The following is a 57,671-nucleotide window of genomic DNA, read 5'->3' on the forward strand; positions in this document are numbered from 1 at the left end:
TGTCTACCGATTTCACCACTCGGGCTTTACAAGATTGGAGGCGGAGGTCGGAATCGAACCGGCGTACACGGAGTTGCAGTCCGCTGCATGACCACTCTGCCACCCCGCCATGTCTTGGTGATGCACATATTAGCAACCTTTGAAAAAAAAACAATACTATAATTCATGCATATGCACATAAATTCGGCATATAGAATAAAAATGTTCAAATAATCATGTATTATTTGCAAAATTGATTCATATCTACCTTGGAGATGTGCCGTGGCATTGGTATTAGATGGTCGCGCATTAGCGAAACAAATTGAAGCAGACTTGTTGACTCGTGTTGAAGCTTTAAAAGCAAAAACAGGTCGTACCCCAATTTTAGCGACCATTTTGGTCGGCGATGATGGTGCATCTGCAACTTATGTACGTATGAAAGGTAATGCTTGCCGCCGTGTAGGTATGGATTCTCTTAAAGTTGAACTCGGTAAAGAAACGACAACTGAACAATTACTTGCAGAAATTGAAAAGCTAAATGCCAATCCAGACGTTCACGGTATTTTGTTACAGCATCCTGTGCCTGAACAAATTGATGAACGTGCTTGTTTTGATGCTATTTCACTTGAAAAAGATGTTGATGGCGTGACTTGCTTAGGTTTTGGTCGTATGGCAATGGGTGAAGCAGCATATGGTTCTGCGACACCAGCGGGCATTATGACAACGTTGAAAGAATATAATATCGAAATTGCAGGTAAACATGCCGTTGTTGTTGGACGTTCTGCGATTCTTGGTAAGCCTATGGCGATGATGTTGTTACAAGCCAATGCGACTGTGACGATTTGTCATTCACGTACGCAAAATCTTGCAGAATTGGTTAAACAAGCGGATATCGTTGTCGGCGCTGTAGGTAAGGCTGAACTTATTCAAAAAGATTGGATTAAACAAGGTGCTGTGGTGGTCGATGCTGGTTTCCATCCACGTGATGGTGGCGGTGTAGGTGATATTCAATTGGTTGGTATTGAAGAGGTCGCTTCTGCTTATACGCCTGTTCCAGGTGGTGTAGGGCCAATGACGATTACAACGTTAATTCGTCAAACTGTGGAAGCAGCTGAAAAGGCTTTGGGTTGATTAAGCTTTTTATGCCAGAGTCTTACATCTAAAATTTTTATTTAGGGATTAGCCACTACGTCTTGCGTTACAGTTAAAGCAGTGCTTTAACTTAACTCAGGCTCGACCTACTTTTGTTTTGACAAAAGTAGGCAAAACCATTGTCATCCGCTGAACTCGTTCACTACCATCATTTCGATGAATGATTCGCAGAAACATTTTTAATTAAATGTAGTCCTGTCTCGAACAATAGCGGATGACGTTTCCGTGTATCGAATATTGGGATTAATCTTTATTTCCTAAGTATTAGAATAATAATTGTGGTTATTTATTCATGAGTTGTACTTTTCAATTTGTTAAAGCCCCTGAACATTTGCTAAAAGCTTTGCATGACGTGATTCCAAATTGCGAGCTTATTGCACAGCAATTGCCTGAAACATCTATTTCACTGTGGCTGATTCCACCAGTATTTCCAACAGATCGTTTAGATGATGAAGTGATTCGTCGCATTTGGAATGATACGCCGTATTGGATATTTTGTTGGGCATCAGGGCTTGCAATGGCACAGTGGTTACTTGCAGAACCGCATCATGTCAAAGATAAAGTGGTTTTAGACTTTGGCGCAGGCTCAGGTGTAGTTGCAATTGCTGCAAAAATGGCAGGTGCTAAACGCGTGATTTGCTGTGATATTGACCAAGTGAGTTTAGATGCATGTCGTGAAAATGCATTATTAAACAATGTTGAGCTCGAATATTTAGATGATTTGTATAAGGCAGAACAGGTAGATGTATTGCTTGCAGCAGATGTTTTATATGATCAATGCAATCGTTTTTTCTTAGATGAATTTTTAAAATTTGCTCCAGAAATTTGGGTTGCAGATAGTCGTGTGAAAAATTTTAGCCATCCACATTATCAAAAACTGGATGAGCGTAGCGCAACAACTTGGCCTGATTTAGATGAAGCTAAAGAATTTAGAAATGTAAGTTTTTATAAGACGCTGTGAAAGCGTCTTATAAATTGGATTTAGAACATATTTATTATTAAGAATATTAAGAACAAGTATAACGAACCACATGCAAAGTACTCGGACGAGTTTCTAAGGCTTGACGTGTTGCATAATCTTCACTGTTATTCAAATTCGGTGTATTTGAAAGCCCAAATGATGTACGGCTATGACCAAGTTGAACGCCTTTCTGGTCATTACTCACGACTTGCGGGTTAATAATTTCATTCACACTTAAAACAGAAATTTTATAAGCCTTATTTTCACCTAAAACTTTTTTGCAAGCACGTTGTAATTTATCTTCATCTAAATCACGATCTGCACGACCAGATAAGGTATAAGCGAGTGTGGCGCTGTTTGAGCTTTGATTTTCGATTTGATAGCCTGTAGCACCGTTATATTGACGCGGCGTAGTTTGACACGCAGCTAAACCTAAAATAATACAACCTAATCCTAATAAAGTGATCTTTTTCATTTTTGCAAATCTCGGTGTTGTTGTTATTTTTAGTATGCCATAGCTCTCAGATCAATTCACGAACATTGTCTTGTGTAATGATACTCGTCTTTTCATAAGGAGAGCAGGCATTTCATTGTATATTACTTACTCAATATAAAGAGTGATGCGCTGAGTTTTACAACGCCCCTCGAATTAACGGATAAGCATTATCCAGTAAAATCTTTTGTGCTGCTGTATTAGGATGAATCAAATCTTTTTGCATTAAATCCTTATTGCCTGCAATACCATTCATAAAAAATGGATACATTTTAACTTTGTATTGTTGGCTTAAGACTTGATAGTTATTTTCAAACGCCTTGCTATATGCTGTGCCGTAGTTGGGCGGTATTTTCATCCCTAATAAAACCACTTTGGCTTTAGTTTGCTGACTTTGTTGAATCAATTGCGCTAAGTTTTTTTGGATCATTTGAGGCGGTTGACCACGTAAGCCATCATTTCCACCCAATTCAATCACCACAACATCTGGTTTGTAAGTTTGCAAGAGTTTTGGCAACCGCGCTTTTCATCATTTTCAAATTTAACCATTTTTTGATTTGCATAGTAAGGTACTTTCAGATGTCTAAGGTTCAGGATGATTCAATCTCTCCCATCATGCCACAAGTGATAATTTCTGCACAGCAACTGACACAAAAGATAGAATTACCACATCAAACGCTTACAATTTTTGAAAATTTAAACCTCAATATTTATACAGGCGAGCAAGTTGCGATTACAGGCCGTTCAGGTTCTGGAAAATCCACTTTATTGGGGATTCTTGCCACTTTAGATCAAGCCAGTTCAGGACAACTCACGGTTTGTGGTGAATCAATTGAGAAGCTGAATGAAGAGCAGCGTGCATTAGTACGTCTTAAACATATTGGTTTTGTATTTCAGTCATTTCAATTGCTTCCACATTTATCTGCGCTTGAAAATGTGATGTTGCCTTTGCGCATACAGAAAGACTTTAATTATCTTGAAGCTGAACATAAATCATTAAAATTATTGGCAAAAGTAGGTTTGGAGCGTCAAAGTCAGCAAACACCTAAAGTACTTTCAGGTGGTGAGCAACAACGTGTCGCGATCGCTAGAGCTTTGATTTCTGACCCTAAAATTATTTTTGCAGATGAACCGACGGGTAATCTTGATGAGCATACAGCGCATGAAATAGAACAATTACTTTTTGATTTAAATAGAGAATTGGGTACAACCTTGGTTCTGGTTACACATGATCCGCAATTGGCTGCACAATGCCAACGTCATTATGAACTGAAAGATGGTGTATTGATTGAACATTCTCAATTCACTCAGACAGGTGAGGTTGTGTAATGTTTACTTTGTTTAAGCCATTATTCAGGCAAAGTTTTGCGACATCAGGTATTTATTTACTGATTATTGCTTTAAGTTTGGCGATTAGTGCGACCACAGCACTCAAGTTTAGTAATGATCAAGTGCAACAAGCTGTGACTTTACAAGCTGCCAAAATGCAAGCAGCTGATTTAGTACTAAATGATAATTATCCAATTGAAAAACAGTGGTTAAAGCAGGCGGATGAACTTAAATTAAAACAGTCACATGTCACCATGTTCGGTTCTATGGCATCTACCCATGATCAATTCGTTATGGTGAATGTGAAAGCAATTGATGGTGCTTTCCCGCTGAGAGGCGAGTTAACGATTTCACCTAAACAAAAATTAAAAAGTGGTGGAGTATGGTTAAGTAAACGTGCTCAAGAATTGTTAAAACTTAAAGTGGGTGATTCTGTTCAAATTGCCGATGGTCAGTTTAAAGTGACGGGTATTATTGAACAGGACTCAAATCAAGAATTAGGTTTCTCTGCTTTTTCGCCAACCGTGATTATCTCTCAAGCCGATGTGGTTAAAACCAATGCGGTTCAAATTGGTAGTCGTGTTGAATATCGTTTATTGATGGCGGGTGAGCCTCAAGCTGTAACGGCATACCAACAGCGATTTAAAGCCTTTAAAGAACAAGAAAAACTGAATGATCTAAAGGCAAATACAAAGCCATTAGAACAGAATCAGATTGCCAAAGATCAAGGTGTTACTCAAAAGCAGGATCAGCCAACCGATCATACGGCAACGGATCAATCCGCTCAGGCAATGCAAAGTGCAGAGTCAGATTTGGAAGATCAAACCAGTTTGAGACTACGTAATGCCAATGATGGAAATTCTCGCTTACTCAAACCGATTGAAAATTTAGATATTTTCTTACAGTTAGCAAATATCTTAACCATTTTACTCTGCGGTTTAGCAATTGCTTTAACCAGTCAGCGTTATGTACAGCAAAACCAAGATCATATTGCATTGATGCGTTGTATGGGCGCAACCAAACAGCAAATTTTCCAAACGTATTTGGGATTACTTGTTGTTGTGATTGTTATCGCAATCGTGATCGGAAGTATTTTAGGATTGGTTCTCGGTTATTCCTTACTGCAATTGATGTTGCAAATGATTCCAAATCTTGAATTAAGCTTTTCTGCTTTTGAAATGTTGCTTGGCCCTTTACCGATTGCGATTTTCACCAGTGCAATTGTTTTGATTGGGTTTATTTTTCCAAGTCTATGGCAATTGCTCAGTACACCTCCAATTCGAGTGATTCGTCAGCAAGAAAAATCTGCACGTTCAATTGTGTGGATGATGTCGGCAGGACTGATCAGTCTGATTATTTTTAGTCTTGTTTTAACTGAAAATATCGTTTTAACGGCATTGGTGATGGGGGCTGTTGTAGTTCTCACAGGTTTGTTGTTTGGAATCGTTTGGTTGATTCTAAAAACTTTAAAATCAATGCGGAATCAGCTTTCAGCCTATGTACGCACGCCATCACAAACCGCATTACAAATTACAGCATTGGCTTTGGGACTGAGTTTAATTACAGTTTTGGCGGTATTACGCACAGATTTATTGGAGCGTTGGCAGCAACAATTACCTGAAGGAACACCGAACCAGTTTATTTACGGATTACCTCCTTTTGAGCTTGATGCATTTAAGCAGCAACTTGAACAACAACATTGGAAAAGCACGCCTTTATATCCCAATGTCAAAGGTCGACTCATCGCCAAAAATGATCAAGCCTTTTCAGCAGATTTGATCAAAAAGAGTAATTCGCTTCGCCGTGAGTTGAATCTGACTCAAACGGATCAATATCCACAAGACAATGTGATTGTTTCAGGAAATGCCAAACTGACGAAGGTTGGACAAGTCTCTGTGGAAGCAGAATTGGCGAATGAGTTAGGGATCAAAATTGGTGATCGTTTGACTTTTAGTTTGCCAGAAGGACGATTACAGGCACAGGTGGTGAATTTAAGAACAGTAGAATGGCAAAGTTTTAGTCCGAACTTTTTCTTTATTTTTACACCCAATACTTTGGATGAAAATGCAGGGAGTTATTTAGGGAGTTTCTACGTACCAGCTACTGAAAAAGCCAAAATGGTTAATCTGATTCAGCAATTTTCAAATACTGTTTTTATAGATGTGTCATTAATTTTTGATGAGATTAAACGATTAGTTGCAGTGTTGGTACAGATTATCACGGTACTTGCGGTGTTGGTCAGTCTATCGGGCTTTTTAGTTCTGATCGCATGTATTAATTTGTTGATGGATGAGCGTAAAAGAGAAGTCGCTCTCATGCGATCTTTTGGTAGTTCTAAACGTCAATTAAAGAATATGATGAGTTTGGAAATTGGTTTTATTGGTTTATTGGCAGGAATCGTATCGTGTTTCTTTGCAGAAGTGATTAGTGCGATCGCAAGTTATCGAATGGACATGGTTGTACAATTGCATTGGGAAATTTGGGTTATTTTACTTGTACTGATGGCGCTATTATGCGCATTGATCGGTCGTTATCGCCTGAGTTATTTGTCGGAAATTCCTCCTTTACAAAGTTTGAGGGAGTTGAATTGATAAGTGTTGAATAGATTTATAAATGAATAACTTCTATGTGGCTGTATTAAATTGCAAAAATAAAGACTGAAATAATATTGATGCAGCCACAGATAAAATCAAAAATTTAAAGCTTATAGGAATACAGCTATGCAGTGGATCCTGTTAGAGTTTTTTCCACATATTTTAATGTTCTTTCATAAGTTTAAAGACAAGTTTACCAGTAATAAAAGCTTAGCTCTTTATCCCGTACTTGCTATTTTCCTGATACTTTTCTATTTGAATGCATTGGGGATGATCTATTATTGGGTTGCATTGTCTATCTTTGTGTCATTGGTTTTTTGGTTGAATAAAAAGAATTATGGCGATTTAAATCGTTTTCCATATTTTATGAAGATAGATGATGGAATGGAGCCCTTTTATTTTAAAACGAAACTTAAATTTGCTGAATTACATGGCAAAGTGATTCATATCGATCTACCGCAGAGTCATTTGCCCATAGAAATTGTTTTTAATGAAAGCTCATCAGTGAAATTTAAGTTTAATCAGCAAGAAATCAAAGGTTTATTTTTGGATCATGCAAGCATCATAATGAAAAGAATGATTTACATGCAAAATGTATCTTCAGGTGGTCATCAATTTAATATACAAATACAACTTAAAGGATTTTTTACACCTCTTGTTATTTTAAAGATTTCAAAAGTTTTTCATTAACATAGATATGGACTTGGAAAAATAGAAATGGAATATCAACTCAAGATGTAAATTCCATTTCGAGAAATCAAGCGAAGTTTTGATCTTTTATATAGCTGTGTCGAACCATTAAGAAGACCATAATATTTTGATAACGAAGCTTTCTAAAACTTCAATTGACTACGCATTTGTGAAATCGCTTCTTGCCAAAGTGGGGTAATTGGTTCAATCAGATTTTGGCAATACAAATACACGGTATAAGTTAAACCGATGCCAAATAAAATAATCATAATATTGGCAATCTGTCCTGCGTTGACACGTTGAGCGATATACCAAACCAGTGCTAAGACCGCGCCCATCAACATGCCGCCAATGTGTGCTGCGTTATTAATACCAGAAGCAAAGAAACCAAAAGCCAAGTTAATCGCAAGGATCGTTAAAAGTGCTTTTTTATCTAAAATAAACCTTTGATTTTCGGTAGGAGGGAATAGTGAAAGCACCGCTAAAGCACCCCCTAAGCCCATAACTGCACCTGATGCTCCAGCAGATACACGTGGAATCAGTTTAGGATCAAAAGTTTGTAGAAGTTCATAGCTATTGCGAATATCAAGATAACCACTGAGTAAACTACCGATTAACCCAGCCAAAATATAAAGACTGAAATAATAAACACGACCGAAAGTTTGCTCTGCAACATTGCCAAATACAAAGAGTGCCCACATATTCATCATGAGATGGAGAATACCAAAGTGAAAAAACATGCTACTAAATAAACGATAAGGTTCCTCTAGGAAGGTTAAAGGTGCATAATCTGCTCCCCAACGTAATGCATCTAAAGTGCTTGGGTCAGTAATATTGACACCTGATAGAACTTGCAAAGCAAATAACCCTACATTGATAGAAATCAATAACAAGGTTACTTTTTCTATCTTATTGCGAGGTTGTGCGTAGGATGGACTTTCTTGATAATCAGACATGCAATTTCTGTACTTTTTATAGAATGGATTTAGCTTAGCATGAAATGCCAAATTTTTCGGAGTAACCTGCTGACATGAAAGCTTTTATTGTTCGTGGTTTGTTAATTATTATCAGTATTTTGATTATGATTCAGCTGTGGATTTTCTCTAGTTTGGTGTATTGGCGTACCCATGATGTTGAAACTACGATGTTTATGCGTTGGACGTATTTTTCTGATTTTAAACCGATTCAACATCAATGGCGCAATTATGATGAGATTAGTGATCATTTTAAACATGCGATTGTTGCTGCTGAAGATGCGAAATTTATAGATCATCACGGTTTTGATTGGGATGGGATTGAAGATGCATTACAACGAAATTTAAAGAAAGATAAAGTGGTTGCAGGTGGCTCAACCATTTCACAACAATTGGCAAAAAATTTATTTTTCTATAATCGCCGTTCATTTATTCGCAAAGGACAGGAAACCATCGCAACAACCATGATGGAACGCATGTGGACCAAGCAACGCATTTTAGAGGTCTATATGAACTCGGTTGAGTTTGGAGATCACATTTATGGTGTTGAAGCTGCAGCACAACATTACTTTGGCAGAAGTGCCAAGAGTTTGAGCCGTGAACAAGCCGCATTTTTAGCAGTGTTGTTACCCAATCCTAAGTATTATCAAGATCATCGAGACGACTCTAAACTGCAATATCGTAAACGTATGGTTTTAAAATATATGCGTTATACACGTATTCCAGATTAGCGTATTTTTATCCAATCAATATTTATTTTCAAAGTAAGAAAAGCGCAAATCTTTGTGCTTTTTTTATGAAATTGTCACAAATTTGAAGCATACTAGTTTCATGACATTTATTGATGCAGGTTTATTGCATGAACAGCGCAGTGGCGACCACAACACCTACAGAATATGCTTATAACGAACGATATATAAATCGTGAATTGTCTATTTTAGATTTTCATTTACGTGTTTTAGAACAAGCGGTTGATCCTTTGCATCCCTTACTTGAACGTATGAATTTCTTATTGATCTTTTCTCGTAATATGGATGAGTTTTTTGAAATTCGTGTTGCAGGTGTAATGGAACAATTGACTTTAGGGAATGAAAGTCGTACGCCAGATGGCCTCACGCCAAAACAAGTTTTAGAGCAAATTTCTAAAACGACGCATGAAGCAATAGAACGCCAATATCGTATTTTAAATGAAGAAATTTTCCCCAAACTACGTGAAGAAGACATTTGTTTTCTGCGTCGTGGAGAATTAACACCTGCACAATCTGTTTGGATTAAAAAATACTTTCAAGAACAAGTTGCACCTGTTTTAACGCCGATTAGTTTAGATCCTGCACATCCATTTCCTCGTCTAGTGAACAAAAGTTTAAACTTTATCGTAACTCTGGAAGGTAAAGATGCGTTTGGTCGTCAAATTGATTTAGCCGTTGTACCTGCGCCACGCTCATTACCACGTGTAGTTCGTTTACCTGATGAGCTAACAGATGGCAAAGAACATTTTGTGATGTTATCTGCGATTATTCATGAACATGTTTCTGATTTATTTCCAGGGATGACAGCGACAGGCTGTTATCAGTTCCGTGTAACACGTAATGCAGATTTGGCATTAAATGAAGACGTTGAAGATTTAGCCAAAGCTTTGAAAGGTGAGTTGAGTTCACGTCGTTTTGGTCGAGCAGTTCGTTTAGAAGTAACGCAAAATTGTCCTAAGCATATTTATGAATATCTACTAGAAGAATTCGATTTAGAACACGAGCAACTTTATAAAGTGGATGGACCTGTGAATTTGGCACGTTTAGTATCCAATTTCAAACGTCCACATATGCGTTATGACTCGCATGTACCTTCATTACCAAAAGTTTTAAAAAAGACTGAAAATATTTTTTCTGCAATGCAGAAGCAAGATATTCTTTTACATCATCCATTTGAATCTTTCGCACCGGTGATTAATTTATTGCGTGAAGCAGCACGCGATCCGCAAGTTTTAGCAATCAAGCAAACACTTTATCGTAGTGGTGCAGATTCAGAAATTGTTCAAGTCCTTGCTGAAGCGGCACGTAATGGTAAAGAAGTCACGGCTGTCATTGAGTTACGTGCTCGTTTTGATGAAGAGTCGAATATTGCTGTTGCCAATGTTTTGCAAGAAGCTGGGGCAGTGGTGGTCTATGGTATTGTGGGTTATAAAACCCATGCCAAAATGATTTTAGTGGTTCGCCGTGAGAATAATAAATTAGTGCGTTATGTGCATTTGGGTACGGGAAATTACCATGCAACCAATGCACGTATTTATACAGACTATGGCTTACTGACCACAGATAAAGAACTGTGTGAAGATGTACATCGTATCTTCCAAGAGCTCACTGGTATGGGGAAAATGGCGAAGTTGAAAAAACTTCTACATGCGCCGTTTACCTTGCATGCACAACTTATTTCTTTTATTGATGATGAAATTGCCAATGCGAAAGCGGGTAAACCTGCACAAATTATTGTCAAAGTGAATGCATTGAGCGAAGTTCAATTGATCAACAAGTTGTACGAAGCTTCTCAAGCGGGTGTGCAAATTGATTTAATTATTCGTTCAATTTGCTGTCTACGTCCAGGTTTGCCTAATCTTTCTGAAAATATCCGTGTTCGTTCAATTGTTGGGCGTTTCCTTGAACATACACGTGTTTATTATTTTGGAAATAATGGTAATTCACGTATTTATTGTTCAAGTGCAGACTGGATGGATCGTAACTTATTTAATCGCGTGGAAGTTTGCTTTCCGATTGAAGATCCTGCATTGAAAAAGCGAATTTATCAGCATGGTTTAGTGAATTATTTAAAAGATAATACTCAAGCTTGGTTGCTTCAAGGAGACGGAACTTGGATTCGTTCTCAGTTAAAAGATGGAGAAGTTGCGCATAATGCACAACAAACTTTGATTGAATATTTTAAATAATAAATTCAATAATCAAGTATTTAAAATCATATTAAATATTTGATTAAGCATAAAAAAGGAGTCAATCATGACTCCTTTTTTATGCTTGTTGCAGATAGGTTTAGTATTGACCTAAATTTGCAGTAATCTTTTGTAAAATCTGTACCAATACATCAAATTCACTTTGTAGAGGCGTACTTTTGCGAGTCACTAAAGCCAATGTGCGTGTTGGCGCATTTTCAATAGATTTAATCACAAGCTGGTCATTACTTTTGAGCATATGCGCATGCAAAGCAATTTCAGGAAGTAAGGTATAACCTAAGTTAGAACTCACCATTTCTACAAGCGTTGGTAAAGAGCTTGCTTTTAAACGATGATCATTTTTACGTTCGCCAATTGGGCAAACACTTAAAGTATGGTCACGTAAACAATGTCCTTCTTCAAGCAGCATTAAATGCGACAAATCAAGATCATCTAAGCTTTTTGCATTGACTGCATTTTGGTCTGCTTTGTTGCAAACTAAAAATAAATGTTCTTTCGCAATTTCAGCAACTTTTAAACCACGTGTATCGAAAGGAAGTGCAAGCATAATCATATCAAGATTACCGTGCTCTAACTTCTCTACAATTTTCTCACTTTGAGCTTCGTGTAAATGCAATTGGATTTTAGGCAACTGCTTATGCACTTCTTCCAAAAGTCTTGATAAAAGAAATGGAGCAATCGTAGGAATGATACCTAAATGTAAATCACCAGTGAGCGGTTCACTCATTTCACGACTTAAACGCATTAAGTCTTGTGCATCTGCGAGTAGAACACGGGCTCGGGCAACAACTTGTTCACCTAACGGTGTTAAGCGTACATTTTGACGATCACGTTCAACGAGTACGCCACCCAATAAACGTTCTAACTCCATAATTCCACCCGATAAAGTGGACTGAGTTACAAACGAACGGCGCGCTGCTTCAGTAAAGTGCAACGTCTCAGACAATGTCACTAAATATGACAGCTGTCTTAGGGATGGTAATGCAGCCATAGTGTCCTAATGCTTATGATTTAAAATGATGTGCAAATAATCCACTAATCTGAGGAATAAAATGCGGTGGCATATCATGCCCCATTCCTTCAATTAATTCAAATTTAGCGCCTGTAATTGCTTTTGCTACTGCCTTACCATGGCTTGGAGGTAATAATCGGTCTTTAGAGCCATGTAATACTAAAGTTGGTTTTTCGATTTGTTTATCCAATTTAAGTAAGGAGCCTGTACATAATATTGCTAAAAACTGTTGAAGTACACCCGCTGGATGATAACTACGACGATATAATTTACGTGCAGTTTGAATTGCATCCACTTGGTTGATATAACCTGGTGAACCGATCAGACGGAATACCTTTAAAGAATGATTGACAATCCCATCCTCATCTCGTGATTCAGGTTTACCAATCAGACTAAATAATTGTTTCGGAAAAGGAGGTGGTAATAAGGGTTGGTTATTACTGGTAAACAATAAACCAAGCTTTTCAATTTTTTCAGGATACTTTGCTGCGAGAATCTGTGAAATCATACCGCCCATTGAAGCACCGATAATATGTACTTTATCTATACCTAAACGGTCAATCAGCAATGCAACATCATCTGCCATGTCATATAGGTTATAAGGTGCACCATCATTGGGTAAACCTAAGGCAAAACGACTCATTAATTTAATTGCATTCAGGCGTGGGCCTTTATGTCTGACTTTAGACGATAAACCAATATCACGATTATCGAAACGAATAACATGAAAACCTTGGTCAATTAAAGATTTACAAAAGAAATCTGGCCAAAATAACATTTGCGCACCCAATCCCATAATCAAGATCACTGTTGGATGATCTGGATTTCCGCCTGCTTCAATGTGTAATTGAATACCATTACCTAAATCCACCGCGGATTCTTGCATAAATGAGGTATATGGTGAGCTTTGAAATTGAAGCGCGCTATTCATTGTTATTTTCCTATCAAACAAGGAATACTTTTTGTTTAAAAAATATTCCTTCCTATTTAAACCTTAAACTGATGCAGGAATCAAGTCTGGAACGAGTTTTGTCAGCGTTAAACGTTGTTTAGCTGCTGTCGCACCTAATAACACGAAACCACGCAGTGTGCCATTTGCATCAATCGCTTTAGACAACATACCGTCATCAAATTCTTCATTTTCCCAAGTCACGTCAACATCCATTGGTGCTGGGAGAACAGTCAGCGGAGCAGCAGGTGTTTTCACTGCAATTGGCATAGCAGGGTAATGTACATTGGTGCTTTGACCACTTAATGTTTTTGCTAAAGCACGTGCTTGTTGCATAATTGGCATCACAAATGGCAACAATGTTCCATTCACTTCCGCACAATCCCCAATGGCAAAAATATCAGTTTGATTGGTTTCCAATAGTGTATTGGTAATTACACCACGACTGGTTTTGATGTTTGCATCTTTTGCCAAAGCTGTATTGGGTTGTAAACCAATTGCAGATAGAACGACGTCTGCAAGTAAAGATTGACCATTTGCAAGCGATACAATATAGCCACGATCAGATTTAGATACTTTTTCAACCGTTGTACCAAGTGCAAACTTGATCCCAGATTCTTCTAGATTTTCTTGAAATGCTTGAGCAACATGGTTTGGTAGTAAGCGACCTAAAGGTTGTGGTGCTAAATCGATTACCGTCACTTGATGACCTGTATTTTGTAAATCATTGGCAAATTCACAACCAATCAAGCCTGCGCCAAGGATGACGACGCGTTTATCTTCACATTCACCCGTACTACAATTGTCTAAAGTTTCTCTAAATGCACGATAGTCCATCAACGAGTTGACGACATGTATATCGTCACTACCATCCCCAGCAATCGCTAAACGGATTGGATTTGCACCTACGGCAAGGATTAATTTTGAATATTCTTGTGTTGAACTTTGACCTTGTTGTTCTATAACCAATTGATGGTTGGCTACATCAATAGATTTTACCCATGTCTCTTTTTCAATACGCATATTCAATTGCGTACTCATTTTTTCAGCATCGCCTAAACCAATGTGTTCAGGTGCTTTTTTCCCAACTAAGGCATTGGATAAAGTCGGTTTAGCATAATTCACCGCATCATCAGCGCAAATCATCACTAACTCTTGTTCAGTATCTAATTTACGAAATTCTCTTGCGAGGGTATAGCCTGCCATGCCAGAGCCTACGATGATGATCGGTTTCATATTTTTCTCCATGCGGATTGAATTGTCATTATGATCGACTTCTTCGCTTTATATTAACAATAATATTTAAAATAAAACTTAATGGCGGATGATCTGATAGAGATCGGCTGTTCAATCTATTTAAAGCGAAGAAGTCTTAAGGGGTGAATAAAAAATGAATTTTGAATTATTCGTAAAAAAAGACCATGTAAACATGGTCTCTACTTCATTTTTTAGACTTCTATCATTTCAAAATCGGCTTTAGAAACGCCACAGTCTGGACAAGTCCAGTCATCTGGGATGTCATCCCATTTGGTACCTGCTGCGATGCCATCTTGTGGCCAACCTGCTGCTTCGTCATAGATCCAACCACAAACGATGCACTGATATTTTTTCATCTGACTCTCCGATATCTGACAGGTAATTTGTTTATTCTGCCAGTAAAATTCCATCTACTGCTTGACTCAAATAATATGCAATTCATAGGTGTACATATTTTTCTAAATTTTTACGCAGTTCTGTGTCTAAAGTAAAGTAAATATCGGAGTTTATCTCACTAAGCGCAAAGCTGAATGGCTCAGAAGGACAAAAGCTGTGTTGTTTGGGCTAATTTTGGAAATAATTGTCTGACAATTTACTGATACTCGATCTTCTATAAGTAAAAAAGATTAAAATTTCATAACAAATGATTTGATTTTAAAACATTTTCAAAAAGATGATTTCTACCTAAGCGAATTGAGAATATCTTCAATTTATTCCAAATAGATTTTTAAATGCATACCTTATATCCCCATTATTTTATCTAAAAATGTGTCATGAATTTTCAAACACTTAAATCATTGCATAAAAGCTCAGCTGAACGTGTTGCTGTTTTTTTAGCTGGAAAAGCGTTAAAATTCACATATTATTTTTCTCTTTCAATCTCCCTTCATGATGAAAATGTCTACTTTATTGTGGTCAGGTATTCGTACTGTCCAAGATTTCCCAAAACCGGGTATTTGTTTTTATGATTTAACACCTTTGTTTATGAACAATCTTGTTGAATTGACTGATGCTTTAATTGCAAAAATCCCAGCAGAACAATTAGCTGAAGTGGAAAGTTTTGTTGCAGTTGAAGCACGTGGTTTTGTTTTGGCAAGTTTATTAGCACAACGTACAGGTAAAGGCTTATTATTAGTACGTAAGGCTGGCAAATTACCACCACCAGTAGTCGGTGTTGGCTACAGTTTGGAATATGGTTTAGATCGTTTGGAAATGTCGGCGGGTATTCAGCCGCAAAAAGTCATTATCGTGGATGATGTCTTGGCGACAGGTGGTACATTAAAAGCTGTAAAACAGTTGATGCACAAATGTGAGCATACCGTACTTGGTGCAAGTATTTTTCTAGATTTACCTGATTTACATCAAGATTTAGGTATGAAAGTTTGGTCAGTTTTAGATGAAAATTCTAAACCTGTAGCGCAAGCTGTTGCTTAAAACGGTTAATATTTGATAAATCGTTTTGAAAATAGATTCTAATGAAGAACCTCTTATATTCAGTGTATAAGTAATGCTGATCAGTTAAGCGTAATTTTCTTATTATTGATTGATAAATCTCCCCTAACTCTGAGCCATATATGGCGCAAGGCAAAAGAGGGGGATGAACAGCATTGCTGCTCATCCCTCCTTTTTTCAAAGGTGAGAAGCATTGCTTCGCAAGGGGAAGGATTAAAAATGCTTAACTGACTGGCATTACAGTGTATAAGGGGGCTATCGCTTTATTTAAAACAGTAACTTATTTACAGAATAAAGGTTTGTTCCATATATTCAATCAGTCGATTTAAATTTTCAGGTTGTGCCAAACGGTGATGTCCACCTTCAACAGCATCGATTTGCATATACGTTTCGAGTAGTGCAGTTGCTGCATACATATCTAGGATTTCATCACCCAGTTCAATATAGGCAATTTGTGGAATGTCATGTTCCAAATCATGTTCATTGATTGCTGGATAATCTGTTCGAAAATCTGGACTTAGACTTGGATTGGCGATAATGGTTGGAATACGATGAAACTGGGACATTCTAAGTGCCCAATAACCGCCTAAGCTATGTCCAATCAACAAGTCAGGTTTTATTTTTTCAATCGTGTCGTGGTAAAAATTTTCAACGGTTTTAAAATTCAGGTTTCGATAATCGACTTCTATACAATACTTTTTTTCAGCATCTATGGCATGGAACTTGGTAGATTCTTTGGATGAATCTAATCCATGTAAAAATAAAATCTTAGAATGGTTACTCATCATTTTTATCACTTTCTAACTGTCTTTATTTCTTAACGTAAAGAGTGAAATAGTCATAATTTAGAAATGTTAAAACTTTACATTTCAACTATTTTGTTCTCAGCTTATTGTACTGAGCGACGACTTTTTTATAACTTAGCTTTTGGTCTAAGCATCTCTATTCTTATTCTAATCTATTGAATTTTATTAATTATCATAAATAGTGTTCACATATTTTTATCTTGTTTTAACAAAAAATAATCAATCTATATACCGGATAGGTTAATCTCGATAATTATAGCGGTATATTCATAGGTGAATTGATGGTCACTCTACAATATGAAATCGATATTCATGCAAATGCGCAAAAAGTTTGGAATGTGATGTGGGATACACATACTTATTCGCAGTGGACACGCTTTTTCTCCCCCAGTTCGCGTATGCAATCTGACTGGAAAATTGGTGGTGAAACTTTGTTCCTAGATGCAAGTGGTGATGGCATGCTTGCAACGATTACTGAATTAGAGCAGTTCAAAAAGGTTATATTTCAACAACAAGGCATCTTAAAGAATGGTGTTGTTGATCGTAGCAGTGAAGATGCACAACAAGGCTGTGGTGGTTTAGAACAATATTTTTTAACTGAAAATAATGGCGTGACGCATTTGTTTGCTCAAGTTGAAACCTCAGAGCAATATAAAGAGATTATGGATTGTGGTTTTCAGCAAGGTTTTGCTGTGATCAAGCAGTTGGCTGAAGAAAAATAGTGATTATTGTTGAATCTTAATTGTCGAATCATCAATAGCAAATATTAATAGCGAACCTTTAGTTCAAATCAAAGCTCAACTTATTGGCACTGAATGATTATTGGCTGTTCTATTGAAAATGATTTGGGTATGCCATTCTCATTTCGAGGGTAAAAACGAATCCTTTTCAATAAGGGTTCTAAGATTGGGCGCATTTTGCTATTGATTGCAGGTGAGTAGTGAATGCGTTGTATATTGCCATTAAAATCGACTAAAAAATTAGCATTGATGCTGATATTTTCTCGAGCGTCCAGTTTAGCTTGATTTTTTTGCGTACAAAATGGCTCTAACAAGCTTTGTAATTGTGAAAAATTAGGTTTGACCGCATAGAGTACCGTTTCTGGAAATTTGATAAAAAGTATGTATTTACCATAATAATATTTGGTTAAAGCGATTTGTTCTTCATCTATATTCAGTGATTTATTTTTAAAATCATTGGTGACGAGAGGTAAATTCTCTAAGCTCATTTTTTTAGCAATTTCTATGGCTCTGGTATTGAGAATGGACTTTTCAGGATTTGGATTTAACAGTTTTACATGTGTTTGCTGAGAATTTTGTTTGGGTGTGATTTCTAATTGCCAAATATAGCCCTGATTTTTGATATTGGTGGTTTCAATTTTGGTGGGCAAATCTTTTTTAGTATTACTCATGACAATACGTTTTTCCGCAGAACTTACTGTGGAAAACAATAAAATGCTTGTGAAAATGATACTTTGGGCGAATCCTTGCCGATTTTTATTCATGATTTTTTAATTTTTACATTGATCGTTGTGTTATATGCATACGCATTATGTTGTAAATCTGCTATGCTATGCAACTTCCGTTTTTTTAATTTAATCGAGGCAGAGATGACGCAAAATAACGCTCAATCGACTTCTGAACAACACATTTCCGAAAACGATTTAATTGCGCAGCGTCATGCCAAGTTAAAGCAAATACAAGATCAAGCAAAGCAAACAGGTGTAAGTCCATGGCCAAACACCTTTAAGCGTGAGCATTATGCGCAAGATTTACAAGAGCAATTTGCTGATAAATCTAAAGAAGAAATTGAAGCTGGTGAACAAGTTCATGTTTCTGTAGCGGGTCGTGTTATGTTGAACCGTGGTTCATTTATTGTGATCCAAGACATGACAGGTCGTATTCAACTTTATGTACCGCGTAAAGAACTTGCTCCTGAAGTGCTTGAAACAGTTAAAAGTTTAGACCTTGGTGATATTATTGCAGTTCAAGGTTATCTTGGTCGTTCAGGCAAAGGTGATCTTTATGTACATATTGAACATTTTGAATTACTGACAAAATCACTTCGTCCACTTCCTGATAAGTTTCATGGTTTGAATGACACTGAAGTTAAATATCGTAAACGTTATTTAGACTTAATTGTGAATGAAGAAACACGTAAAACTTTTGAGATTCGTGCAAAAGTAGTGTCTGGTATTCGTTCATATCTAAGCAATGAACGTTTTATGGAAGTTGAAACACCAATGATGCATGTGATTCCAGGTGGTGCTTCTGCACGTCCTTTTGAAACACATCATAATGCATTGGATATGCCATTATTCTTACGTATCGCACCTGAGCTTTATTTAAAACGCTTAGTGGTGGGTGGTTTTGAGCGCGTTTTTGAAATTAACCGTAATTTCCGTAATGAAGGTGTTTCAACGCGTCATAACCCAGAATTCACCATGATTGAATTCTACCAAGCTTATGCTGACTATAAAGATTTAATGGCTTTAACTGAAAGCATGCTTGAAAAATTGGCTGTCGATATTTTAGGTTCTACAGACGTGCCGTATGGTGAAGAAGTGTATAGCTTCAAAGGGCCATATAAGAAAATTTCAATGTTTGATGCCATTCTTGAAAATAACCCAAGCTTTACACCTGAAAATGTTTCGGATCGTGAATTCTTGGCAAAATTTATTAAAGAAGAATTGAAAGAGCAAGTAAAACCGGGCTTTGGTTTGGGTAAACTTCAAACGATCGTATTTGAAGAAACGGTTGAAACGAAACTACGTCAACCGACATTCATTACAGAATACCCAGCGGAAACTTCTCCATTGGCGCGCCGTAATGATAACAATCCGCATATTACAGATCGTTTTGAGTTCTTCATCGGTGGTCGTGAGCTTGCCAATGGTTTCTCAGAATTAAATGATCCAATTGACCAAGCCGAACGTTTCCAAGCGCAAGTTGAAGAAAAAGATGCAGGTGATGATGAAGCAATGCACTATGATGCAGACTTTGTCGAAGCTTTAGAATATGGTTTACCGCCGACTGCAGGTGAGGGTATTGGTATCGATCGTTTGGTCATGTTGTTTGCCAATGCACCAAGTATCCGTGATGTAATCTTGTTCCCGCATATGCGCCATAAAAATTAATAGTGATCTATTTTTAAAATAGATTTGCTATTTTCATAAAAAACCGAGTGAATTGATTCACTCGGTTTTTTATCTTATGACTGAGTTCGCTTTATTTTTTTGAGAAAGAATAATGTTTATCTAAGGTATCTTGAATAAAAGTTTGCGTAAGAACACAATTTCATCATTGCAAAATTCGCACAAAGAAATTACTGTGTCACCGTAAATTAAATATGAGAAAGAAGTGCATGTATTTAAGAAAATCACTTTATGCTGCTGTATTATTTGGAATGTCGTTGCCTGTGTTTGCACAAGGTATGGTATTGAACAATGAAGATATTCGTACAGATTTAAATTGGTTAAACCAACAAGGTGTGATTCAAATCAGCACATCGACTTGGCCAATGAGTGGTGATGAAATTCAACGTGCTTTGTCTCAAGCTCAAATTTCAAATAACGCACAACAAAAAGTTATTGATTCTATTCAAAATGCATTAAAAACGGACAATCAAACAGCAAAGTTAGGTTTGTTTGCAGAGTCTGATCAAAAAAATATTCCACAAGCTTTCGGTGATGACACTAAAGCGCAATATGTTGGCACTTTAGAGTTTAATGCGGGTGGTGCAAATTGGGATGCTAAGCTTCGTGTAAATGGAGAAAAAGATCCTTTAATCGACAATGGTCACGATGTGAATGTCGAAGGTTCGTACATTGCAGGAAAGTTGTGGAATCAATGGGTGATTGCAGGTCAAATTCCCACATATTGGGGCCCTGGACATGATGGTAGTTTGATTCGTGGTGATGCAAGCCGTCCAGTTTATGGATTTACTGTGCAACGTGCAGAGCAGAAAGCTTTTGAAACACCATGGTTATCTTGGATTGGTCCATGGCAGTATCAAGCCTTTGGTGGTCAATTGGATGATTATACAGCAGTACCAGATGCTCGATTATTTGGATTACGTTTAACTGCACAACCGCTTCCTTATCTAGAGTTGGGTGCATCACGTATTTCTCAAATTGATGGTGAAGGTCAACCTGGTAGTTTTAGAGCTTATTGGAATGCATTTATTGGTAAAGATAATGAATGTAATGATAGTACCTGTACTGGTGAAGGAAATGCTTCAAATCAAATCGCTGGCTTTGATGCACGTTTGAATCTACAACAATTATTGAATGTTCCTGTAAGTTTCTATGGACAATATGTTGGTGAAGATGAAGCAGGTTTATTACCATCGAAAAAAATGTATTTGGCTGGTGTAGATTATTCTTCAAGTTTTAAAAACTTACCGTACCAACTTTATGCAGAATGGGTTGATACGACCACTAATGGTGACGTAAGCGGTATCTCGTATAATCACCATATTTATACAGATGGTTTTTACCAACATGGCTTCCCACTTGGGCATGCGATGGGTGGTGATGGCGAGATGGTTTCTGTCGGTGGAGATATTCGCTTTGATGTGATGAACCGTTTATCTGGCCGTGCGATGTATGCCAAAGTGAACCAATCAGCAAGTCAATTTGGTACAGACCAAATTAATTTAGCATTTCCTGAAAATGACAAAATTAAAGCGCTTGATGTGACTTGGACGCATTATATTAAACCGACACTGCCATTGAAAATTAATGGTTGGGTGAGTGATTCTGATCTACATGGAAATGATGGTGGTGTTTCTATTGGTGTTGAAATCCCATTAGATAAATCATTAATTGGTTATTAAATAAGCGAAAAATACCTAATTCTAGGTATATACAGTATGTTGTTGAAATCTTAGGATGAATTGGCTTCTTTAATAAACCTTAGTTAAAGAAGTTATTCCTACCCTCAAAGCTTGAGTTGTTTTACAAGTCTTGCTTTGAACTTTTATAGACTTATTTTGAATAAAATAAGTCTTTTTTTATTGCTAAAAATTCATTTTAAGATATGCAGTTTTGTTAAATTGAAAGAGAAATTTTACTATTCTAAAGTAAATTTTTTATAAAAAAATACCCAATTCTAGGGATATCCTTGAGTAATTTTTTTAACTATGATTAAACAACTTCTTTAGCATGACTTTAATTAAAATAAAGAAGGGTATCAACTTTAAGTACAAGACCTCCACTTTGTACTTTATGTGCAAATGATCGCTTACTTGAGAGGGTAAGCTTTTTTTTGTCTGTAATTTCATTGCTTTATTGTTCTAATCTTTATTTTAGTACCTATAACGTATGTTTATATTGAATAAACCCAGTTTTACTGGCAATACGGTCATAAAGTTGTTGCGCTGTGTGATTCGACTCTTGAGTGAGCCAATAAACTCGATCAAATTTACCCGCGCAAGCTTGGTAACAATGTCCAATTAACTTTCGCACTATGCCTTGATTTCTAAAATGTTCGTCTACATACAAATCTTGCAAGTAACAATAAGGTAAAGCTGTCCATGTGCTTAAATGTGAATTTAAATGAGCAAAACCAACGACATTCTCACCCACTTTTATTGCAAAACCAAATATATCTACCTGTTCAGGATTTGTGATTCGCTTCCAAGATAATCTTATTTGTTCATCGCTCAATTGTGTTTTATAAAAAGTTAAGTAGCTTTGCCAAAGTGGAAGCCATTGTTCAAAATTAATCTCTTCTAATGCGATAATTTGTGTGTTCATTGCAAACTCTAAATTTTGTTTATGATGTTTTTATATATCAATATAAAAAAACAAGCAAAAGAATTGCAGTGTAAATCACTATAATGAATATAAATTTTAATATGTGTAATAAGTACACTTTTTTGTGAGCTGGTGCTGTCAATGTCTATATCTGAGGAAAGACTCACTCATCTAAAACAGCTTGAGGCTGAGAGTATTCATATTATCCGTGAAGTTGCTGCTGAATTTGAAAATCCAGTAATGCTTTACTCTATCGGGAAAGACTCAGCAGTGATGCTGCATCTTGCTTTAAAAGCATTTTATCCTGCAAAACTTCCTTTCCCACTGTTGCATGTTGACACAGGTTGGAAGTTTAAAGACATGATCACATTCCGTGACAACATGGCGAAAGAACATGGTTTTGATCTTATTGTCCATCAAAACAAAGAAGGTCGTGATGCAGGTGTAAACCCATTTGATTATGGTAGCTCTAAATATACTGACATCATGAAAACCCAAGGCTTAAAACAAGCTTTGGACAAGTATCAGTTTGATGCTGCATTTGGTGGTGCACGCCGTGATGAAGAAAAATCACGTGCCAAAGAGCGTGTTTATTCTTTCCGTGATTCTAAACACCGTTGGGATCCTAAAAACCAACGTCCGGAATTGTGGAACCTTTACAATGGTAAAGTGAATAAAGGCGAAAGTATTCGTGTATTCCCATTGTCAAACTGGACTGAGTTAGACATTTGGCAATATATCTACCAAGAAAGTATTCCTTTGGTTCCTTTATATTTAGCTGCTGAACGTCCAGTGGTTGAACGTAGCGGTACACTGATCATGGTTGATGATGAGCGTATGCGCTTAAAAGAAGGCGAAGTTCCGCAAATGAAATCGGTACGTTTCCGTACTTTAGGCTGTTATCCATTGACAGGTGCAGTTGAATCTACTGCAACGACATTGCCTGAAATTATCCAAGAAATGCTTTTAGCTACGAGTTCAGAGCGTCAAGGTCGTATGATTGACCATGATGAAGCTGGCTCGATGGAAAAGAAAAAGCAAGAAGGTTATTTCTAACTGTTTTTATAAATCTCCTCCTAAGCCTTTCTTTGAAAGAGGGGTTACTCCTAAATCAAAATGGAGACAAAGCCCTTTTTAAGTAAAGGACAAAGTCTCCCTTAACAAAGGGAGATTTAGAGGGATTAAAGAGATTTAAAAAACCGATTTCAACGAATTTGTGGAGTTTTGAGCAATGTCTCATCAATCAGAGTTAATTAGCCAAGACATCTTGGCATATTTAAAACAGCATGAAAATAAAGACCTTTTGCGCTTTCTAACTTGCGGTAACGTAGACGATGGTAAATCAACGTTAATCGGTCGTTTGCTTTACGATTCAAAATTAATTTATGAAGATCAGTTGCAAGCGGTTACTCGTGACTCGAAGAAAGTAGGTACGACAGGTGATGCACCAGATTTGGCATTACTTGTAGACGGTCTACAAGCTGAGCGTGAGCAGGGTATTACTATTGATGTGGCTTATCGTTATTTCTCAACTGAAAAACGTAAGTTCATCATTGCAGACACACCTGGGCATGAGCAATATACTCGTAACATGGCAACAGGTGCATCGACTGCTGATTTGGCGATTATCCTGATTGATGCACGTTACGGCGTACAAACTCAGACTCGTCGTCATACCTTTATTGCGAGCCTATTGGGTATTCGCAATATTGTTGTTGCGATTAACAAAATGGATTTGGTTGAGTTTTCAGAAGCTCGTTTTAACGAAATCCAGGTGGAATATGAGAACTTTATCAATCAGTTAGGTGATCGTAAACCTGCCAATATCATCTTTACGCCAATTTCAGCGTTAAATGGTGATAATGTTGTTAATCCATCACCAAATACGCCTTGGTATACAGGCAAAACCTTGATGAATACCCTAGAAACGGTTGAAATTACACGTGATACCAGTGCGCATGAATTCCGTTTCCCTGTGCAGTACGTCAACCGTCCAAATCTTGATTTCCGTGGTTTCTGTGGAACGATTGCTCTAGGTGAAATTAAAGTTGGCGATGAAATCGTGGCTTTACCATCAGGCAAGAAATCAACAGTTAAAGAGATTGTGACTTTTGATGGCAATCTTGAACATGCGATTGCAGGTCAAGCTGTGACTTTGACATTGAACGATGAGATTGATATTTCACGTGGTAATGTCTTGGTCAAAGCAGGCGAACAACCATTATTGTCTCGTTCTGTACGTGCTTCTGTGGTGTGGATGACCGACCAGCCTTTGGTGATTGGTAAGTTATATAACATCAAGATTGGTACTCAAACCATTCCTGCGAAAGTATCTAAAATCAACTATCGTACCAATGTGAATACGCTTGAGCATACTCAGGTTGATCAGCTTGAATTGAATGCGATTGCAGATATCGACGTTGAGTTCGATGCACCTGTGGTATTTGACCGTTATCAAGACAGTCGTTATACAGGTTCGTTTATTTTTATCGACCGTTTAAGCAATGTGACTGTTGGCGCTGGTATGGTTGAAGCCGCAGTTGAATGGACTGCACACAATGAACCTGTCACTGCTGAAGATCGTGCTGCTCGTTTAGGTCAAAAACCTGCTGTAGTGGCTGTATCTACTCAAGCACTTGAAAATGCTCAAGCACTTGAAAGCTTGTTGATTCAACAGGGTGTAGTTGCGATTGCAAAAGCAGGTCTGTCTGCTGAGCAAGTTGCCTTACTTCGTCAGACGGGTATCGTGGTGATTACCGATGTTGAACAGGGTGCAGATGTTGTATTTGCACAAGATGCTGTTGAAGAATTGGCTGAGAAAATTGTGGAATTGGTTCGTCTGTAAGAGATTGGATGGATTGATAAACCCGCCGTGAGGCGGGTTTTTGTTTTTTTAATAACTGATGTTACCTACCCCCAAAAATATGGTTACTGCGTAATATTAGTTAATAAGAAAAATAAACAATAAGTTGAATTTTCAAAAAGTAACCCAATAAAAATAATCACAAGCTTCATGGATGATCCTATGACTATACCGCTTAATCCTGATTTATATCATATCGTGCATATTGATAAATTATCTTCAATTATATCAAATGGTTTGTTATCAGATAGTCTTGTGTCACAAAAGCAGTTTGGTGGTACGGTAATAGGTTTAAACCATATTAAACAAAGACGTTTAGTTGATTTAACTTTTAGTTGTTATCCTGATTTACATGTTGGTGAATGTGTTCCATTTTATTTTTGTCCTAGATCTGTAATGCTTTATATGATTCATCAAGGCAGTTCACAACTTGCATATAATGATGGACAATCTCAAATCATTCATTTGAGGTTTGAGATGGATGAGTGTATTCAATGGGCTGTACGTAGTTTAAAGCGTTGGGTTTTTACTTCAACAAATGCAGGTTCTAGGTTTTTTGAAGACTTCAATAATTTAAATGACTTAAATAAGTTGGATTGGGAGGCTATTTTAAGTCGATATTGGAGTAGTTGCAGAGAATATAAACAAGCAGAATTTTTGATTGAAAATTTGGTTCCTTGGTGTTTAGTTAAAGAGATAGGTGTTAAAAATCAGGTTGTGTTTAATCAAGTAACTACTTTATTAGTTGGGCAAAGTCATAGACCACATGTTAGAATTCAACCTGATTGGTATTATTGAGATTTCGTTATGATTAAATTCACTCATGGCGACATATTAAAAGCAGACGTCGAAGTTATTGTAAATACAGTTAATTGTGTAGGTGTAATGGGAAGAGGCATAGCTCTTCAATTTAAAAAAGCATGGCCAGAAAACTTTAAACAATATGCTTTAGCTTGTAAGCGAAATGAAGTAATACCTGGAAAAATGTTTATTTTTGAAACATTAGGGCTTACAAATCCAAAATTTATTATTAATTTTCCAACAAAAAGACATTGGAAAGGTGCAAGTCGTTTAGAAGATATTGAGGCAGGTTTAGAGAGCTTAGTTACAGAAATAAAAAGCAAAAAAATAGGTTCCATTGCAATTCCACCATTAGGTGCTGGATTAGGCGGTTTGGATTGGGATGTTGTAAAAAAGAAAATAGTTAAACATTTAGATGGCTTACCTGATGTTGATATTCTTGTTTATGAGCCATTAAATTTAGATGCAAACATTGAGAAAGTAATCAATAGAGAAGTACCAAAGATGACTCCTGGTCGTGCAATCTTAATTGAATTAATACAACGGTATTTGAAAGGTCTATTGGATCCTTTTGTATCACTGTTAGAGGTTCAAAAACTTTTGTATTTTTTGCAAGAAGTTGGAGAGCCATTAAGGCTGAACTATAAAAAAGCACACTATGGGCCTTATGCTAATAACTTAAGACATGTATTAAATGTAATGGAAGGGCACTACATTCATGGTTATGAGGATGGAGGAGATGATCCTTCAAAAACTTTAATTTTAGTACCAGGAGCTATTGAAGAAGCGCAAAAATTTTTGAAAAATTATCCTGAGACGTTGAAGCGTTTTGAAAAAGTTATAGATATAGTCGATGGTTTTGAAAGTAGATATGGATTGGAGTTGTTAGCATCTGTTCATTGGATTGCTAAATATGAGGGGGCTAGTGATATGGATGATTTAGTGCAAAAAGTTCATAATTGGAACCTAAATAAAAAGAATTTTACACCCCGACAAATTGGTATTGCATATAAAAACTTACAAAATAATTGTGTAATTTCTTAAACTATCGAAAGGTAGTTTTTTATTGATAGATTGATGTGAGATGATTAAGCTTTATTAACAGAATTTTATAGAGACCTAGTTAAAATATGAATTACTTTTAAACCTTTCATACATAAGTCCACTATTCTTCAAAGCCACAAAGTTTTATGTTTCTATACATAAAACTTGAAAAGTATTGAAAGACTTAGGAGCGAACAATGTCTCAGGCAACTATGCAACACGTCATCATTACAGAACCCGGTGGCGTAGATAAACTCGCTTATGAAACGGTTGCAATCCCGCAAGCAAAAGCGGATGAAGTCTTGGTCAAAGTACATGCATTTGGTATTAACCGTCCTGATATTTTACAACGTCAAGGCTTATATCCAATGCCTAAAGGCGTGACCCCAGTACCAGGCTTAGAAGTTGCAGGAGTCGTGGAAGCCGTTGGTGCAGATGTTACCCAGTTTAAAGTCGGTGATAAAGTTTGTGGTTTAACCAATGGTGGTGGCTATGCAGAATACTGTGTCGTTCCGCAAAGTCAGACATTAACCATTCCTGAAGGTGTGAGCTTTGTCCAAGCTGCGGCTATACCTGAAACATTTTTCACCGTTTGGGCAAATGTATTCCAAATGGCGAAAGCAAAAGCAGGTGAAACACTATTGGTACATGGTGGTGCAAGTGGGATTGGTACAACGGTACTGATGCTATGTAAAGCATTTGGAATCAAGACCTTTGCAACTGTGGGTTCAGATGAAAAGGTACAAGCCATCGTAGATTTAACTGATGCGATTAACTATAAAACTCAAGATTTTGAACAGGCGATCCAAGAAAAAACCAACAATCAAGGTGTTGATATTATTCTCGATATGGTCGGTGCACCGTATTTAGAAAAGAACTTAAGCTTACTTCGCCGTGATGGACGTTTGGTTTATATCGCATTCTTAGCAGGTGCAAAAGCCAAAGAGATTTCACTCGGTCAAATTATGATGAAGCGATTGACCATCACTGGCTCGACCATGCGTGCAAGAACGACGACGGAAAAAGCTGAAATTGCGCAGGGCATACAACAACAAGTTGCTCCACTTTGGGCAAAAGGTGAATGTTTGCCGATGATCTATAAAACCTTTAAATTCGATCAAATCCAAGACGCGCATGCGATTATGGATACAGGTGAACATATTGGTAAAGTGGTGGTTGAAGTGATTTAAATACAATTTGTATTTTGTTGATATAACTATGAATAAACGCCTCTTTCTATTGAAATGAGGCGTTTATTTTTAGCTTAAGAACGCTAGAGATTAAAACGGAAAATAAAAATTCAAACCCCAAGCTTAAACCTAGAAACCTTCTAATACAATTTTCCCAATACTCTTTCCACTTTCGATCAAGGTATGTGCTTTCACAATATTTTCAGCATTAATCACACCTAAATTCTCAGACAATGTGGTTTTAATTTTACCTTGTTCAACCAATTCAGCGAGGTGATTTAAAATTTGTCTTTGGCGTGGCATATCATGTGTTTGGAATGTAGAACGAGTAAACATAGATTCCCAATGAATTGCTACAGATTTGATTTTAAAAGGATTGATTACAAAATTGTCAGGGTCATCAATCAAGCCAAAGTGACCTTGTGGCGCAATTAAGCTAGCAATTGATTGGGTATAACCCGCAGTACCTGTAATTGAAAAAATATAATCAGGTAAACCAATATTCAAATCAAGTACTTGCTGTTCTAAGGGGTGGTGGTGATCGATAATATAATCCGCACCAATGGATTCTAACCATGCTTTGGACTCAGGACGTGAAGCAGTTGCAATGACTTTAAGATTGGTCAAAGCCTTTAAAAGTTGTACCGCAATTGAACCGACGCCACCCGCAGCACCAATCACTAAGATAACGGCATTCAAATCTGCAGCTTCTTGTACTTTTAAACGATCAAACAGCATTTCCCATGCCGTAATTGACGTTAAAGGCAGGGCAGCAGCTTCTGCATCGCTTAATGTTTTTGGCTTGTGTCCAACGATTCTTTCATCGACCAATTGAAACTCTGCATAAGAACCACTGCGTTGATTCGAGCCTGCATAAAAGACTTCGTCGCCGACTTTGAAGTGCTGAACTTGTTCACCTACAGCCCTTACAATACCAACTGCATCATGCCCTAAAATTTTCCATGTTTCATTTTCACTTGAAGTACGTTGACGCATTTTAATATCGACAGGATTAACCGAAATGGCTTTCACTTCAACCAAAAGATCGTGTCCAGTTGCAGCGGGTTTCTCTATTTCAATATCTGAAAAAACATTAGGTTGTGAAATAGGTAAAGGTTTCTTGTAGGCAACTGCTTTCATTCGATTTCTCCATTTTATCTTCTGATAAATGAATAGCAAAAATTGAATGACTTAGAAAGTACAGAATTGTGTATGCATACATTTTATGTGAAAAATAATTGAATTTTTAGACAATGAAAACGCAATAGCTTGATTGAATAATTTCCATCTTTTGTCGCTTGTTTAATTCAAACTATTCGCTTTAAATTTTGATCAATTGTTAGAGAGAAGAGCGCTTTATCTAGTCAGCGTAACATTATCTGTATTATCTCTGATTTAATTTTAAAATTATGCGAAAATAGTGCTTCTATTTATCTCATTGTTTTAAGGCTCCCATGACAGATTCTTCTTCATCATTAAGTGATATTGAAATTTTAGACGTTCTACAATCGATGAAATCGGATGAACTGGATGTCGAAGCACAAAAAATCATTCGTGATGGTGGAAAAGCAGGGCGTCAAGAAGCACATAAACGCGCTTTGGTTGCATTGCATGATAGCTTTGAAGAGAAGTTTGTTGAAGCTGTAACTTTGGCTTTAGATTTGAATGAAGCCCAAGCGAAAAAGATTCGTTATAAGAAAGACCGTATTCGAATTTTAAAAGTACGTGGTATCGATTATTTAGCCATTGATGGCGCAGAAACAGCACAGGTTTTGTCACAAGTTGCGCAAGCAATCATTCGTGAAGATGCCACTGTAACACGTGATTTGCACAACATTTTTCCTTTTTGGAAAGAGGGTTGGCCAATGGTTCAGTTCGATAGTGCTTATAAAATTTTAGCAGATGATATTTCAATTCATTATCAAGGCGTGCTTGATCAATTGATTCATCTTTATGGTGGTAATTAAGTTTTAGGTCAGGTATAAGCTGAGTTAGGAAGAATACGTCTAGTACTAAGCTTATTCTTGGACAAGACGCAAAGTCAAAAAAGCACCATTGAATGGTGCTTTTTACATATTATATTATCGATTCACATATCAAAGATATTAAGAACCAAGTGTTGAATACAGTGGGAAAATACCAAAAACTAAAGCTGTCGCTAACATCACTAAACAGGTCACAATTGCCCATTTGATTGCAAACTTTTGATGTTGCCCAAATTCAATACCTGCCAATCCACACAATAAATAAGTTGACGGAACCAGTGGTGAGAGTAAATGTACAGGTTGACCTACAATTGAAGCTCGTGCCATTTCAACTGGAGTAATGCCGTAGTGGCTTGCTGCTTCAGATAAAATAGGTAGGACGCCATAATAGAATGCGTCATTTGACATAAAGAAGGTCAAAGGCATGCTCACAATGGCTGTAATTGGTGCTAAGTAAGGCCCCATGCTATCCGGAATAATCGCAACCAATTCCTTAGACATTGCATCGACCATACCTGTACCAGACAGAATGCCTGTGAAAATACCTGCGGCGAAAATAATACCAACAACGTTTAAGGCACTGCCTGCATGATGTGCAACCAAACTCTTTTGCATGTCGATATCTTTATAGTTCACAACCAATGCAATACATAGGGCAACCATAAATAAAATCGGCATTGGCAATACGCCTTTTACAAGGCAAACCATCAATACGAGTGTTAATAAACCATTAAACCATCTTAAATGAGCACGGTTTGCTTCTGGATTTGTCGAGATTTGAATATCATCACCATGACTAATATCAAGTTCAACAATACCTAAGCGTTTACGTTCCATACGACCATACATAAAGCCAAGGAAATACAACCAAATAATCGCAACGATCATTGGCAGAATCATCGGAACGAATACATCGCTTGGATCTACATGCAAAGCACTGGCAGCACGTGCGGTAGGGCCACCCCAAGGCGTTAGATTCATGATTCCACTTGCTAGCATCATTAAACATGCCATGATCAGTGGACTCATACCTAAGCGTTTGTAGAGCGGAAGCATTGCAGCAACACAGATCATATAAGTGGTTGAACCATCACCATCGAGTGAAACAATGATAGTAAGTGTGATTGTACCGATTACGACTTTAAGCGGATCGCCTTTTACCAATTTAAGGATGAATTTGACAGAAGGGTCAAATAAACCTGTATCAATCATGATGGCAAAGTAAAGAATAGCGAAAAGTAGCATGACCCCAGTAGGTGCAAGTTTTTTCACACCTTCGAGCATCATTTCGCCGAGTTCTTTGATTTCAATATGGGATAAGCTATCTACATAAAAGCTAAGACCGTAAGCTATAAGCGAAAATAAAATAGGAATAAGAGTAAGCGCTGCAAGAGGAGTCATTCGTCTAGACATAATCAAGTACATAAAGCACAAGATCATGCCCAAACCTAATACGGTTAACATGGTTCAATCCTTGAGTAAGACTTTTTACTATTGAAAGCCTTTGATGTTTTGGTACTGTGGGTATTGATAGATGCTAAAGATTTATGAGAGGAATTAAAATATATAAAAAAAAATATTGAAATGATGATTATTTTTTAAATAAATAGTGATTAATAAACATGGGCTTATATTCGGGTATAATTTTTAACCCTAAATTGGTGCATATTTTTAAGTTATTGTTTTTAAAATATTTTATTTTTTTAAAAATTAATTCATAAATTTTAGATATTTTTCATATTTCTAAAATTTATATATGAATGATCATTTGGGCTAAAGTAGCGTACTTATACTTAAGTCTTATATGGAGAGGTTTTTAGCCAGTTTTGTGGAGAGGATATAGTTATTACAACGGTTTGAAAATGAGTGGACTGGTATGTTCTCTATTTAATTTTTTAGAGAAATTAAAAGACCAAACAATTTTTTTGTTTGGTCTAGTTTTAAATACGCAACAATGAATAAAAATGGAGTAAAAGTTTAAGATTCTTCTGGTGATTCAGGCTCAGGCCTTTCAAGTAAGCGTGTAACTAAAAGTTGGTCAATTTTAAAATGATCGACATCAACCACTTCAAATTTATAACCACCAAAAATCACCGTATCCGCAGGTCTTGGAATTTTACGCAATTGATACATCATAAAACCAGCAAGCGTTTCATAGCTTTCTTCATCAGGCATTTCATCAATCGCTAAGGCATGTTTCATGTCTTCAATCGGTGTACTACCTTCAATCAACCATGAATTATTATCACGTTTAATAATTTGTAATTCTTCATCAATTGGCGTAACCCAATCACCCATTACAGTAATCATAATATCTGAAAGGGTAATCACACCAACAACGAGCGCGTATTCATTGATGACAACAGCAAATTTTTCTTTAGTTGAACGAAAGCGGTCTAATAATTCAGAAAGCGTTAAGGTATCTGGGATGGTGAGAACAGTACGAATAGTATTTTCATTTAATTGCAGTAAAGATTGATTATTAAGAATACGTACCAAAATATCTTTGGCGTCAATATAACCAATCACATCATCAATATTTTCACTACACACTAAAAATTTAGAATATGGATATTCAGCCAATTTCTGACGAATACTGGCTTCAGATTCTTTGAGTGTAAAATACACTACATTTTCACGAGTAGTCATACTTGATGGAACATTACGTTCTTCAAGTTCAAATACATTTTCAATAAAATGATGTTCTTGCTTTTGTAAAACACCTGCTTGTGCACCAGCATCCATCACAGCAGAAATATCATCAAAGGTAATATTGTCTTCACGTGTAGTATTCACTTTAAATAAGCGAAACAACATATTGGCAATCGCATTGATAAACCATGCTAAAGGTTTACAAATCACGATAAAAATTTGAATAGGATTGATGACTGAAACAGCGATTTTTTCAGGTGCAATCATAGCCAAACGCTTTGGCATTAGATCTGCAAAAAGAATAAATAAAGAAGTCACTAAGGTGAATGAGAGCACGAAACTGATCGTTTCAGCCCAATCTCCGACATAGAAGCGAGAAACCAATTCAAAGAAATAGGGACGAAATGCACCTTCACCTAAAATACCGCCAAGAATAGCAACAGCATTTAAGCCAATTTGAGAGGCAGCAAAAAAATTAGCTGAATTTTGCTGTAAGTCTAAAACTTTTTGAGCACGTTCATCACCTGATTCTGCAAGAATTTTGAGTTTAACTTTTCGCGCACCAGCAAGTGCAATTTCAGTTAAAGATAAAAAACCTGCTCCTGCAATGAGTATTGCGATGATTACGATATTCTGGAAGAGGCTCACGAATCCACCTGTGGATCATCATTATAATGAGATATTATTGATACAATAACTTAACACATAAAAGGAGACGGTAGTGAGTAACTCACCACCGACTTAAAATAAGTATAATCTTGAAATGATAAGAATTTAAGTAAATTTCTATTAATACTGAGAAAAATGCGAATTATTTTGCATAAATTCACGATTTTCTTCTTCGATCATTTGACGAGCAACATAGAGGATTAATTGTCTTAACCAGCGATGCGCAGGGTGATGATGAAGTAAAGGACACCATGCCATTTTTAATTCAAATTCAGGAATATAAAAAGGAGGATCTTTAATGAGTAAGTTTTGACTCTTCGCTTGTAAACGAGCAATACGTGTCGGTAATGTTGCAATCAAGTCAACATTGGATGCCAATAAAGCTGGCATTTGATAATGACGTGTAAAAACAGAAATTTTACGTTTTTGCCCAATACGCTCTAAAGCTTGATCAATCCATCCTAAACCTGCTTGTTTTTCAGGATTAACACCAAAACCTACGCCCATCCCTGTTTTAGATACCCAAATATGTTGTGCATCTAAATAGCTTTTTAGATTTAAATTGGTTGCAGCAGGGTGTTTGTTATTCAATAAACATGAAAAACTATCACGCCATACCAAAACCTGATGGAAGCTTTGTGGAATTTCATTGAAACGGTTAATCGCTAAATCAACTTTACCTTGTTCCATATCACGATAAGACACATCACTTGGCGTCAAGAAATCTAGAACGACATTCGGTGCTTCAGAACGTAATGCTTTAACCAAGCGAGGAACTAAAGTCGCTTCCGCATAATCAGAGGTCATGATGCGGAAAACACGATTTGAGGTATAAGGTCGAAATTCTGTGCGCGGTTCCAAAATCATAGACAAATCAGAAAGTGCATCACGAATACGAGGTTGTAATTCTAAAGCACGTTCTGTTGGAGTCATTCCTTCAGATGAGCGAATCAAAAGTGGATCATTAAATAAATTACGTAAACGACGTAAAATATTACTCATTGCAGGCTGGGTAACGCCTAATTGCTCTGCTGCACGAGTTACATTTTTTTCGCGAAGAAGAACATCAAGGTAAATAAGAAGATTAAGGTCGACCCGCTCCAGATTCATAAAATAAATACCGAAAATAAAATTATGAAATAATTTTGGATTATGCCATAAGGAAATGGTTTTGTGTGAAAAGCAGATGAAAAAAACGTCATGTTATTTTCAAAATTAAGTATTTAACTTGATGTGAAATAGATAAGTTTTAAATTAAATTTCTTGCTCACATTTATAAAGGTTAAAGCTATTTTCTGCGATGACATAAGTGATCAAAATCTGCTGATGGATGTATACGGTCGCGTGGTGATTTGAAATCGAATCGTTTAAAATTAATATTCACTGAGGTTTTTGCCATAATATCGTCAAAAAAAAGCTGATCAAGTTATTTTGTTACAAGCTCAGACTTAAGTCTAATGAATAAAAAAACAATACAATGCTTTATTTTTGATCAATTTATTAAAAATTTGAAACAAGTGAAATTGATAAAAAACAATTATTTATATTAATTTTATTTAATTATAATACAGCTTTGATCTGTATATTTTTTAAATAAATACTGAAAATTAACAGAGAATATTGGATTAATTGATGTAGTCAAACTAAGCTTATCCCATAACAACGAAGTGCGCTAAGTCTGAGCAATCAAATAGCGAGTGGATTTGGCCCTTCGATTGATGAAATCCTAATATTATTACAGGAAAATATCATGTCTACATATCAAACAGCGATTGATGCAATCCGCGAATTAAAAGCAAAATTCGGTAGCACTTGGCGCGATATCAGCCCAGAAGATGCTGCACGTATGCAAATGCAAAACCAATTCAAAACTGGTTTAGATATTGCTAAATATACAGCTGCGATTATGCGTCGTGATATGGCGGCTTATGATGCTGATTCTAGCCAATATACTCAGTCTTTAGGCTGCTGGCATGGCTTTATCGCACAACAAAAAATGATTGCGAACAAAAAATACTTCGGTACAACTGACCGTCGTTACATCTACCTTTCTGGTTGGATGGTTGCTGCACTTCGTTCAGAATTCGGTCCACTTCCTGACCAATCTATGCACGAAAAAACTTCTGTACCTGCGTTGATCGAAGAAATCTACACATTCTTACGTCAAGCTGATGCGAAAGAATTAAACGATTTGTTCCGTGCGCTTAAAAAAGCAAACGAAGCTGGTGATACTGCTAAAGCTGCTGAAATCACTGCTCAAATCGATGGTTTCCAAACTCACGTTGTGCCAATTATTGCTGACATCGACGCTGGTTTCGGTAACGAAGAAGCGACTTACTTACTTGCTCGTAAAATGATCGAAGCTGGTGCTTGTGCGCTTCAAATTGAAAACCAAGTATCTGATGCTAAACAATGTGGTCACCAAGCTGGTAAAGTAACTGTTCCACATGAAGACTTCATCTCTAAAATCCATGCATTACGTTATGCATTCTTAGAAATGGGTGTTGATGATGGTATCATCGTTGCACGTACTGACTCTGAAGGCGCTGACTTAACTCAAAAAATCCCAGTGGTTAAAGAGCCAGGTGACATCGCTTCTCAATACATCAGCTACTTAGATACAACTGAAATTGACATTGCTGATGCTCAAGAAGATGAAATCTTGATCAAACGTGATGGTAAATTACACCGTCCTAAGCGTTTAGCTTCTGGCTTATATCAGTTCCGTGCTGACACTCAAATTGACCGTGTTGTACTTGACTGCGTATCTAGCTTACAAAATGGTGCTGACCTTCTTTGGATCGAAACTGCGACTCCAAACGTAGAAGAAATCGCTCACATGGTTAACCGTGTACGTGAAACAGTTCCAAATGCTAAGCTTGTTTATAACAACAGCCCATCATTCAACTGGACTTTAAACTTCCGTCAACAAGCTTACGACCGTTGGGTTGCTGAAGGTAAAGACGTTTCTGCTTATGACCGTGCTAAATTAATGAGCGCTGAGTACGATGCGACTGAATTAGCTGCTGATGCTGATGAAAAAGTACGTACATTCCAAGCAGATGCTTCTCGTGAAGCTGGTGTGTTCCATCACTTGATCACACTTCCAACTTACCATACAGCTGCTCTTTCTACACATGAGCTTGCTAAAGGTTACTTCGGTGACCAAGGTATGTTAGCTTATGTTGCTGGCGTTCAACGTAAAGAGATCCGTGGTACGATCGCATGTGTTAAACACCAAGCAATGGCTGGTTCTGACATCGGTGATGATCACAAAGAAATCTTCTCTGGTGACAACGCTCTTAAAGCGCACGATGATGCTAAAAACACAATGAACCAATTCGGTGGTTAATCCCTCCTGAATGATTCAAAAAGAAACCCTGCATAAGCAGGGTTTTTTTATGGCTAAAAATTTATCGTTTTAAATTAAATTTCTAGTAAATACAACTGACTTTAAAATGATTTAAGATTGAGTCAATTACTTAAGCTTATTTTAGTTCTTTGTGCAATTTATAGTGATCCGCAAGAGGACCATCAATTTTTTCACCTGTTTCAAATTCACGTGCTTCGATATAATTTTCACCGATAAAGAATTTACGATTTTCTGCATTTTGATCTAGTGTGATTATTGATCCTGATGAATCAAAACTGAATGTTCCTTGGGACTTAAACTCTTTACCATCACCTTTGTCTTGATATTTTTCAGTGAGTTCGTAAGTATCGTCTTGTTTGAGCTCTAGCTTTGTTTCGATACCAGAACAGTCTGCACACGGCAATAAACCAAGATATTCTCCAGCCCAATCTAAGCTAGTTTGTGCGTTATGTTCAGAATCCACAGTAGGGGTTGCTGCTTCATGGTCTGCTGCAGCTTGAGTTTGTGCTGTGGTTTGAATATCTTCAGCGGCATTATGTGTCGGTTTTGCGCAAGCTGTAAGGAGTAAAGCGACAGTAGACAGCGTGATTACTGTTTTCTTCATTATATTCACCAATAAGATTAAACGTAAAAAATGACTAAAATATAAAGATTTGGACTTACTCTAGCATATAAATCTCATGATCTTAGCAACATAAGAATCATGTAATGAATTGATATAATATGTAGCATGACTGGATTTTTTCACAGATTATGGTTACGAGTTTGTATACAGTTTTCCTTTCTAATTGGATCTGATTCTTTATGACACATTTAGCAGAATAAGTTGCTCCTATACATCAATCACTTGACCATGATTTAAAGCAACACGATTTAAAGTAAATTAAATGTTTGATTGAATCGGCTGTGATTGAACATGATCAAGATTTACAATTACACAAAACCGTTAAAATATTTGGATTTGTAGATGGAACAGGTCTTAAACAAATTATTGAAAATGGTGATGAGTCTATATAAGTGAAAACTTGAACAAAAAGTTGGGTTATTTATCAAGTGATTGATAATTCCAATCTTATGATTCAACCATAAAATAAATTTTGATAATTACTATAGAAAAAATATTGAATTTGATACTTTATGGTATTAAATAATTAGTATGTGAAAATTTACTTACTTTATTGATTCCAAAATACTTAATTTTATCGATAAGATTTTATACACATATATATTAATCGTTGTTTTATTCATCAAAAGTAGCTTTTTTATTCAACAAGCATTGGTACAATTCGCAGCAAATTTTCTCTGTTGGTGCGTATTGTGTTCGAAAAGTTAGCTGAACAAAGTTTAGGTTTAATGGGATGGGAAATTGATAATCATTGGGATTTAACAATCGACCAATGCGTCATGATCGCAGCGCCACATACAAGTAATTGGGATGCACTTTATGCACGCTTAGCGTTAAAAGCTTTAGGTGTTAATGTTCGTATTACCATCAAAGACAGTTATATGAAATTACCATTAGGCCCTTTTGTTCGTGCAATGGGTGGAATTGGTATCGATCGTCGTCCAAAACAAGATGGCGAGGCACGACCAAGCATGGTGCAGTTGATGAGTGATTTATTTAAAACTCATCCTAAACTAGTCATGTTAGTGACACCAGAAGGAACACGATCTAAGCAAGAAAATTGGAAAACGGGTTTTTATCATGTCGCATTAAGTGCAGGTGTTCCAATTGCATTGGCTTATATGGATTATGCGAAGAAAAAAACAGGTATTGGTAAAATCGTCTATCCGACAGGGGATTATGAAAAGGATATGGCCGAAATCATGGATTTCTATGCACAAATTAATCCCAAGCATCCAGAGTTGTTTAGTGTAGATACACGGTTTCATAAAAACAATGAAAGTTGATTGAGTCCGGAATAATTCAACTTCATGTGCTTAAAGTTTTATTTTAAGAGTATAGCGAATAATAAATATTTTAATGTGGATCAGTATTTAAAATTGTACTGATCCATTTTTTATGAATAAAAAGAGTGAAGAAAATTATTGGATGATTATGATTTAAAATAGCCTAAGCAATTCTAAGAATATTTTGGCTATTTAATGAGGTGTATTTTCAGTTTGTTGTACACCACCCAAAGACTCACATGCTGATTTATAAACATCATATTGTTGTTGCACAACTTCATTTAAGGGGATTTTAAATAACTCATCACCTGATTTATAACTTTCTACATAAGACGTTGCTTTTTCTTTACTCACAGCAAGTGAGTGTTCGTGGTAACTAGTCATACTGCTATGTGCGAGTTGTGTTGTTTCAATATTATTGCATTTGAATTGCGTTAATAGTTTTTCAGCAGTTTTAATTTCGTTTGATGTGCCAATGACACATCCAGTTAAAATAAAGATAACACTGAGTAAAATCGAGGTTTTCATCACGAAAAGTTATAATAAATAGGTCACAAAATTTTATACTTATTTTATGTTTATAAATAGATTTATTTCATAGCCATATTTAAAATGAAGAAGTTATTTGTTTAATGTTTCAGCAATCGAAAGTCTCAAATTAATTTCTGCTCTTGTTGTACGTGATGTAATATTCATTAAATATTTATAAAAAATTGTCGTACTGAATAGAACATATCCTGAAAATGTAACATCTACAAGGCAGAAACCTCGTGAGATATTGGCTAAGTGTAAATGATTTATCAAATTGCTTATTCAAGTGAAGCTGAGCAAGATTTAATTGATATATTGATTTTTACGGTATTCAAGAATGGGGTGAAGCGCGAGCCAAATCGTTTTATTTAGACATTACAAATAGAATTGATATCTTAATAACAAATCCAAACTGTGTACGGGAAAAATATATTGCGAATGGCAGGGAAATACGGGACTTTATTATGGTAGGCATACCATATCGTGCGCCATTCTTAATTGATCAAGATCGTAAACCAGTTATTATTTTGCAGGTTTTAAGAACACATTTATTTATTTAAATAATTTGCGATAAAGCGCTGTGTATTTTCATCTAAGTAAAATGGTTCAATGAGTGATTTGATTAAATCATCCAATAATTCATGTTGTTCTAAAGCCGCTAAGCTATGTGGTGCAAAACGTTGAGCTTCGATAAATAAATCATTTTCATTTATACCGACAGAAAGCAATAATTCTTGTAGTGTATATTCACCGAAATATTCATAAAATGCCTCAACGACATTTAAAATGACGTGTTGCATATAATCTGTTTGGCGTAATTGTTTCCATGACTCATAAACTAGAATAAACAGTTCTTCAAAATCAATTGGTTGAAATTGAGAAAATGTTTCTTTAAGTGAACGCTGTTTAATATCTGCCCATAAATGCGTCACAATATCAGCGAGATCATCATTTGGTAGCAGAATGATATTACTGAGTTGTTTACGAATGGCTGAAGCCAATTGTTGCTCTAATTTGAGCTCAATGTTCTGTTGTTGATCTTGAATAAAACTTAATACTTTTGAACCAAAACGATTTTGTTTAACGGTATATTGACGAAGTTGATCCAACCAAGGGGTATTGCTTTCCACAATTTGATTGGCGAGTTGTAAGCTGACTTGTTGTATTTGTGGATTATGTATCAAATTCTCTTGGAGATAATCTCTAAATTGTTGCAACTCTAAGATTTTAAATAACCATAGATCAAAAGAATCATCGGAAAGTAAATCATTAAAAATCGTGTCGCTATTAATCGCATAGTGATGAATTTTTTGAGCAGAAAAACCAATAAATTCTAAAATATCTGCGCCAAGATTTAATTCAAAAGCATATTTTTGAACAACAGCTTGTAATTGTTCAAGCTGAATCATGCTTTTTAACTGAATTTGATCTGCATGTTGATAAACTTGTGCGACAAAATTTTGAATGTATTTTGAATTATTTTCATCTAATAATTGTTGTTTAATAAAACGAACTTGCTCAAGCAACAAGGCCTGAGCAAATTCTTGAGCAACGCTCGAAGGGGATGAGTGATTTAAATCCACTAGATTTATATACCTGCTTTCCAGCCATTCACGATTGGGTAACGGCGTTCACGGCTAAATGCACGTGAGCTGATACGTGGGCCAATTGAGCCTTGGCGGCGTTTATATTCATTACGATCAACTAGACCAATAACTTTTTCAACCACTTCACGCTCAAAACCTTTGGCAATGATGTCTTCTTGGCTTTGGTCTTCTTCAATATAAGCATAAAGAATAGCATCAAGAACATCATAAGCAGGTAAAGAGTCTTGGTCTTTTTGATCTGGACGAAGTTCTGCTGAAGGTGGGCGACTGATAACACGCTCAGGAATTACAGGTGTTTCAGCAATGCTATTACGATATTTTGCCAATTCAAAAACAATGGTTTTATAAACATCTTTCAATACAGCAAAGCCACCCACCATGTCACCATAAAGTGTGCAGTAACCCACTGAAAGTTCAGATTTATTACCTGTAGCGAGCACTAAATTTCCAAACTTATTTGACAAGCCCATCAGTAATGTACCACGTGCACGAGCTTGAAGATTTTCTTCAGTCGTGTCCGCAGGTGCATTGCCAAAGAATGGATAGAGTGTTTGCATGAAGCTATTCACGATTGGGTGAATTTCGGCAATACCAAATGTTACACCCATACGTTTAGCTTGTTCAGTTGCATCTTCTACACTAATTTGTGAAGTGTAGGTATAAGGCATCATCACCGCTTGTACTTTATCAGCGCCAATCGCATCAACGGCAATGGCAAGTGTTAAAGCTGAGTCAATCCCACCAGATAAACCCAAGATTACACCTGAAAAACCTGAATGTTGTACATAGTCACGTGTTGCTAAAACTAATGATTGATAGATTTCAGCCATAGTATCTAAAGGCGGTGCAGATTCAATGACTTGGTAAGCTTTTTGCTCAACTTGATAATCTACAACATACAAGTCTTCTTTAAAACTTGGTGCTTGGAATGCGACATCACCTGAATTATTGATGACAAAGCTTGTACCATCAAAAATCAAGTCATCTTGACCACACACTTGGTTTGCATAAACCACATGTACATTTAATTGTTTTGCTAATTCTTTTAAAGTGGTAATACGGTGTTGTGGCTTACCGACCTCATAAGGTGATGCATTGAGTACCAATACACTTTCAACATTGAGTTGAGCAAGTTGTTGAACGGTTGTGAGCGACCAAATATCTTCACAAATCAATACACCAAACTTGTGACCTAAGTATTCAAATACAAGGTGTTGATGTCCTTCGTTAAAATAACGTTTCTCATCAAAAACACTGTAATTTGGCAAGTTTTGTTTGTTATAGACACCCAGTACTTGACCATCTTTCATGACTGCTGCTGAGTTATAACGATGACCATCTTCGGCAAGGTTTACAAAACCAAAGACCATGACAATATCTTTTACAGTTGCGAGTTGCTCAAAAGCTTGAACTGTACGTTTCGCTAAACTTGGGCGAAGAAGTAAATCTTCTGCTGGATAGCCTAGAGTAGAAAGTTCAGGAAAAACAATAATTTCAGCGTTTTGCTTTTTAGCTTGATTGGCCTGTTCAATCATCTTTTGAACATTAGATTCAATATTACCAACAGACGGAGAGAATTGCGCAAGTGCAATTTTAAAACTTTTCATTTAAACCAAATCCTATTCCAATAGGGTAATTACATGCATTTAGTTGATTTTTAAAAATATAGTTATTCAACATGTGCATATACTAGACACAAAAATTGCCAAATGGCGAAACTATAAAATCATCATCAATGATTAAAAAATCTTTATTTTCTTGCAATGCAAAAATTTCAGATATTGGGTATTTTAACTAAAAACAAGTGAGAAGCTAGTCATTCCTCAAGTTTATTCAAAACACCCTTATTGACAGCACGAATGTAGTGCATTTTTTCAACAGAAACCAGTTATTTTTCAATTATTTTGATGCTATGTAACGGAATGAAAACAGTCGGTTTTTAATTTGTGATTTAATTCACATTTATTTGTAGTGCTTTAAGTATGGCTATACATTTCTTGTTATTGATATAGATATTTATTCTGAAATTGGCTGATTCAAAATAATATTTTCAATTCGTTTTAAATAGATATCTCTAGCAATATCACCTTGTTGTTCAATGTTGTAATCAAAGTATTGTTTACCTTTGATCAAAGTGTAGTGATAAGGATTATATTTTCCACCAGTTAAATACAGTGCTGTTTGTAAAATAGCGCCTTTTAATAACACATTTTCATGGCGTTGATGTTGATAAATATGCGCCATTTCATGAATGAAAATAGCTTGGTAGGCTAGGCTCTGACAGGAAAAATCTTCACAATAATCAGCATCTTTTAAGTGAATATAACCATTTGGTGCCATTAAAATTCCAATAGGTTGCCACGGCAGATAAGGATGGTTTAAGACTTTAACTTTTGCGTAATCAATTAAATTACCAAACACAGTTTGACTGATTTGAATTTCACCATCCGTCAACGCACGTACTTTAAATTGATCCAATTTAAATATACGAATAAAGAATGGAAGCAAATTCAACATGAAATTAGACCATTTAAACATTTAAAACATAGATATAGGATCATTCTATTTATCTTTACTTTAAATGTTGTGTTGAAGAAGACTTTTAATGAAAGCTAAGTGATCAACTTGTTATTAGCGACATAGAAGCTGTTTTAGACAGTCTAATCAAAAACTAAGCGCAATGATAGTTAACGTCAGTTCGGGATAAACTTTGATGTAAGTTATTGAAAAGATTGATCAGGCACAGCAGAGTCTTACCATTTAAATCAAATGCAAGGATTAACCCACTTCGTCTTGCACTTCGCTTGAAATATATTTCAATCTTGTTCAGGTTCGACCTGAGAGGTATTACCTCGCAAGGCTTTCGGGAAAAGTAGGCAAACCATTTGTCAGTCGCCAACTCGACAGATACTATTAAGTATCTAATATATTGCAAAAACAGTATATTACAGATCTTGCGGAATATATTCCTCATGCCTCGAACAATGCGACTGACGTTTCCGCGTATCATATAGTTGGGAGTATATCTTATCCCGAACTCAGGTTAGTTAGATTCAAGCGATCATTTGTTGCTTTAAAAATGTTTGGATGATGCTTAAAACCAGTGCAGGTTGCTCTTTATGAGGCATGTGATGCGCACCTGAAATAATGTTCATTTGTGTTAAACCAGAACTACAATCAATAAAACGTTGTGGTTGTGCCAATGATCCATATTCGTCTAATTCACCGTGAATCACCAATAAAGGGCAGTGTACTCGTTTTAAATAATCATCCAATTGCCATGTTCTAAATTCATCAGATAACCATGTTTCGGTCCATGCATCTAAAACCCACTGCGCTTTTTCAGCATGATATTTTTTCAGACGATCAAATTGTTGTATTTGTTGAAACATGATTTTTGCTTCACGGATGCCTGAAAGCGTCAGCTCTTCAACCATTGTTTGAGCAGACATGGTGATTAATGCTTTACATTGTGAAGCATGTTGTGCTGCACAACATGCCGCCATACCACCACCAACACTATGCCCCATTACAATAAATTCTTTAATTTTAAGCTTTTCTAAAATTTCAGCAAAAGCAGAACTTACTTCTTTCGCAACAAAATCAATATCCAAATTTTGGGGATTTGCAGAAGATTGTCCAAAACCTAAACGATCATAGGCAATCACTTGACGCTGCGTTATTTCAGCAAGCTGTTTAGGGAAGTCTCGCCAAAGTTCTACAGAGCCTAGAGAATCATGTAGCAGAATAATCGGTGTAGCAGTTTGCAATTGCTCTGGCGTCCATGTTTTGACATAAAGTTGCAAGTCTGGCTGAGATTGAAGCGCTACCCATAATTCTGCAATTTTCATAATTGACCGTATGTGTTGTTAAATATGATTGAAAGTCAACATAGCCAGTATTCAAATCACTTTTCAAGTGAACTGAATTGAATACATTGTTCTCGTGGGTCATTTTTTTGTTTTTGTATCAATTTTTAAGACTTCAAATTGAAGGCTTCAAGTGGTGAAATTATCCTCTTGGGTCATTCCTTATCAGTAGGGGCAATCTGCAAGAATAATTGTCAGACAGTTCAGTGAAATAGTCATAAATTGCAAACCGATTGACCTTAAATGCTAATCGTTATTGTCACAGCATGCCTTAATTTCTTTATATCACAGTAGTTTTTTTACTCAAAAGGCGATCCAGATTCTGAATTTGATGTTGCGTTTTATTCAGAAAAAAGATTTCCCATAAACGAATAAAGAGTATTTATCATGCGACTCACCAAGCCATTAAAAAAAGCAGCGGCCAAATTCTTTGCTGCTGCACCGTTCAGTTTGGAAAAACAATCTCCAATCATTCCTATTCGTCATATGAAGTTTGATTTTGATCCAGCAAAATTAGATCACAAATTTTATTTGGATGCGGAATTGGCCAGTGCCTACTTTGCCTCATTGTCGATTTTTTTGACCCGTGGTGAAGATCTTGTGATTGATACAGCACGTTATCATCGTGATTTCATTACAGATCCATTATTAAAACAGCGTGTAACTTCATTGATCGGTCAAGAAGCGATTCATTCAAAAATGCATGAAGAATTGAATGATGCCTTTATTGAAAAAGATTTGCCTGTGAAATTATTTCGAGTGTGGGCCGGTTGGGCATTTGACTATGGATTTAACCGCTTGCCACAACCTATGAAATTGTCCTTGATGGCGGGTATTGAACATTTCACTGCAGTATTGGCTGAATACATGATGAATCACGAAGAGGTATTCTTCCGTTCACAAGATGAAAAGCAACGTGCAATTTGGATGTGGCATATGCTTGAAGAGTCAGAACATAAGGATATTGCCTTTGATGTTTTTCAGTCATTGTCGAATAGTTATGCATTGCGTATTGCTGGATTTTTCCCTGCACTGATCACGATTTTAGTGTTGATTTCTATCGCATCATTATTGGTTCCGTTTTATCGCAATCCTAAAAACATGATTAGTTTACGTTATTGGAAAGAGATGCCACATAGCTTTCAGCTTATTTTTGGCTTAAAAGATGGTGTTTATGGCAGCAGTTTAAAGCATATTTTTGATTATTTACGCCCTGATTTTCATCCTAATGATCACGATACAACAGCATTTTTAGAATATTACAAAGAGAAATTACTGCATCCTGAAACGGGTTTACTTACCCCATATTTAACCAAGGAATTTACACCTGCTTTACGTGTGTAAAACTGATCAATTAAGCCTACAAAATTAATCATAAATGGATTTAAATCATGGGAATTTTTTCTAAAAAACGTAAACCTAGCCAAAATGCTTATGCCGTTGTCACAGGTGCGGGAAGTGGTATTGGACGCAGTTTTGCTATGGAGTTGGCAAAGCGTGGAGGAACAATCGTCTGTGCAGACATTAACTTAGATGCAGCACAAGAAACGGTCAATCTAATTACTTCACAAACTCAGCGCAAAGCATTTGCAGTGCAATGCGATGTTGGAATAAAAGAGCAAGTGCAAGCTTTGGCTGAAAATGCTGAAAAGTTGATGGATCATCCAGTAACTTTGCTGATCAATAATGCGGGCGTGGGTTTAGGTGGAAAGTTTGATGAGGTTTCATTAGACGATTGGCAATGGTGTATGCATGTTAATTTGTGGGGCGTGATACACGGTTGCCACTATTTTGTGCCTAAGTTTAAGCAGCAAGGTTATGGTGCCATCATTAATGTTGCATCGGCAGCAGGCTATACCGCTGCACCTGAAATGACTGCTTATAACGTGACGAAGTCTAGTGTGTTGGCACTTTCAGAAACGCTATCTGCTGAATTACGTCAAGATCAGATTCGTGTCAACGTCCTGTGTCCAACCTTAGTGCCTACAAATATTATGAAAAATGGACGTTTACCTCAGCATTATGCAGGACTTGCTGATGATTTACTGATGAATCATGCATTTATCACCAGTGATAAAGTGGCGATTAAAACGTTGAATTCTTTAGATGCAGACAAGCTATATACCATTCCGCAACCTGACGCAAAGTTGTTTTGGATGATGAAGCGTGCTTCCCCATCGTTATATGCAAAAGCATTGGGGATTGGTTATCCGTTATTTAATAAGTACGTAAAATAAGAGTTGAGTAGAACGATATGAATACGCAAGCAACTTTAGACACTTTGTTGGACGACAGTAAGGCTGAAAAAAAGTCCAAGCAATCAACAACTCAAACAACAGTTGAAGAAATTAAACAAGTCACTCAACCTGAAAGTGTAGAACTTAAAAACCTCGAAGCAAAAAGCATTGAAGTAAAAAAAGCCGAAGCACAAAATGATGAAGCTAAAAGCGTTAAATCAAGTGTAGCAAAAGCAGAGATTAAAGTTGAACCTCAAAATAAATCGGTACAGAAAACAAAACGCCAAGCAACGGTAAGGGCTAAAAGTACGACTCAAACTGCTGCTAAAACTGCCAATAAAAAAGCACTTGAAACACAAGCGGATATTCCTGTGCATACCTATGACAGCATTGTGATTGGTGCGGGTATTTCAGGAATTGCAGCAGCGTATAAAATGCAGCAAGCGGGTTATCAGGATTATATCGTACTCGAAAAAGCCAGTCGTGTAGGTGGTACTTGGCGTGATAATAACTATCCGGGTTGTGGTTGCGATGTACCTTCAGCGTTGTATTCATTCTCATTTTCGCCAAGTCATAAATGGAGTCATTTATTTGCGAAGCAGCCTGAAATTCTCAGCTATTTAGAAGAAGTGGTTGAGAAATATGATTTAGGGGAGAAGATTGAATTTAATAATGAATTAATGAGTGCGAAGTGGGATGAAGCAAAACATATCTGGAATTTAGAAACCTCTAAAGGGCAATATCAAGCGAAAACGGTACTGTTTACCACAGGCCCGATCACTGAACCGTCTATGCCAAAACTAAAAGGAATCGAAACCTTTAAAGGAGAAATGTTCCACTCAGCACGTTGGAATCATGATTATGACTTGACCAATAAGCGTGTTGCAGTGATCGGCACGGGTGCATCGGCGATTCAATTTATTCCACAAGTCCAACCGCAAGTTAAACAATTACACGTATTTCAACGAACTGCACCGTGGGTATTGCCGAAGGCAGATATGGAGCTGAATGATAGAGCTAAGCAGATTGTGGCTAAATTTCCAATCATTCAACAGACTTGGCGCAATAGTATTGCACAAATTTTAAATGGTATTAATTTCGGATTACGTCATCCAAAAGTGCTCGAACCGATTAGTTTTCTCAGTAAACAGTTGTTGAAATTGCAAATTAATGATGATCAATTACGTAAGAATGTCACTCCAAACTTTGCCATTGGTTGTAAGCGTTTATTGTTCGCCAATAATTATTATCCAGCACTACAGCAAGACAACGTCAATTTGATTCCACACGGTCTCGTTGAAATTGATGGCAATACTGTGATTTCAGCAAATGGAGAACGACATGAGGTTGATGTGATCATTTGGGGAACTGGATTTGAAGTTTCGCATCCGCCTATCGGTAAGCGAGTTTATGACACAACGGGTCAAACGCTTGCTGAGCGTTGGAAAGGTAGTTCTCCTGAAGCATATTTAGGTGCAAGTATTGAAAAAGTTCCCAATGCATTCCTTGTTTTAGGGCCAAATATTCTTGTTTATGATTCATTTATTGGTATTGCAGAAGCGCAGATTGGCTATATTGTGAATGGTCTATTGAAAATGCGTGATTTGAAATTCACTCGTTTTGAGATCAAAAAAGAAGTGATTCGTAAACACAATATCAAAGTACAAAAGCAGCTACAAAGCACCGTATTTAATGCGGGCGGCTGCAAGTCTTATTATTTGGATGAGAATGGTCGTAATTTTGCGGCATGGCCTTGGTCGTTGAAACAATTGAAGAGTCAACTCAAAGCATTGGATTTGAAACATTACGATACAGCGTCCTAATCTAGGACGATCAGTTATTCTCTAAAACACTCTCCTTTTTAAAGGAGAGTTGCAGAGGATTTACACCCCTAGTTTACGGGTATTATTTGTTTGCGTTTTTGATAAAGTCTAAAAATAATCAATTCTGCAATCAATAAATTAACCACCCATCCTAACCATGATTCAAGTTGGTAAATGTGAACAGGGCTAAGCCAATCAAAATAAGGTTGTAATTCATATAAAATCATTTTCCATGAACGTAAGCTAAGTGCAGATAAACTCAGTGCAAAACTGCGGATCATCCAATCTCGATGTATGAACCATTGTTTTTTGAATATTGCTCTTAAGGCAAATACAGTACTGAATCCCCACAATAGACTGAGCAAAATGAAACTCACTTGAGTGACTGTTCCACCCGCAGCAGAAAGCGCTAATATAAAACCGCTGGGTAAGGCAAAAAACAAAATCGTGATGATGTAAAGCCAGCCACTGAGTCGATGAATGCGTGGATAACGATTTCTAAACATTTGAAAGAATTGGGTAAATCCAGCAATTAATGCAAAGCTACTGGTGATCACATGTACTTTAAAAGCAAATTGCCATGGTTGAGTATTCACAACATCTTGTTTAAGCAGAAGAAAGTGTTGTTCAGTATTCCATGGAAAATAAGCAATGCAAATTTTCACCATAAGAAAACACAGATATGTATAGAACATGAAAATAACAATATTAAATGTGATGTATCGATATGAAGTTTTTGTTTTATCCATCTGCGACCAAGTTTAAATTTTTATAGGAAAATTATAATCAAAGTGTTTATTAAACCAATTGTTTTATTGTCAATCTTTTAAAGCCTTGGGATCAAAGAGGGTGATTGCACAATATTTGCAAATTTAGGTCAATCCATGAATGATTTCTCAAGATAATCTATGTGTCATTAAAGCGAAAAGATCGCTACGAATTTAAAACATTCAAAATTTCTGATCGATCAGATGATTGAAAATCTTTACATTTTGATTGATTCATAAAGTTTTTATTTCAATTAAAATTAAACACAATAACGCATCAATAAAATAGGAAAAACAATGAAAAAATTCGCTATGACTATGCTGGGTATGAGTGCTTTGCTGGTACAGCATGTTTATGCTTTAGAGATACAGCAATTACAAAAGTCTTGGACTGGAAAATACGATGAGCAGAAAATAGGGGTATTCATCCAATCTATCGATCGTAATCAAGTGAAAGGTTACAGTATTCTAGGTAAAAATAAGCAGAATTTTACTGGTAAAGTTCAGGCAACTTCACAGGGCTATAAAATTACTGCAATTGAAAATGGCCCAAAGGCGAGTAGCGGAACATTTACTTTTATTGCCAATTCAAAACAACCAAATGTTTTAGAGTCGAGTTGGGAATCGAGCACAGCTAAAGTTAAACCCAAGTATTTTGATTTAAAACCGCAACAATGTCGTTATCAGCGTGATGTGGGCGATTATGCTGTTGGGTCACAACGTTTGCTAAAAGATGATGATTTACAAATTCCAGCAGAAGAGCTTGATTGGATGCGTAATGAAATTTACGCACGTCATGGTTATTCATTTGCGAATAAAGAGATTGCTACTAATTTTGCAGATTATGATTGGTATATGCCATGCAGTACCAATGTGGAAAATCAATTGACTCAGATAGAAAAAACCAATATTCAACGCATTAAAAAAGTACGCCCGTATATGGCGAAAATGGAGTGGGGGCGTTAATTGGGTTTTGGTGAATATGAAGGACATAAATGTTTAATTTATGTCCTTGGCTATATGAAAATAAAATATTAGATCGGTTGAGTGTTATTGATTAACCACGTTAAAACCTCACCTTTTAAGTCAGGGGATAAACGTTCACAAACCATTTGGTGATATTGGTTTAACCAAGCTTTTTCATCATTGGATAATAAATCTAAAACAATACAATTTTGGTCAATTGGGCAAAGTGTGAGCGTTTCAAATTCTAGGAAATCACCATAAGTTTGATCTTGAAACACTTTAGGTTGATTCACGACTAGATTTTCAATACGAATGCCATATTTTCCTTCATGGTATAACCCAGGTTCATTTGAAGTAATCATACCTTTACGCAGTTTTGTATAGATTGTTGCAGGCGAATAATAAGAAATAACTTGTGGGCCTTCATGTACATTCAGCGCATAGCCAACGCCATGACCCGTACCATGTCTATAATCTAAACCTTGCTTCCAAAGCGTTTGACGAGTAATTGCGTCTAATAATGGTGCAGCGATACCTTCAGGAAAAACGGTTTGTGCCAATGCGATATGGCATTTTAAAACAAGTGTGTAATCACGCTTCTGCTGCGCGCTTGGCTGGCCAATCGGTACGACACGAGTAATGTCTGTTGTACCATCTTCATACTGACCACCTGAATCTATTAGTAGTAGACCATCACCTTGAATTTCACTAAAGCTTTCTTCTGTCGCTCGATAATGCGGAAGTGCGCCATTGGCATTAAAGCCTGCAATTGTAGAGAAGCTTAAGCCAATAAATCCTGCTTGTTGTGCGCGAAATGCTGTGATTTTTTCATCAATATCGAGTTCATTGATCGGTTGTTGCATTTTTAATGCGGTCTCTAACCAATGAAAGAAATGGCACAGTGCAACACCATCTTTTTGCATAGCATTTCGAACATGCGCAATTTCCGATTCATGTTTTTGTGATTTAAATAAAGTACTTGGGTTAATATCTTGAATTAGTTGATTATGTTGTGTGATTGTTTGCGCATGTAAAATTGAAACTTTTGCAGGGTCAATTAAAACATGTTGATCTTTGAGTTGGATTAAAAAGTTCTGAGTTTGGTTGTATGCTTGTATTTCAATGTGTTCATCATTGAACTGTGCTTTTAGCTCAGTTGAAAGTTTTGCTGCATCAATAAAAAGTACAGTGCGATTTTGATCTATAAATAAATGTGCCAAGAACACAGGGTTATATTCAACATCACTTCCTCGGCAGTTGAAGATCCATGCAATGTCATCCAGTGCAGAAATAAAATGAGCTGATGCATCTTTTTCACGTAATGCTTTACGAATATGTGAAATTTTTTCTAAACGAGTCTGAGCGTTTAAATCAGAATGCATTTGCCAAATAGTATCTGCAGGCAGAGCAGGGCGATCAACCCAAATTGCATCAATTAAATCGAGCTGTGTTTCAATTCGAAAATGGTTTTGTTTGGCAATTTGGTTGAGTGCATCGAATTGCTGTACAGAAATTGTTTGACCATTCACAGAAATTTGCGCATTTTTTGCCAAGTTTTTTGTAAGCCATGCCAAGTGAGTTGAAGATTCTTCAGCTGTTTGCTTCTGCAAAACAAAACCCGTATTGAGTAATTGCTGTTCCGCTTGAACCCAGTAACGTCCATCGACCCATAAACCAGCAAAGTCTTGGGTAATCACAATTGTGCCTACAGAGCCTGTAAATCCAGTCAGCCACAAACGGACTTTCCAGTAATCAGGTAAGTATTCTGACATATGTGGATCTGCACTCATGGCAACAAATGCATCGATATGATGTTGTTGCATTTGAGCACGTAATAATTCAAGTTTTTCGAGCGAATGTTTGCTGTTCATTTTCATTTAACTTCTATAATTTGAACCGATTGGAATTGGTTTTTTAATACTGTTGTTATTCTATGCATGTTCTTTGGAATTTGTGATGTTTTAATTTAAATTTCTCATAAAAAACCACCCAAGAGGGTGGTTTTTTTATTCGATCTGCGAAAAACGAATTAACGTTTGATATCGCGTTGAACTTCGCCAGTATAAAGCTGACGAGGGCGACCGATTTTGTAAGGTGCGCTGTGCATTTCTAACCAGTGGCTGATCCAACCAACAGTACGAGCAAGAGCGAAAATTACAGTAAACATTTCAGTCGGGATACCAATCGCTTTAAGGATGATACCTGAGTAGAAGTCTACGTTAGGGTATAAGTTACGTTTGATGAAGTATTCGTCAGACAACGCAATACGTTCAAGTTCCATCGCAAGCTCAAGCTGTGGATCGTTGATACCAAGTGCGCTAAGCACTTCGTCACAAGTCTCTTTCATTACTTTCGCACGTGGATCGAAGTTTTTATAAACTCGGTGACCGAAGCCCATAAGTTTAACTTCTTTAGTTTTCACTTTTTCCATGAAGTCAGCAACGTTTTCTACAGTGCCGATTTCATCAAGCATCTTAAGAACAGCTTCGTTCGCGCCACCATGAGCAGGTCCCCAAAGTGCAGCAATACCCGCAGCGATACATGCGTATGGGTTAGCACCAGTAGAACCCGCTAAACGTACTGTAGACGTAGACGCATTTTGTTCGTGGTCAGCATGAAGCGTAAAGATACGATCCATTGCTTTAGCAAGAATAGGGTTAACTTTATAGTCACGGTCTGCTGGAGTAGCAAACATCATGTACAAGAAGTTTTCAGCGTAGTTCAAGTCATTGCGTGGGTATACAAATGGTTGACCGATTGTATATTTATAAGTCCAAGCAGCAAGTGTTGGAATTTTAGCAATTAAACGAACTGCAGTGATTTCACGGTGGTCAACATTTTCAACGTCAAAACCATTGTGATAGAACGCAGAAAGCGCACCAACAACACCACACATCACCGCCATAGGGTGAGCATCACGACGGAAACCATTGAAGAAACGGCTTACTTGGTCGTGAACCATAGTGTGATTGCGAACTTTTGCATCAAATACAGTTTTTTGTTCAGCAGTTGGAAGCTCACCATTTAACAACAAGTAGCAAGTTTCTAAGTAGTCTGCTTGAGTCGCCAATTGAGCGATAGGATAACCACGGTGTAAAAGGACACCTTCGTTACCATCGATAAATGTAATTTTAGACTCGCAAGCAGCAGTAGCCATAAAACCAGGATCAAAAGTAAAGTGACCCGAGGCCAATACATCTTTAACGTCGATTACATCTGGGCCCAATGTGCCGCTGTAAATTGGTAATTCAATTTCTTTGCCATCAAGCTGTAATACGGCTTTTTTGCCAGTTGCTTCAGACATTCAATAGATCTCCTGTCCTGGTGAATGTTGTATCTAATGTCGCATAATCATATTTTAATGTGCGAATTAGACGAGTCGAGATTAGCTAATAAGCTTAATGAGCACTAAAATTTTGTCAATTATACTTATGGATGAAAAAATGACGTTTCAACGGTAAGTTAGTTGCCAAAAGGAGACTAAATTGAGCATCGCATTTCAGTGTCGGTCAGTATAATAAGGGAAATTCTAGAGAAGGTGCAGAAAAATAATTAGAATGCTTGGGTCATAAACAATATTTTTCACCCTTATTGCGGTGCTTTTGTAATTTGAAAAAAATCAAATGACAATATTAAAATCATATAAATATCATAGCTTACATACATTCCGCACTGTAAATGAGTTGGAAAATAGTCAATATGATTGTTGAAATATTTATTTTCATTTTAATGATTAACTGATTAAAAAATAGTTTAAATAATCAAATTGTCAGTTTAAAAAATAATCAAATCCAGCGAAAATTAATAATTAAATTGCTTTTGTTTTAATCAAATTGTGCAAAAAACGATATGTTATACATTCATTATTCACACACTAAGTTGTTCTTTCTTATTAAAATCGACTGCGTTAAATCATTAGACAAAATATTGAATATTAAAAATAGAAATAAAGGATCATTTTCAAAAAACATGTTTGGTATAGAATACAAACAAAAAAGAAATAAATAATAAACAAAATGGAATGAAAAATATTAGGACGTTTTTGTCCGTAACCTCGTGCTTTAGTCTAAATTTAGTAAAATAATATAAATTGCAATTATGTATAGAAAATTTTCCGTCTAATCCTATAAAAAATAAAGAGATAGCTAGGGAATGATTGCGTAGGAGGTATGGATTAATTGTGAAATTAACGTAAATGATTCTTATTTGAGTGGTTTTTAAAGAAAAAGCTAATTTTGATTGTTTGTGTTTTGACAGTTGACGTTTTATAATTCAGTGTCGTTTAAAGTTCAGGCAATTGATTTTGTCTGACAATGCTAGCTTTCCTTCGAATTAATTCCAACAAACTCCGGATGGAGTTTTTACTTACAGGATGCCCGCTGTGAAAAGCAACAGACCTGTCAATTTGTCCATGGGTCAAGTTTTAGACGTAAACTTAAAATCCCCTGTGGCTATTGCATCAATTTTACACCGTCTATCAGGTGTCATCGTATTTTTACTCGTACCGGTACTTTTGTGGCTATTAGACAAATCTTTGTCTTCGCCTGAAGGTTTTGCTCAAGTTCAAGCTATCTTTGGTGGTTTCATTGTTCGCTTTGTTGTATGGGTATTTGTCGCTGGCTTATTATTCCATTTTATTATGGGTATTAAACACCTACTTGCAGACCTTGGTTTTGCAGAAGAGCTTCAAAGTGGCCGCGTAGCAGCAACTATCGCATTAATCTTGGCTGTGATCGCTGTAATCGCATCATTTGTATGGATTGTTCTCTAATGAAAAGTGCTACAGGTTTAACGGGTTCAGGTTCACGCGATTGGTATATCCAACGTGTTAGTGCTGTTATTTTAGCTGTTTATACTGTTGTGGTATTGGGTTGGATTCTTTGTAATGGTGGATTCAGCTTTGAACAATGGAACGGCTTTATGATGACTCTACCGATGAAGATTTTATCTTTATTGGCAGTCTTATCGCTTGTTGCGCATGCTTGGATTGGTATGTGGCAAGTATTTACAGATTATGTGACTACTCGTCAGATGGGTCCTTCAGCTTCAGGTTTACGCATTGTATTAACATCAGCAGTGATTATTGCTGTTATTGCATATGCGATCTGGGCAATCCAGATTTTTTGGGCGAATTGATAGGAAGATGTCATGGGCGCTATAACCCCTAAAGAAGATTATTCAAATATTCCAAGCCAAGCTTTCGATGCAGTTATCGTGGGTGGCGGTGGTTCAGGTATGCGTGCTTCTTATCAACTTGCTCAAGCTGGTTTGAAAGTTGCTGTCCTTACTAAAGTATTCCCAACACGTTCTCATACTGTTGCGGCACAAGGTGGTATTGGTGCATCTCTTGGTAATATGCAAGACGATAATTGGCACTATCACTTTTATGACACAGTAAAAGGTTCTGACTGGTTAGGTGACCAAGATGCAATCGAGTTTATGTGTCGTGAAGCACCTAAAGTTGTTTATGAATTAGAACACATGGGTATGCCTTTTGACCGTAATGCGGATGGTACAATTTACCAACGTCCATTTGGTGGTCACTCTGCAAACTATGGCGAAAAAGCTGTTCCACGTGCATGTGCTGCTGCTGACCGTACAGGTCACGCACTTCTTCATACGCTTTATCAAAGCAATGTGAAAATGGGGACGCAATTCTTCGTTGAATGGATCGCACTTGATTTGATCCGTGATGATGAAGGCACAGTAATTGGTGTAACTGCAATTGACCAAGAAGCGGGTAAAATCGCAGTATTCCAAGCCAAAGCAACATTGTTTGCTACAGGTGGTGCGGGTCGTGTTTACCGTGCATCTACAAATGCATATATCAATACTGGTGATGGTCTTGGTATGGCAGCTCGTGCGGGTATTCCATTACAAGATATGGAATTCTGGCAGTTCCACCCAACGGGTGTTGCGGGTGCAGGCGTATTGTTAACTGAAGGTTGTCGTGGTGAAGGTGCAATCCTTCGTAACAAAGACGGCGAACCGTTCATGGAGCGTTATGCTCCAACTTTGAAAGATTTGGCTCCACGTGACTTCGTATCACGTTCTATGGACCAAGAAATCAAAGAAGGTCGTGGTTGTGGTCCTAAAGGTGATTATATCCTTCTTGATATGACTCACTTAGGTGCTGATACGATTATGAAACGTTTACCATCTGTATTTGAGATTGGTAAAAAATTCGCAAACGTAGATATCACGAAAGAAGCGATTCCAGTTGTACCAACAATCCATTATCAAATGGGTGGTATTCCAACGAACATTCATGGTCAAGTGGTTGTTCCTGAGTTTGAAGCCAACGAAGCTGGTTTCCATGCGGGTTATGATCAAAATACGAAAGAATATACAACCAATGGCAAAATGAATTATACGAAACCAGTTAAAGGTTTCTATGCAATTGGTGAATGTTCTTGCGTATCTGTACATGGTGCAAACCGTTTAGGTACAAATTCGTTACTTGACTTAGTGGTATTTGGTAAAGCTGCTGGTGAGCATATCATTGATTATGTGACTAAGCATCATGGTGATGAGTACACGCCAGTTCCTACCAATGCATTGGTTAATACTATGAAGCGTATTCGTCATCTAGATGATTCGACTTCTGGTGAAAATGCTCAAGAAGTTGCAGACGCAATTCGTGACATCGTACAGGATCACGCTGGTGTATTCCGTACTCAAGCATTGCTTGATGAAGGTGTTAAGCAGATTCTTGCGATTGAGCCACGTGTTCGTAACATCTACTTAAAAGACAAGTCTAAAGTGTTTAACACAGCTCGTGTTGAGGCTTTGGAAGTTGAAAACTTGTATGAAGTTGCTAAAGCAACCTTGATTTCTGCTGCTGCTCGTAAAGAGTGTCGTGGTGCGCATACAGTAGTTGATTATGAATTGCCTGCAGATCATCCGACATACTCTTATGGTCGTCGTGATGATGAGTGGATGAAGCATACTTTGTGGTATTCAAGCGATAATCACCTTGAATATAAACCAGTACGTTACAGCCCGTTGACTGTAGAAG

At 36.8% G+C, this 57,671-nt stretch carries 49 protein-coding genes, 1 tRNA gene and 1 pseudogene (1 of these 51 running past the window's edge); 27 read left to right on the forward strand and 24 right to left on the reverse strand.

All coding sequences use genetic code 11. The annotated features are described in order from the left end of the window. Positions 1-35: 35 nt before the first annotated feature. Positions 36-109: transfer RNA gene (locus CDA10_RS04930), tRNA-Cys, on the reverse strand. 152 nt (positions 110-261) lie between these two features. On the opposite strand from CDA10_RS04930, the gene folD reads away from it, so the two are divergent. Together folD and CDA10_RS04940 are read left to right on the forward strand one after the other, a co-directional pair. Further along, positions 262-1,110, forward strand: coding sequence for a bifunctional methylenetetrahydrofolate dehydrogenase/methenyltetrahydrofolate cyclohydrolase FolD (gene folD, locus CDA10_RS04935; protein WP_089604368.1), 849 nt, complete (start codon positions 262-264; stop codon positions 1,108-1,110). A gap of 313 nt (positions 1,111-1,423) precedes the next feature. Next, complete coding sequence (locus CDA10_RS04940; protein WP_089604369.1) at positions 1,424-2,092, forward strand: class I SAM-dependent methyltransferase; 669 nt, start codon at positions 1,424-1,426, stop codon at positions 2,090-2,092. A gap of 46 nt (positions 2,093-2,138) precedes the next feature. On the opposite strand, the gene CDA10_RS04945 is transcribed toward CDA10_RS04940, so the two are convergent. Continuing rightward, on the reverse strand, positions 2,139-2,567 hold the full coding sequence (locus CDA10_RS04945; RefSeq protein WP_089604370.1) for a hypothetical protein: 429 nt from the start codon (positions 2,565-2,567) through the stop codon (positions 2,139-2,141). 157 nt (positions 2,568-2,724) lie between these two features. Continuing rightward, a pseudogene (locus CDA10_RS04950) lies at positions 2,725-3,108 on the reverse strand (arylesterase); the annotation flags it as partial. Positions 3,109-3,164: 56 nt separating this feature from the next. Between CDA10_RS04950 and CDA10_RS04955 the strand changes: the two are divergent. The 3 genes from CDA10_RS04955 (at position 3,165) to CDA10_RS04965 (ending at position 7,198) form a co-directional block, all read left to right on the forward strand. Further along, positions 3,165-3,914 carry an ABC transporter ATP-binding protein gene (locus tag CDA10_RS04955; protein ID WP_089604372.1) on the forward strand — a complete coding sequence of 250 codons (750 nt, stop codon included), beginning with the start codon at positions 3,165-3,167 and terminating at the stop codon, positions 3,912-3,914. Beyond that, positions 3,914-6,505 carry an ABC transporter permease gene (locus CDA10_RS04960; protein WP_089604373.1) on the forward strand — a complete coding sequence of 864 codons (2,592 nt, stop codon included), beginning with the start codon at positions 3,914-3,916 and terminating at the stop codon, positions 6,503-6,505. The genes CDA10_RS04955 and CDA10_RS04960 overlap by 1 nt, the downstream gene beginning before the upstream one ends. A 324-nt stretch (positions 6,506-6,829) precedes the next feature. Continuing rightward, the gene (locus CDA10_RS04965) at positions 6,830-7,198 is read left to right on the forward strand and encodes a hypothetical protein (protein ID WP_157909345.1); all 369 of its coding nucleotides are present in this window, start codon (positions 6,830-6,832) and stop codon (positions 7,196-7,198) included. 143 nt (positions 7,199-7,341) lie between these two features. Here the strand turns inward: CDA10_RS04965 and CDA10_RS04970 are convergent, their stop codons facing one another. After that, entirely contained in the window at positions 7,342-8,154 is an 813-nt protein-coding gene (locus CDA10_RS04970; protein ID WP_089604375.1) for a rhomboid family intramembrane serine protease, read from the reverse strand. A 74-nt stretch (positions 8,155-8,228) separates the two neighbouring features. Here CDA10_RS04970 and mtgA point away from each other — a divergent pair, with 74 nt between their 5' ends. Further along, on the forward strand, positions 8,229-8,903 hold the full coding sequence (gene mtgA / locus CDA10_RS04975; RefSeq protein ID WP_089604376.1) for a monofunctional biosynthetic peptidoglycan transglycosylase: 675 nt from the start codon (positions 8,229-8,231) through the stop codon (positions 8,901-8,903). Positions 8,904-9,031: 128 nt separating this feature from the next. Beyond that, entirely contained in the window at positions 9,032-11,110 is a 2,079-nt protein-coding gene (ppk1, locus tag CDA10_RS04980; protein WP_089604377.1) for a polyphosphate kinase 1, read from the forward strand. 100 nt (positions 11,111-11,210) lie between these two features. On the opposite strand, the gene oxyR is transcribed toward ppk1, so the two are convergent. The 4 genes from oxyR to rubA all read right to left on the reverse strand — a co-directional run bounded on the left by oxyR (position 11,211) and on the right by rubA (position 14,705). After that, entirely contained in the window at positions 11,211-12,122 is a 912-nt protein-coding gene (gene oxyR / locus CDA10_RS04985) for a LysR family transcriptional regulator OxyR (RefSeq protein ID WP_089604378.1), read from the reverse strand. Between the two features lie 13 nt (positions 12,123-12,135). Next, positions 12,136-13,074 (reverse strand): esterase EstB, encoded by a 939-nt coding sequence (gene estB / locus CDA10_RS04990; RefSeq protein WP_089604379.1) that lies wholly within the window; start codon positions 13,072-13,074, stop codon positions 12,136-12,138. 63 nt (positions 13,075-13,137) lie between these two features. Next, positions 13,138-14,328 carry an NAD(P)/FAD-dependent oxidoreductase gene (locus CDA10_RS04995; RefSeq protein ID WP_089604380.1) on the reverse strand — a complete coding sequence of 397 codons (1,191 nt, stop codon included), beginning with the start codon at positions 14,326-14,328 and terminating at the stop codon, positions 13,138-13,140. 212 nt (positions 14,329-14,540) lie between these two features. Next, positions 14,541-14,705 carry a rubredoxin RubA gene (gene rubA / locus CDA10_RS05000; RefSeq protein WP_089604381.1) on the reverse strand — a complete coding sequence of 55 codons (165 nt, stop codon included), beginning with the start codon at positions 14,703-14,705 and terminating at the stop codon, positions 14,541-14,543. Positions 14,706-15,237: 532 nt separating this feature from the next. Here rubA and CDA10_RS05005 point away from each other — a divergent pair. Then, positions 15,238-15,783 (forward strand): adenine phosphoribosyltransferase, encoded by a 546-nt coding sequence (locus CDA10_RS05005; RefSeq protein WP_089604382.1) that lies wholly within the window; start codon positions 15,238-15,240, stop codon positions 15,781-15,783. A 302-nt stretch (positions 15,784-16,085) separates the two neighbouring features. Here the strand turns inward: CDA10_RS05005 and CDA10_RS05010 are convergent, their stop codons facing one another. Then, positions 16,086-16,589, reverse strand: a complete 504-nt coding sequence (locus tag CDA10_RS05010; protein WP_089604383.1) for a YqiA/YcfP family alpha/beta fold hydrolase — start codon at positions 16,587-16,589, stop codon at positions 16,086-16,088. A gap of 299 nt (positions 16,590-16,888) precedes the next feature. On the opposite strand from CDA10_RS05010, the gene CDA10_RS05015 reads away from it, so the two are divergent. Further along, positions 16,889-17,329 (forward strand): SRPBCC family protein, encoded by a 441-nt coding sequence (locus CDA10_RS05015; protein ID WP_089604384.1) that lies wholly within the window; start codon positions 16,889-16,891, stop codon positions 17,327-17,329. A gap of 80 nt (positions 17,330-17,409) precedes the next feature. Here the strand turns inward: CDA10_RS05015 and CDA10_RS05020 are convergent, their stop codons facing one another. Further along, a complete protein-coding gene (locus tag CDA10_RS05020; RefSeq protein WP_228704594.1) occupies positions 17,410-18,018 on the reverse strand; it encodes a hypothetical protein in 609 nt (202 codons plus the stop codon). A gap of 198 nt (positions 18,019-18,216) precedes the next feature. Here CDA10_RS05020 and lysS point away from each other — a divergent pair, with 198 nt between their 5' ends. Continuing rightward, positions 18,217-19,743, forward strand: coding sequence for a lysine--tRNA ligase (lysS, locus tag CDA10_RS05025; RefSeq protein ID WP_089604386.1), 1,527 nt, complete (start codon positions 18,217-18,219; stop codon positions 19,741-19,743). A gap of 227 nt (positions 19,744-19,970) precedes the next feature. After that, complete coding sequence (locus tag CDA10_RS05030) at positions 19,971-21,443, forward strand: capsule assembly Wzi family protein (RefSeq protein ID WP_089604387.1); 1,473 nt, start codon at positions 19,971-19,973, stop codon at positions 21,441-21,443. Positions 21,444-21,921: 478 nt separating this feature from the next. Here the strand turns inward: CDA10_RS05030 and CDA10_RS05035 are convergent, their stop codons facing one another. Then, positions 21,922-22,365, reverse strand: coding sequence for a GNAT family N-acetyltransferase (locus CDA10_RS05035; RefSeq protein WP_089604388.1), 444 nt, complete (start codon positions 22,363-22,365; stop codon positions 21,922-21,924). Between the two features lie 147 nt (positions 22,366-22,512). Between CDA10_RS05035 and cysD the strand changes: the two genes are divergently transcribed. From cysD to CDA10_RS05060, 5 genes are all read left to right on the forward strand, one after another. Continuing rightward, complete coding sequence (cysD, locus tag CDA10_RS05040) at positions 22,513-23,421, forward strand: sulfate adenylyltransferase subunit CysD (protein WP_029574630.1); 909 nt, start codon at positions 22,513-22,515, stop codon at positions 23,419-23,421. 175 nt (positions 23,422-23,596) lie between these two features. After that, complete coding sequence (cysN, locus tag CDA10_RS05045) at positions 23,597-25,210, forward strand: sulfate adenylyltransferase subunit CysN (RefSeq protein WP_089604389.1); 1,614 nt, start codon at positions 23,597-23,599, stop codon at positions 25,208-25,210. Positions 25,211-25,390: 180 nt separating this feature from the next. Continuing rightward, positions 25,391-26,026: a type II toxin-antitoxin system toxin DNA ADP-ribosyl transferase DarT gene (darT, locus tag CDA10_RS05050; protein ID WP_089604390.1), complete on the forward strand. Its 636-nt coding sequence runs from the start codon at positions 25,391-25,393 to the stop codon at positions 26,024-26,026. Positions 26,027-26,035: 9 nt separating this feature from the next. Then, positions 26,036-27,073 (forward strand): type II toxin-antitoxin system antitoxin DNA ADP-ribosyl glycohydrolase DarG, encoded by a 1,038-nt coding sequence (gene darG, locus CDA10_RS05055; RefSeq protein ID WP_089604391.1) that lies wholly within the window; start codon positions 26,036-26,038, stop codon positions 27,071-27,073. Positions 27,074-27,270: 197 nt separating this feature from the next. Further along, positions 27,271-28,263: an NAD(P)H-quinone oxidoreductase gene (locus CDA10_RS05060; RefSeq protein ID WP_089604392.1), complete on the forward strand. Its 993-nt coding sequence runs from the start codon at positions 27,271-27,273 to the stop codon at positions 28,261-28,263. Positions 28,264-28,392: 129 nt separating this feature from the next. Here CDA10_RS05060 and CDA10_RS05065 read toward each other — a convergent pair whose 3' ends face one another. After that, positions 28,393-29,403 (reverse strand): zinc-binding alcohol dehydrogenase family protein, encoded by a 1,011-nt coding sequence (locus CDA10_RS05065; RefSeq protein WP_089604393.1) that lies wholly within the window; start codon positions 29,401-29,403, stop codon positions 28,393-28,395. 314 nt (positions 29,404-29,717) lie between these two features. Here CDA10_RS05065 and CDA10_RS05070 point away from each other — a divergent pair, with 314 nt between their 5' ends. Continuing rightward, complete coding sequence (locus tag CDA10_RS05070; protein WP_089604394.1) at positions 29,718-30,230, forward strand: hypothetical protein; 513 nt, start codon at positions 29,718-29,720, stop codon at positions 30,228-30,230. Between the two features lie 138 nt (positions 30,231-30,368). Here CDA10_RS05070 and CDA10_RS05075 read toward each other — a convergent pair whose 3' ends face one another. The 3 genes from CDA10_RS05075 to CDA10_RS05085 form a co-directional block, all read right to left on the reverse strand. Beyond that, positions 30,369-31,712 (reverse strand): CitMHS family transporter, encoded by a 1,344-nt coding sequence (locus CDA10_RS05075; RefSeq protein ID WP_089604395.1) that lies wholly within the window; start codon positions 31,710-31,712, stop codon positions 30,369-30,371. A 513-nt stretch (positions 31,713-32,225) separates the two neighbouring features. Continuing rightward, complete coding sequence (locus tag CDA10_RS05080) at positions 32,226-33,548, reverse strand: polyamine export protein PaeA (protein ID WP_089604396.1); 1,323 nt, start codon at positions 33,546-33,548, stop codon at positions 32,226-32,228. 141 nt (positions 33,549-33,689) lie between these two features. After that, a complete protein-coding gene (locus tag CDA10_RS05085; protein ID WP_089604397.1) occupies positions 33,690-34,679 on the reverse strand; it encodes a LysR family transcriptional regulator in 990 nt (329 codons plus the stop codon). A gap of 640 nt (positions 34,680-35,319) precedes the next feature. On the opposite strand from CDA10_RS05085, the gene CDA10_RS05090 reads away from it, so the two are divergent. Next, positions 35,320-36,921 (forward strand): isocitrate lyase, encoded by a 1,602-nt coding sequence (locus tag CDA10_RS05090; protein ID WP_089604398.1) that lies wholly within the window; start codon positions 35,320-35,322, stop codon positions 36,919-36,921. Positions 36,922-37,057: 136 nt separating this feature from the next. Here the strand turns inward: CDA10_RS05090 and CDA10_RS05095 are convergent, their stop codons facing one another. After that, on the reverse strand, positions 37,058-37,546 hold the full coding sequence (locus tag CDA10_RS05095) for a copper resistance protein NlpE (RefSeq protein ID WP_089604399.1): 489 nt from the start codon (positions 37,544-37,546) through the stop codon (positions 37,058-37,060). Between the two features lie 287 nt (positions 37,547-37,833). On the opposite strand from CDA10_RS05095, the gene CDA10_RS17090 reads away from it, so the two are divergent. Next, a complete protein-coding gene (locus CDA10_RS17090) occupies positions 37,834-37,959 on the forward strand; it encodes a hypothetical protein (protein WP_267284013.1) in 126 nt (41 codons plus the stop codon). A gap of 300 nt (positions 37,960-38,259) precedes the next feature. After that, on the forward strand, positions 38,260-38,853 hold the full coding sequence (locus CDA10_RS05100; RefSeq protein WP_089605159.1) for a 1-acyl-sn-glycerol-3-phosphate acyltransferase: 594 nt from the start codon (positions 38,260-38,262) through the stop codon (positions 38,851-38,853). Positions 38,854-39,045: 192 nt separating this feature from the next. Here CDA10_RS05100 and CDA10_RS05105 read toward each other — a convergent pair whose 3' ends face one another. From CDA10_RS05105 to CDA10_RS05125, 5 genes are all read right to left on the reverse strand, one after another. After that, positions 39,046-39,381, reverse strand: a complete 336-nt coding sequence (locus CDA10_RS05105) for a hypothetical protein (protein WP_089604400.1) — start codon at positions 39,379-39,381, stop codon at positions 39,046-39,048. 551 nt (positions 39,382-39,932) lie between these two features. Next, a complete protein-coding gene (locus CDA10_RS05110; protein ID WP_089604401.1) occupies positions 39,933-40,967 on the reverse strand; it encodes a hypothetical protein in 1,035 nt (344 codons plus the stop codon). A gap of 5 nt (positions 40,968-40,972) precedes the next feature. Further along, positions 40,973-42,598, reverse strand: a complete 1,626-nt coding sequence (locus tag CDA10_RS05115; RefSeq protein WP_089604402.1) for an NAD+ synthase — start codon at positions 42,596-42,598, stop codon at positions 40,973-40,975. 409 nt (positions 42,599-43,007) lie between these two features. Next, on the reverse strand, positions 43,008-43,508 hold the full coding sequence (locus CDA10_RS05120; protein WP_089604403.1) for a hypothetical protein: 501 nt from the start codon (positions 43,506-43,508) through the stop codon (positions 43,008-43,010). Between the two features lie 536 nt (positions 43,509-44,044). Then, the gene (locus CDA10_RS05125; protein WP_089604404.1) at positions 44,045-44,842 is read right to left on the reverse strand and encodes an alpha/beta fold hydrolase; all 798 of its coding nucleotides are present in this window, start codon (positions 44,840-44,842) and stop codon (positions 44,045-44,047) included. Positions 44,843-45,247: 405 nt separating this feature from the next. Here CDA10_RS05125 and CDA10_RS05130 point away from each other — a divergent pair, with 405 nt between their 5' ends. From CDA10_RS05130 to CDA10_RS05140, 3 genes are read left to right on the forward strand one after another with little or no spacing between them, the layout of a single operon-like run. After that, positions 45,248-46,204: a metal-dependent hydrolase gene (locus CDA10_RS05130; RefSeq protein WP_089604405.1), complete on the forward strand. Its 957-nt coding sequence runs from the start codon at positions 45,248-45,250 to the stop codon at positions 46,202-46,204. Between the two features lie 47 nt (positions 46,205-46,251). Beyond that, on the forward strand, positions 46,252-47,097 hold the full coding sequence (locus tag CDA10_RS05135) for an SDR family NAD(P)-dependent oxidoreductase (RefSeq protein ID WP_089604406.1): 846 nt from the start codon (positions 46,252-46,254) through the stop codon (positions 47,095-47,097). Positions 47,098-47,114: 17 nt separating this feature from the next. Beyond that, positions 47,115-48,920 (forward strand): flavin-containing monooxygenase, encoded by a 1,806-nt coding sequence (locus CDA10_RS05140; protein ID WP_089604407.1) that lies wholly within the window; start codon positions 47,115-47,117, stop codon positions 48,918-48,920. A 68-nt stretch (positions 48,921-48,988) separates the two neighbouring features. On the opposite strand, the gene CDA10_RS05145 is transcribed toward CDA10_RS05140, so the two are convergent. Beyond that, a complete protein-coding gene (locus CDA10_RS05145; protein ID WP_089604408.1) occupies positions 48,989-49,669 on the reverse strand; it encodes a DUF2306 domain-containing protein in 681 nt (226 codons plus the stop codon). Between the two features lie 315 nt (positions 49,670-49,984). Here CDA10_RS05145 and CDA10_RS05150 point away from each other — a divergent pair, with 315 nt between their 5' ends. After that, on the forward strand, positions 49,985-50,653 hold the full coding sequence (locus CDA10_RS05150) for a YARHG domain-containing protein (RefSeq protein ID WP_089604409.1): 669 nt from the start codon (positions 49,985-49,987) through the stop codon (positions 50,651-50,653). 68 nt (positions 50,654-50,721) lie between these two features. On the opposite strand, the gene CDA10_RS05155 is transcribed toward CDA10_RS05150, so the two are convergent. Both CDA10_RS05155 and gltA read right to left on the reverse strand, forming a co-directional pair. Next, on the reverse strand, positions 50,722-52,524 hold the full coding sequence (locus tag CDA10_RS05155) for an aminopeptidase P family protein (protein WP_089605160.1): 1,803 nt from the start codon (positions 52,522-52,524) through the stop codon (positions 50,722-50,724). 158 nt (positions 52,525-52,682) lie between these two features. Continuing rightward, positions 52,683-53,957, reverse strand: a complete 1,275-nt coding sequence (gene gltA, locus CDA10_RS05160; protein WP_010112432.1) for a citrate synthase — start codon at positions 53,955-53,957, stop codon at positions 52,683-52,685. Positions 53,958-55,034: 1,077 nt separating this feature from the next. On the opposite strand from gltA, the gene sdhC reads away from it, so the two are divergent. The 3 genes in view from sdhC to sdhA are tightly spaced (at most 12 nt apart) and all read left to right on the forward strand, a layout consistent with a single transcriptional unit that may run on beyond the window. Further along, complete coding sequence (sdhC, locus tag CDA10_RS05165) at positions 55,035-55,424, forward strand: succinate dehydrogenase, cytochrome b556 subunit (RefSeq protein ID WP_213062847.1); 390 nt, start codon at positions 55,035-55,037, stop codon at positions 55,422-55,424. Continuing rightward, complete coding sequence (sdhD, locus tag CDA10_RS05170; protein ID WP_089604411.1) at positions 55,424-55,789, forward strand: succinate dehydrogenase, hydrophobic membrane anchor protein; 366 nt, start codon at positions 55,424-55,426, stop codon at positions 55,787-55,789. The genes sdhC and sdhD overlap by 1 nt, the downstream gene beginning before the upstream one ends. A gap of 12 nt (positions 55,790-55,801) precedes the next feature. Further along, positions 55,802-57,671, forward strand: the 5' portion of a protein-coding gene (gene sdhA / locus CDA10_RS05175) for a succinate dehydrogenase flavoprotein subunit (protein ID WP_089604412.1). It continues 29 nt past the right edge of the window; 1,870 of the gene's 1,899 nt are visible here — the first part of the coding sequence; the start codon lies at positions 55,802-55,804; its stop codon lies off the right edge, out of view.

Origin of the sequence: Acinetobacter piscicola (genome assembly GCF_002233755.1) — a bacterium.
GTDB classification, from domain to species: Bacteria; Pseudomonadota; Gammaproteobacteria; order Pseudomonadales; family Moraxellaceae; genus Acinetobacter; species Acinetobacter piscicola.

Bases quoted from the DNA above. Each gene is read 5' to 3' on its own strand.
- CDA10_RS04940 (WP_089604369.1), top strand. From the start codon at position 1,424: ATGAGTTGTACTTTTCAATTTGTTAAAGCCCCTGAACATTTGCTAAAA.
- CDA10_RS04995 (WP_089604380.1), bottom strand. From the start codon at position 14,328: ATGAAACCGATCATCATCGTAGGCTCTGGCATGGCAGGCTATACCCTC.
- CDA10_RS05125 (WP_089604404.1), bottom strand. From the start codon at position 44,842: ATGAAAATTGCAGAATTATGGGTAGCGCTTCAATCTCAGCCAGACTTG.
- CDA10_RS05120 (WP_089604403.1), bottom strand. From the start codon at position 43,508: ATGTTGAATTTGCTTCCATTCTTTATTCGTATATTTAAATTGGATCAA.
- CDA10_RS04955 (WP_089604372.1), top strand. From the start codon at position 3,165: ATGTCTAAGGTTCAGGATGATTCAATCTCTCCCATCATGCCACAAGTG.
- CDA10_RS05155 (WP_089605160.1), bottom strand. From the start codon at position 52,524: ATGAACAGCAAACATTCGCTCGAAAAACTTGAATTATTACGTGCTCAA.
- CDA10_RS05015 (WP_089604384.1), top strand. From the start codon at position 16,889: ATGGTCACTCTACAATATGAAATCGATATTCATGCAAATGCGCAAAAA.
- CDA10_RS05030 (WP_089604387.1), top strand. From the start codon at position 19,971: ATGTATTTAAGAAAATCACTTTATGCTGCTGTATTATTTGGAATGTCG.
- CDA10_RS05005 (WP_089604382.1), top strand. From the start codon at position 15,238: ATGATGAAAATGTCTACTTTATTGTGGTCAGGTATTCGTACTGTCCAA.
- CDA10_RS05095 (WP_089604399.1), bottom strand. From the start codon at position 37,546: ATGAAGAAAACAGTAATCACGCTGTCTACTGTCGCTTTACTCCTTACA.
- CDA10_RS05020 (WP_228704594.1), bottom strand. From the start codon at position 18,018: ATGAGTAATACTAAAAAAGATTTGCCCACCAAAATTGAAACCACCAAT.
- CDA10_RS04970 (WP_089604375.1), bottom strand. From the start codon at position 8,154: ATGTCTGATTATCAAGAAAGTCCATCCTACGCACAACCTCGCAATAAG.
- CDA10_RS05140 (WP_089604407.1), top strand. From the start codon at position 47,115: ATGAATACGCAAGCAACTTTAGACACTTTGTTGGACGACAGTAAGGCT.
- sdhD (WP_089604411.1), top strand. From the start codon at position 55,424: ATGAAAAGTGCTACAGGTTTAACGGGTTCAGGTTCACGCGATTGGTAT.
- CDA10_RS05070 (WP_089604394.1), top strand. From the start codon at position 29,718: ATGACAGATTCTTCTTCATCATTAAGTGATATTGAAATTTTAGACGTT.
- CDA10_RS05105 (WP_089604400.1), bottom strand. From the start codon at position 39,381: ATGAAAACCTCGATTTTACTCAGTGTTATCTTTATTTTAACTGGATGT.
- CDA10_RS05065 (WP_089604393.1), bottom strand. From the start codon at position 29,403: ATGAAAGCAGTTGCCTACAAGAAACCTTTACCTATTTCACAACCTAAT.
- CDA10_RS05090 (WP_089604398.1), top strand. From the start codon at position 35,320: ATGTCTACATATCAAACAGCGATTGATGCAATCCGCGAATTAAAAGCA.
- CDA10_RS05085 (WP_089604397.1), bottom strand. From the start codon at position 34,679: ATGAATCTGGAGCGGGTCGACCTTAATCTTCTTATTTACCTTGATGTT.
- CDA10_RS05145 (WP_089604408.1), bottom strand. From the start codon at position 49,669: ATGGATAAAACAAAAACTTCATATCGATACATCACATTTAATATTGTT.
- CDA10_RS05010 (WP_089604383.1), bottom strand. From the start codon at position 16,589: ATGATGAGTAACCATTCTAAGATTTTATTTTTACATGGATTAGATTCA.
- CDA10_RS04945 (WP_089604370.1), bottom strand. From the start codon at position 2,567: ATGAAAAAGATCACTTTATTAGGATTAGGTTGTATTATTTTAGGTTTA.
- CDA10_RS05035 (WP_089604388.1), bottom strand. From the start codon at position 22,365: ATGAACACACAAATTATCGCATTAGAAGAGATTAATTTTGAACAATGG.
- cysN (WP_089604389.1), top strand. From the start codon at position 23,597: ATGTCTCATCAATCAGAGTTAATTAGCCAAGACATCTTGGCATATTTA.
- rubA (WP_089604381.1), bottom strand. From the start codon at position 14,705: ATGAAAAAATATCAGTGCATCGTTTGTGGTTGGATCTATGACGAAGCA.
- gltA (WP_010112432.1), bottom strand. From the start codon at position 53,957: ATGTCTGAAGCAACTGGCAAAAAAGCCGTATTACAGCTTGATGGCAAA.
- mtgA (WP_089604376.1), top strand. From the start codon at position 8,229: ATGAAAGCTTTTATTGTTCGTGGTTTGTTAATTATTATCAGTATTTTG.
- CDA10_RS05130 (WP_089604405.1), top strand. From the start codon at position 45,248: ATGCGACTCACCAAGCCATTAAAAAAAGCAGCGGCCAAATTCTTTGCT.
- oxyR (WP_089604378.1), bottom strand. From the start codon at position 12,122: ATGGCTGCATTACCATCCCTAAGACAGCTGTCATATTTAGTGACATTG.
- darT (WP_089604390.1), top strand. From the start codon at position 25,391: ATGACTATACCGCTTAATCCTGATTTATATCATATCGTGCATATTGAT.
- lysS (WP_089604386.1), top strand. From the start codon at position 18,217: ATGACGCAAAATAACGCTCAATCGACTTCTGAACAACACATTTCCGAA.
- CDA10_RS05060 (WP_089604392.1), top strand. From the start codon at position 27,271: ATGTCTCAGGCAACTATGCAACACGTCATCATTACAGAACCCGGTGGC.
- ppk1 (WP_089604377.1), top strand. From the start codon at position 9,032: ATGAACAGCGCAGTGGCGACCACAACACCTACAGAATATGCTTATAAC.
- CDA10_RS05135 (WP_089604406.1), top strand. From the start codon at position 46,252: ATGGGAATTTTTTCTAAAAAACGTAAACCTAGCCAAAATGCTTATGCC.
- CDA10_RS05115 (WP_089604402.1), bottom strand. From the start codon at position 42,598: ATGAAAAGTTTTAAAATTGCACTTGCGCAATTCTCTCCGTCTGTTGGT.
- CDA10_RS05075 (WP_089604395.1), bottom strand. From the start codon at position 31,712: ATGTTAACCGTATTAGGTTTGGGCATGATCTTGTGCTTTATGTACTTG.
- CDA10_RS04960 (WP_089604373.1), top strand. From the start codon at position 3,914: ATGTTTACTTTGTTTAAGCCATTATTCAGGCAAAGTTTTGCGACATCA.
- darG (WP_089604391.1), top strand. From the start codon at position 26,036: ATGATTAAATTCACTCATGGCGACATATTAAAAGCAGACGTCGAAGTT.
- CDA10_RS05150 (WP_089604409.1), top strand. From the start codon at position 49,985: ATGAAAAAATTCGCTATGACTATGCTGGGTATGAGTGCTTTGCTGGTA.
- estB (WP_089604379.1), bottom strand. From the start codon at position 13,074: ATGAATAGCGCGCTTCAATTTCAAAGCTCACCATATACCTCATTTATG.